50 protein-coding genes and 3 tRNA genes (2 of these 53 only partly in view) are annotated in these 56,995 nt (G+C 67.2%); 15 read left to right on the top strand and 38 right to left on the bottom strand.

The window, feature by feature from the left end; all coding sequences use genetic code 11:
- The 6 genes in view from FFS08_RS04295 to FFS08_RS04320 are tightly spaced (at most 16 nt apart) and all read right to left on the bottom strand, a layout consistent with a single transcriptional unit that may run on beyond the window.
- Positions 1–670 carry the 5' portion of an XrtA system polysaccharide deacetylase gene (locus FFS08_RS04295; protein WP_137864950.1) on the bottom strand. 188 nt of this gene lie to the left of the window's left edge, so the window shows 670 of its 858 coding nt (coding positions 1–670); the start codon lies at positions 668–670; its stop codon lies beyond the left edge, outside the window.
- A 5-nt stretch (positions 671–675) separates the two neighbouring features.
- Positions 676–1,863 (bottom strand): ExeA family protein, encoded by a 1,188-nt coding sequence (locus tag FFS08_RS04300; RefSeq protein WP_137864949.1) that lies wholly within the window; start codon positions 1,861–1,863, stop codon positions 676–678.
- 16 nt (positions 1,864–1,879) lie between these two features.
- Positions 1,880–3,475 (bottom strand): hypothetical protein, encoded by a 1,596-nt coding sequence (locus tag FFS08_RS04305; protein ID WP_249341282.1) that lies wholly within the window; start codon positions 3,473–3,475, stop codon positions 1,880–1,882.
- Positions 3,472–4,614, bottom strand: a complete 1,143-nt coding sequence (locus FFS08_RS04310) for an AAA family ATPase (protein ID WP_137864948.1) — start codon at positions 4,612–4,614, stop codon at positions 3,472–3,474. The genes FFS08_RS04305 and FFS08_RS04310 overlap by 4 nt, the downstream gene beginning before the upstream one ends.
- 1 nt (position 4,615) lies before the next feature.
- Complete coding sequence (locus FFS08_RS04315; protein ID WP_137864947.1) at positions 4,616–6,130, bottom strand: XrtA system polysaccharide chain length determinant; 1,515 nt, start codon at positions 6,128–6,130, stop codon at positions 4,616–4,618.
- 10 nt (positions 6,131–6,140) lie between these two features.
- Entirely contained in the window at positions 6,141–6,785 is a 645-nt protein-coding gene (locus FFS08_RS04320) for an XrtA/PEP-CTERM system exopolysaccharide export protein (protein ID WP_137864946.1), read from the bottom strand.
- Between the two features lie 333 nt (positions 6,786–7,118).
- On the opposite strand from FFS08_RS04320, the gene FFS08_RS04325 reads away from it, so the two are divergent.
- Together FFS08_RS04325 and FFS08_RS04330 are read left to right on the top strand one after the other, a co-directional pair.
- Positions 7,119–9,539, top strand: coding sequence for a TonB-dependent receptor plug domain-containing protein (locus FFS08_RS04325; RefSeq protein ID WP_137864945.1), 2,421 nt, complete (start codon positions 7,119–7,121; stop codon positions 9,537–9,539).
- A 307-nt stretch (positions 9,540–9,846) separates the two neighbouring features.
- Positions 9,847–10,260: a hypothetical protein gene (locus FFS08_RS04330; RefSeq protein ID WP_137864944.1), complete on the top strand. Its 414-nt coding sequence runs from the start codon at positions 9,847–9,849 to the stop codon at positions 10,258–10,260.
- A gap of 120 nt (positions 10,261–10,380) precedes the next feature.
- Here the strand turns inward: FFS08_RS04330 and FFS08_RS04335 are convergent, their stop codons facing one another.
- A complete protein-coding gene (locus FFS08_RS04335; protein ID WP_137864943.1) occupies positions 10,381–11,559 on the bottom strand; it encodes an acetyltransferase domain-containing protein in 1,179 nt (392 codons plus the stop codon).
- Positions 11,560–11,611: 52 nt separating this feature from the next.
- Between FFS08_RS04335 and FFS08_RS04340 the strand changes: the two genes are divergently transcribed.
- The 4 genes from FFS08_RS04340 to rnk all read left to right on the top strand — a co-directional run bounded on the left by FFS08_RS04340 (position 11,612) and on the right by rnk (position 16,288).
- The gene (locus tag FFS08_RS04340) at positions 11,612–13,672 is read left to right on the top strand and encodes a TonB-dependent siderophore receptor (protein WP_249341281.1); all 2,061 of its coding nucleotides are present in this window, start codon (positions 11,612–11,614) and stop codon (positions 13,670–13,672) included.
- Positions 13,673–13,702: 30 nt separating this feature from the next.
- Entirely contained in the window at positions 13,703–14,260 is a 558-nt protein-coding gene (locus FFS08_RS04345; RefSeq protein ID WP_137864941.1) for a helix-turn-helix transcriptional regulator, read from the top strand.
- Between the two features lie 272 nt (positions 14,261–14,532).
- Positions 14,533–15,690 carry an MFS transporter gene (locus FFS08_RS04350; RefSeq protein ID WP_137871815.1) on the top strand — a complete coding sequence of 386 codons (1,158 nt, stop codon included), beginning with the start codon at positions 14,533–14,535 and terminating at the stop codon, positions 15,688–15,690.
- A 208-nt stretch (positions 15,691–15,898) separates the two neighbouring features.
- Positions 15,899–16,288 carry a nucleoside diphosphate kinase regulator gene (rnk, locus tag FFS08_RS04355; RefSeq protein WP_137864274.1) on the top strand — a complete coding sequence of 130 codons (390 nt, stop codon included), beginning with the start codon at positions 15,899–15,901 and terminating at the stop codon, positions 16,286–16,288.
- Between the two features lie 438 nt (positions 16,289–16,726).
- On the opposite strand, the gene FFS08_RS04360 is transcribed toward rnk, so the two are convergent.
- The 3 genes from FFS08_RS04360 to FFS08_RS04370 form a co-directional block, all read right to left on the bottom strand.
- Positions 16,727–18,244 carry a hypothetical protein gene (locus tag FFS08_RS04360; RefSeq protein ID WP_137864275.1) on the bottom strand — a complete coding sequence of 506 codons (1,518 nt, stop codon included), beginning with the start codon at positions 18,242–18,244 and terminating at the stop codon, positions 16,727–16,729.
- A 496-nt stretch (positions 18,245–18,740) separates the two neighbouring features.
- Positions 18,741–19,931, bottom strand: coding sequence for a pyridoxal-dependent decarboxylase, exosortase A system-associated (locus FFS08_RS04365; protein ID WP_137864276.1), 1,191 nt, complete (start codon positions 19,929–19,931; stop codon positions 18,741–18,743).
- A 13-nt stretch (positions 19,932–19,944) separates the two neighbouring features.
- Complete coding sequence (locus FFS08_RS04370) at positions 19,945–21,432, bottom strand: acyl-CoA ligase (AMP-forming), exosortase A system-associated (protein ID WP_171012464.1); 1,488 nt, start codon at positions 21,430–21,432, stop codon at positions 19,945–19,947.
- 71 nt (positions 21,433–21,503) lie between these two features.
- On the opposite strand from FFS08_RS04370, the gene FFS08_RS04375 reads away from it, so the two are divergent.
- From FFS08_RS04375 to FFS08_RS04385, 3 genes are read left to right on the top strand one after another with little or no spacing between them, the layout of a single operon-like run.
- Positions 21,504–21,776 (top strand): acyl carrier protein, encoded by a 273-nt coding sequence (locus FFS08_RS04375; RefSeq protein WP_137864277.1) that lies wholly within the window; start codon positions 21,504–21,506, stop codon positions 21,774–21,776.
- On the top strand, positions 21,773–22,501 hold the full coding sequence (locus FFS08_RS04380) for an alpha/beta hydrolase family protein (RefSeq protein ID WP_137864278.1): 729 nt from the start codon (positions 21,773–21,775) through the stop codon (positions 22,499–22,501). Before FFS08_RS04375 ends, FFS08_RS04380 begins: the two co-directional genes overlap by 4 nt.
- Positions 22,489–23,277 carry a hydrolase 1, exosortase A system-associated gene (locus tag FFS08_RS04385; RefSeq protein ID WP_137864279.1) on the top strand — a complete coding sequence of 263 codons (789 nt, stop codon included), beginning with the start codon at positions 22,489–22,491 and terminating at the stop codon, positions 23,275–23,277. Before FFS08_RS04380 ends, FFS08_RS04385 begins: the two co-directional genes overlap by 13 nt.
- A gap of 6 nt (positions 23,278–23,283) precedes the next feature.
- On the opposite strand, the gene trxB is transcribed toward FFS08_RS04385, so the two are convergent.
- Positions 23,284–24,258, bottom strand: a complete 975-nt coding sequence (gene trxB / locus FFS08_RS04390) for a thioredoxin-disulfide reductase (RefSeq protein ID WP_137864280.1) — start codon at positions 24,256–24,258, stop codon at positions 23,284–23,286.
- 263 nt (positions 24,259–24,521) lie between these two features.
- Here trxB and FFS08_RS04395 point away from each other — a divergent pair, with 263 nt between their 5' ends.
- Positions 24,522–26,063 (top strand): glycosyl hydrolase family 28-related protein, encoded by a 1,542-nt coding sequence (locus FFS08_RS04395; protein ID WP_171012465.1) that lies wholly within the window; start codon positions 24,522–24,524, stop codon positions 26,061–26,063.
- A gap of 69 nt (positions 26,064–26,132) precedes the next feature.
- On the opposite strand, the gene FFS08_RS04400 is transcribed toward FFS08_RS04395, so the two are convergent.
- From FFS08_RS04400 to FFS08_RS04410, 3 genes are all read right to left on the bottom strand, one after another.
- Positions 26,133–26,209, bottom strand: a tRNA-Met gene (locus FFS08_RS04400).
- A 39-nt stretch (positions 26,210–26,248) separates the two neighbouring features.
- Entirely contained in the window at positions 26,249–26,752 is a 504-nt protein-coding gene (locus FFS08_RS04405) for a 2'-5' RNA ligase family protein (RefSeq protein WP_137864282.1), read from the bottom strand.
- 17 nt (positions 26,753–26,769) lie between these two features.
- Entirely contained in the window at positions 26,770–28,659 is a 1,890-nt protein-coding gene (locus tag FFS08_RS04410; protein ID WP_137864320.1) for a potassium transporter Kup, read from the bottom strand.
- A 365-nt stretch (positions 28,660–29,024) separates the two neighbouring features.
- On the opposite strand from FFS08_RS04410, the gene FFS08_RS04415 reads away from it, so the two are divergent.
- Positions 29,025–29,909 (top strand): OmpA family protein, encoded by an 885-nt coding sequence (locus FFS08_RS04415; protein ID WP_502702006.1) that lies wholly within the window; start codon positions 29,025–29,027, stop codon positions 29,907–29,909.
- Between the two features lie 280 nt (positions 29,910–30,189).
- On the opposite strand, the gene FFS08_RS04420 is transcribed toward FFS08_RS04415, so the two are convergent.
- Positions 30,190–30,660, bottom strand: a complete 471-nt coding sequence (locus tag FFS08_RS04420; RefSeq protein WP_137864283.1) for an Lrp/AsnC family transcriptional regulator — start codon at positions 30,658–30,660, stop codon at positions 30,190–30,192.
- 138 nt (positions 30,661–30,798) lie between these two features.
- Here FFS08_RS04420 and ald point away from each other — a divergent pair, with 138 nt between their 5' ends.
- Entirely contained in the window at positions 30,799–31,905 is a 1,107-nt protein-coding gene (gene ald / locus FFS08_RS04425) for an alanine dehydrogenase (RefSeq protein WP_137864284.1), read from the top strand.
- 43 nt (positions 31,906–31,948) lie between these two features.
- Here ald and FFS08_RS04430 read toward each other — a convergent pair whose 3' ends face one another.
- The 12 genes from FFS08_RS04430 to FFS08_RS23810 all read right to left on the bottom strand — a co-directional run bounded on the left by FFS08_RS04430 (position 31,949) and on the right by FFS08_RS23810 (position 40,950).
- Positions 31,949–32,437 (bottom strand): GNAT family N-acetyltransferase, encoded by a 489-nt coding sequence (locus tag FFS08_RS04430; protein ID WP_137864285.1) that lies wholly within the window; start codon positions 32,435–32,437, stop codon positions 31,949–31,951.
- A gap of 64 nt (positions 32,438–32,501) precedes the next feature.
- Positions 32,502–33,158: a tetratricopeptide repeat protein gene (locus tag FFS08_RS04435; RefSeq protein WP_137864286.1), complete on the bottom strand. Its 657-nt coding sequence runs from the start codon at positions 33,156–33,158 to the stop codon at positions 32,502–32,504.
- Complete coding sequence (locus FFS08_RS04440) at positions 33,158–33,565, bottom strand: cytochrome c-type biogenesis protein (RefSeq protein ID WP_137864287.1); 408 nt, start codon at positions 33,563–33,565, stop codon at positions 33,158–33,160. Before FFS08_RS04440 ends, FFS08_RS04435 begins: the two co-directional genes overlap by 1 nt.
- Positions 33,562–34,089 (bottom strand): DsbE family thiol:disulfide interchange protein, encoded by a 528-nt coding sequence (locus tag FFS08_RS04445; RefSeq protein WP_137864288.1) that lies wholly within the window; start codon positions 34,087–34,089, stop codon positions 33,562–33,564. The genes FFS08_RS04440 and FFS08_RS04445 overlap by 4 nt, the downstream gene beginning before the upstream one ends.
- On the bottom strand, positions 34,086–36,011 hold the full coding sequence (locus FFS08_RS04450; RefSeq protein WP_137864289.1) for a heme lyase CcmF/NrfE family subunit: 1,926 nt from the start codon (positions 36,009–36,011) through the stop codon (positions 34,086–34,088). Before FFS08_RS04450 ends, FFS08_RS04445 begins: the two co-directional genes overlap by 4 nt.
- Entirely contained in the window at positions 36,008–36,442 is a 435-nt protein-coding gene (gene ccmE, locus FFS08_RS04455) for a cytochrome c maturation protein CcmE (RefSeq protein WP_137864290.1), read from the bottom strand. The genes FFS08_RS04450 and ccmE overlap by 4 nt, the downstream gene beginning before the upstream one ends.
- Complete coding sequence (locus tag FFS08_RS24195; protein WP_283214639.1) at positions 36,439–36,573, bottom strand: hypothetical protein; 135 nt, start codon at positions 36,571–36,573, stop codon at positions 36,439–36,441. Before FFS08_RS24195 ends, ccmE begins: the two co-directional genes overlap by 4 nt.
- Positions 36,570–37,289 carry a heme ABC transporter permease CcmC gene (gene ccmC, locus FFS08_RS04460; protein WP_137864291.1) on the bottom strand — a complete coding sequence of 240 codons (720 nt, stop codon included), beginning with the start codon at positions 37,287–37,289 and terminating at the stop codon, positions 36,570–36,572. Before ccmC ends, FFS08_RS24195 begins: the two co-directional genes overlap by 4 nt.
- A gap of 301 nt (positions 37,290–37,590) precedes the next feature.
- On the bottom strand, positions 37,591–38,028 hold the full coding sequence (locus FFS08_RS04465; RefSeq protein WP_137864292.1) for a hypothetical protein: 438 nt from the start codon (positions 38,026–38,028) through the stop codon (positions 37,591–37,593).
- Positions 38,029–38,058: 30 nt separating this feature from the next.
- Positions 38,059–38,406, bottom strand: a complete 348-nt coding sequence (locus tag FFS08_RS23805; protein ID WP_171015336.1) for a hypothetical protein — start codon at positions 38,404–38,406, stop codon at positions 38,059–38,061.
- A gap of 1,228 nt (positions 38,407–39,634) precedes the next feature.
- Entirely contained in the window at positions 39,635–40,495 is an 861-nt protein-coding gene (locus FFS08_RS04475; RefSeq protein ID WP_212741955.1) for a sigma-70 family RNA polymerase sigma factor, read from the bottom strand.
- Positions 40,492–40,950 carry a carboxymuconolactone decarboxylase family protein gene (locus FFS08_RS23810; RefSeq protein WP_212741956.1) on the bottom strand — a complete coding sequence of 153 codons (459 nt, stop codon included), beginning with the start codon at positions 40,948–40,950 and terminating at the stop codon, positions 40,492–40,494. The genes FFS08_RS04475 and FFS08_RS23810 overlap by 4 nt, the downstream gene beginning before the upstream one ends.
- A gap of 246 nt (positions 40,951–41,196) precedes the next feature.
- On the opposite strand from FFS08_RS23810, the gene FFS08_RS04485 reads away from it, so the two are divergent.
- Positions 41,197–42,033, top strand: a complete 837-nt coding sequence (locus FFS08_RS04485; RefSeq protein WP_137864296.1) for an alpha/beta fold hydrolase — start codon at positions 41,197–41,199, stop codon at positions 42,031–42,033.
- Positions 42,034–42,106: 73 nt separating this feature from the next.
- Here the strand turns inward: FFS08_RS04485 and FFS08_RS04490 are convergent, their stop codons facing one another.
- From FFS08_RS04490 to FFS08_RS04500, 3 genes are all read right to left on the bottom strand, one after another.
- A complete protein-coding gene (locus FFS08_RS04490; protein WP_137864297.1) occupies positions 42,107–43,159 on the bottom strand; it encodes a Glu/Leu/Phe/Val family dehydrogenase in 1,053 nt (350 codons plus the stop codon).
- Between the two features lie 64 nt (positions 43,160–43,223).
- A tRNA-His gene (locus tag FFS08_RS04495) sits at positions 43,224–43,300 on the bottom strand.
- Between the two features lie 57 nt (positions 43,301–43,357).
- Entirely contained in the window at positions 43,358–44,455 is a 1,098-nt protein-coding gene (locus FFS08_RS04500) for a GspE/PulE family protein (RefSeq protein ID WP_249341240.1), read from the bottom strand.
- A gap of 117 nt (positions 44,456–44,572) precedes the next feature.
- Here FFS08_RS04500 and FFS08_RS04505 point away from each other — a divergent pair, with 117 nt between their 5' ends.
- On the top strand, positions 44,573–45,244 hold the full coding sequence (locus FFS08_RS04505) for a prolyl hydroxylase family protein (RefSeq protein WP_137864299.1): 672 nt from the start codon (positions 44,573–44,575) through the stop codon (positions 45,242–45,244).
- Positions 45,245–45,326: 82 nt separating this feature from the next.
- Here FFS08_RS04505 and FFS08_RS04510 read toward each other — a convergent pair whose 3' ends face one another.
- The 4 genes from FFS08_RS04510 to FFS08_RS04525 all read right to left on the bottom strand — a co-directional run bounded on the left by FFS08_RS04510 (position 45,327) and on the right by FFS08_RS04525 (position 52,211).
- A complete protein-coding gene (locus FFS08_RS04510; protein ID WP_137864300.1) occupies positions 45,327–48,077 on the bottom strand; it encodes a TonB-dependent receptor domain-containing protein in 2,751 nt (916 codons plus the stop codon).
- A gap of 87 nt (positions 48,078–48,164) precedes the next feature.
- Complete coding sequence (locus FFS08_RS04515) at positions 48,165–49,763, bottom strand: beta-helix domain-containing protein (RefSeq protein WP_137864301.1); 1,599 nt, start codon at positions 49,761–49,763, stop codon at positions 48,165–48,167.
- A 231-nt stretch (positions 49,764–49,994) separates the two neighbouring features.
- Positions 49,995–51,260 carry a metal-dependent hydrolase family protein gene (locus FFS08_RS04520; RefSeq protein WP_137864302.1) on the bottom strand — a complete coding sequence of 422 codons (1,266 nt, stop codon included), beginning with the start codon at positions 51,258–51,260 and terminating at the stop codon, positions 49,995–49,997.
- 66 nt (positions 51,261–51,326) lie between these two features.
- The gene (locus FFS08_RS04525) at positions 51,327–52,211 is read right to left on the bottom strand and encodes a DMT family transporter (protein WP_137864303.1); all 885 of its coding nucleotides are present in this window, start codon (positions 52,209–52,211) and stop codon (positions 51,327–51,329) included.
- Between the two features lie 145 nt (positions 52,212–52,356).
- Here FFS08_RS04525 and bla point away from each other — a divergent pair, with 145 nt between their 5' ends.
- A complete protein-coding gene (gene bla, locus FFS08_RS04530; protein WP_137864304.1) occupies positions 52,357–53,265 on the top strand; it encodes a subclass B3 metallo-beta-lactamase in 909 nt (302 codons plus the stop codon).
- Between the two features lie 49 nt (positions 53,266–53,314).
- On the opposite strand, the gene FFS08_RS04535 is transcribed toward bla, so the two are convergent.
- The 4 genes from FFS08_RS04535 to FFS08_RS04550 all read right to left on the bottom strand — a co-directional run.
- The gene (locus FFS08_RS04535) at positions 53,315–55,360 is read right to left on the bottom strand and encodes a M13 family metallopeptidase (RefSeq protein ID WP_137864322.1); all 2,046 of its coding nucleotides are present in this window, start codon (positions 55,358–55,360) and stop codon (positions 53,315–53,317) included.
- Between the two features lie 173 nt (positions 55,361–55,533).
- Positions 55,534–56,391: an FkbM family methyltransferase gene (locus FFS08_RS04540; RefSeq protein WP_137864305.1), complete on the bottom strand. Its 858-nt coding sequence runs from the start codon at positions 56,389–56,391 to the stop codon at positions 55,534–55,536.
- Between the two features lie 203 nt (positions 56,392–56,594).
- Positions 56,595–56,669: transfer RNA gene (locus FFS08_RS04545), tRNA-Val, on the bottom strand.
- A gap of 100 nt (positions 56,670–56,769) precedes the next feature.
- A protein-coding gene (locus FFS08_RS04550; protein ID WP_086129015.1) for an HU family DNA-binding protein crosses the window boundary here: on the bottom strand, positions 56,770–56,995 show its 3' portion. The gene runs 47 nt beyond the window's last position; 226 of the gene's 273 nt are visible here — the last part of the coding sequence; its start codon lies off the right edge, out of view; the stop codon is at positions 56,770–56,772.

Consider the following 56,995-nt stretch of genomic DNA (forward strand, 5'->3'; position numbering starts at 1 on the left):
GATGGAAATAGAAAATGGCGGGGCGCGCCGCGTCGTTCGCCGCCCGCACCGCGCGATAGGTCACTTCGCCCGGCAGCAGGCGGAAGAAGCCGCCCCCGGTGGTCACTTCGCGGCCCAGGAAGCGCGCCAGCGTGATCGGGATCTCGACCAGCTCGGCACCCGGCACCGGCCAAAAGGCTCCGCGCGGCGCATCGTGCCAGCCATAATGGTCGTGCTTCACCGGCGCGACGCTCGAGGAATAGGCGTAGCCCTCCTCGGCCAGCACCTCGTGCGCCCAGGGCGTGCGGCGGTCGATCGAGAAGCTCGGCGCGCGATAGCCGGTCACTTTCTGCCCGCTCGCATCCTCCAGCGCCTTGCGGGCGGTGGCCAAATCGGCGCGGAACTGCTCGGGGCCCATGGTGAACACGCGCTGATGGTCCCAGCCATGGCTGGCGACTTCATGCCCCGCATCGGCGATACGGCGGATCAGCGCGGGATAGCGCTCCGCCACCCAGCCGAGCGTGAAGAAAGTCGCCTTCACCCCGCCCGCCTCGAACAGCGCGAGCACCTTGTCGGTGTTCGCCTCGACTCGGTGCTCGAGCGAATCCCAATCGTCGCGCCGGATCGTGGTCTCGAAGGCACCGACCTGGAACCAGTCCTCGACGTCGACCGAAAGGGCGTTGACCACCATGCGGATCAGGCCGCGTTCCCGCGGATGGCCGAAAGGTCGGGGCGGCGCCCCTGCCCCTCGCCCTGCTCCACCCAGTCCACCAGCAGCCCCAGCACCCGGCGCAGCGCCTCGTCCTGATCGCGCACCTGGCTTTCGAGCTCGGCGATGCGGCGTTGCAGCGTCGGATCGTTCGCCGGCGTCGCCGCCTCTGGGCGCAACGGCACCGGATCGGCGGGGTGCGGCGGCGGCACCGGCGCGCCCATCGGCATCGGCGCCACATCGGTCAGCTCATAGGGCTCCGGCTGCCGCGCCGACGCGGGCATTGGCGGGGGCGCGGGCATCGGTACAGGTGCGGGCACGGGTGCCGGCGTCGCCACCGGTGCGGGCCGATAGCCCGGGACCGGCGTGTCGTCGTTCAGGTCCGCGATCACCGCGGCCAGTTCGTTCGCGCCGAACGTCTCCATTTCCTCGACCGCGCCGAACAGCAGCACGCGGCTGGCGAGCTGGTTGATCCGGCGCGGGCTGCCGCCCGACCAGCGATGGATCGCCGCCACCGCGTCGTTGGTGAAGCGCGGCTTGCCTCGCCACCCGACGCACGACAGGCGATGGATCAGATAGGGCTCGACTTCGTCCGCCTGCATCGGCTCGAGATGGTGCATCGCAATCACGCGCTGGCGCAACTGTTCGAGACGAGGATCGCTCAGCGTGAGACGGAATTCGGGCTGGCCGAGCAGGAATATCTGCAGCAGCGGATAGCCGCCGGCCTGGAAATTGGAGAGCATGCGCAGCTCCTCCAGGCTCTCGATCGGCAGCGACTGCGCCTCGTCGACCACCACCAGCGTGCGCCGCCCGGTGCGCGCCACCGTGTGCAGCCCGCGCTCGATCGCGCCCAGCATCTCGGCCTTGTTGAGGTTCGACGAGTCGATCCCCAGCCCCTGGCAGACCAGCCGCAGCAGATCCTCGGGGCGCAGCTGAGTCGAGACGATCTTGATCACATTCAGCCGCTCACGATCGATCTCGCCGAGCAGATGGCCCATCAGCGTGGTCTTGCCCACGCCAGGGTCGCCGGTGATCACCACGAAGCCCTCGCCCTGGCTCAGCCCATAGCCGAGATAGGCCATGGCCTTGCGGTGGGTGGCCGTGTCGAACCAGAATTTCGGATCGGGGGTCAGCTGGAAGGGCCGGCCGTTCAATCCATAATGGTCGTCGTACATAGTTTCGTCCCGACGCTTAGAAACCGTAGCGCAGCCCCAGCAGCGCCTGGGCGCTGGCCGAGCTCTGGCCATCCCGCTCGAACCCGAACACGCCCGCGGAAAGCGTCGCGCCCAGTCGTCCGAAACGATGGGTATAGGCCGTATTCGCTCCCCAACCGTAAATGCCGTCATTCCCCGGAATATCGCTGTTGTAATAGCTGCCGAGGATGCTGCCCTGGAGCGAGCCGTTCGCACCCACCTCGGTGGAAGCGAAGAGCTGGCCGTAGATGCTGGTGTCGCTGGTGCCGTTGGTGGTGAAGGCAGTGCCGCCCGCCGGCGCGATGAAGTCGCGCCGCGCCCAGCCGCCGCCGATGCCGAAGCGAGTGCCGCCGCGCCCCGCCACCGCCACTGCGGTCACGCCGCGCGCGCGATAGGCCGAAGTCGCCGCCGAGGCGAAGATCCCGTTCATGCAGCCGCCCGCCGCCGCGCCCGTGGTGCCGTAGATGCAGCCCGAGAACTGGTTGCCGAACGGATCGGTGGTGCTGGCCAGCGCGGTCGGCAGCGTCGCGAGCTGGCCGTTCAGCTGCTGGCCGAAGGTCTGCACCGTGTCGTAGACGCCGATCTGGATGCCGCTGCCCGGGCTCGCCTGATAGCTGAACGAGCCGGTATAGCTCATCGAGCCGTAGCGCCGGCCAACGCGCGCTTCCAGGAAGGTGCGGCGGCTGGGCCGCCAGATCACGCCCGCATCCCAGAACACGCCGTCCAGGTCATAGGCGATGCGGCGCGGCGAGTTGGGATCGGTCTTGAAGCGCCCCGCGCCGTCGACCACCGGGTTGCCGGCGGTGTCGCGCAGCGGGTCGCGCTGGGTGATCTTGATCTGCTCATAGCCCACGCCGGCGGCCAGCGCGAAGCCATGCGCCACCGGCAGCACCAGGTCGCCGCGGCCATATTTGCCTTCGAAGCGCTGGTCGAGCTGGCCGGCATCCTCGCGGGTATAGGATCCGCTGGCGGTGATGCCGACGGGCAATACCGTGCCCGATTTCACGCCGACGCTGGCAGTCGCGACATGGACCTTGGAATCGTCGTAATAGTCGAGCCGCGGCTGGCCCGGCGCCACGCCGGTCTGCCCGGGCGCCTCCACCTTGGTATAGCCGAAGCGATAGGCGCCGTTGACGAACATGGGCCCCAGATGCGTCGCCACGTTCGGCCCGATATAGCCCGAGAAGACTTGCGACGAGTTGCTGAAATTGCCGACATTGCTGGTCTGCACGTCGCCGCGAATGTCCGAACGGGTGCGCGTCGCGATGCCGCCCGCCTCGATCGAGAAGCCGGGCGCCACCTTCGCCTTCACGGTCGCCAGGCCGCTATGGGTGTGATCGTTGTTCAGCTTGTTCTGATAGTCGAACCGGTGCTCGTAGCGATAGCTCACCTGCACCTCGACGCGGCGCGACTGGACCGATGCGTCGATCCCGGCGCCGATCGTCGAATAGGTCAGCACGTCGCCGCCGTTGAGATCGGCCGCGACCACCTGGCTCGCATCGATATACGGCGTGATGCGCGCGCGCTGCGCGCTCGCCGGCGCGGTGGCCATGACGGCGGCGAGCGCCGCGCCCGTGACGATGAGCCGCTTCACCGGCTTTCCTCCCCATATTCGTAATAGCTGCCGAACCGCCGCCCGCCCGGCTGGAACGACACGGAATTGAGCACGAGCTGGATGTGCTCGCAGGCATCGAGCGTGTTCACCGCCTGGCGCAGGTCGCCCTCGCTGGTCTTGTCGGCACGCACGACCAGCAGCACCTGCCCCACGTGCAGCGCCAGCACCGAAGCGGGCGACGCGGCCAGCGCGGGCGGCGAATCGAAGATCACGATGCGGCGCGGATTGGCCGCGGCCAGCCCGTCGATCACTGCGCGGGCGCGATCGCTCGCCAGCAGTTCGGTGTCGCTGTTCGAGCGCGCGCCGGCCGGCAGCACCGAGAGTTGCGGCACGTCGGTGTCGATGATGCAGCTCTCGACGTTCGCCACCGAGCCGGCCAGCACGTCGAGCAGCCCCGGGCCGCCCGGCAGGCCGAGGCGCGGCAGCACGTCGGGCTTGGGGAAATCGGCATCGACCAGCAGCACCTCGACGTCCTTCTCGGTCGCCATCGAGAGCGCGAGGTTGATCGCACAGAAGGTCTTGCCCTCGCCCGGCCGGGCCGAGCAGACTAGGATCATGCGGGCGCGGTCGGCGGCCTTGGCCGTATCCTTGGCGGCCACGGCGCGCGCGGTGAGCAGCAGCTGACGCTTCACCATGCGGAACTCTTCGGCCAGCGGCGTGATCGCCGCACCCGGTATCAGCATCCCGCCCTCTTCGAGCACGGCGCGATCGATCGGCGCCACCCGGCGGTCGACCGCGCGCGCGGTCGCGATCTGCGGCTCGAGATCGGGTGCAACCTCCGCCACCTCATGTCCCCGGCGCAGGCCCGGGGCCGGGCTCTCGACCTGGGGGGCCGGAGCCTCCGCTTGCGGCGCCGGCGGCGGGACGATCACGGGCGCCGCCGCAACGGACGCGGGTTCGGGAGCGGGAGCGGACGCGGGCTCCGGCGCGATCTCAGGAACGGGAACGGGAACGGGAACCGGCGCAGCCACCGGCGTCTCGATGCGCTTCTGCACCGGCGGCGGGGCCACTGCGTCCTCGGGCGCCTCGATCGGCGCGGGCGCATAGTGGAACGAAGGCGCCGCCCGTTCGAGCAGCGACCCCTTGATCCGGCGCGGGCGCGGAGTCTGGTCGTTCATCTCAGGCCCCCATGCCGCGTTGGAGGAATTCCACGCCGATCAGCCCGACATAGGCGAAGCACAGCGCGGCCACTCCGCCGGCGAACAGCACCAGCTTCCGGCGCCGCATCGCGGTCTGCGCGGCGGTCACCACTTCGCCGATCGAGCCGATCACCGGCATGCCGCTTGCCTTTTCGAGCTTGGCCGCGGTCGGGAAGGTCGTGGTCAGCTTGCCCAGCGCGAAGGCGGCGGCGACACCCGCGCCCAGCCCGGCGATCAGCACGCCGGTGAGCAGCAGCGGCCGGTTGGGCGAGCTCGGCGCGCGCGGCTGGGTCGGCGGGTCGACCACGTTGAACTTGTCGGCATCGGCGACATTCTGCGCCTGGCTCGAGATCTTCATCTGCTCGCGCTGGGCGAGCAGCTGGTCATACTGGTTCTTGAGCACCTGATATTGGCGCTCGATCTCGCCCTGCTCGGCGGCGACGCCCGGTGCCTCGGCCATCTTGGCCTGGAGCAGGTTCAGGTCGCCTTCGATCTGCGCCTTGCGCTGGATCAGCGCGGCGACGGTCGCCTGCTTGTCCGCCCGCATCGACTGGAGGCCGATATAGACTGGATTGGAAGCCCCTGCCGACGCGCCGCTGGCCACCGGCTCGCGCGCTGCCGCGCTCTGCGCCGCGGCGAGCTGGTTCTTGAGCGCGATCACATCGGGATGGCTATCGGTATAGCCCTTGGCGCGCGCATCGGCGAGCTGGCCCTGGATCGCCGCGAGCCGCGCCCGCGCCGGCCCGGTCGCCGGCGCGCCGCCGGCCCCTGCGATGTTCGCCGGGGTGCTCGCCATCTGGGCGTTGACCACGTTCAGGCTCGATTGCGCCGCCGCCAGGTCCGACTGGATCTGGGCGAGCTGGGTGCGCGCCGCAGAGACGCGATCGTCGATCGATCCGGTGCCGGGCAGCGAGCCGAGATAGCGGTTCTGGAAGTCCGCCTTCTTCGCCTCGGCGTCCGCCAGCTGCTTCTGCCGCGCGTCGAGCTGCTGATCCATGAAGTCGAGCGACTGGCTCGACTGGTCGCGATTGTCGGAGAGGTTCGCCTCGACGAAGATGTCGATCAGCTTCTGGGTGATCTGGCGGGCGAGCTTGCCGCTCGGCGCCGTCACTGCGATTTCGAACAGATTGTCCTGCTGCGCGGTCAGCTTGATCGCCTTCTGGAGGCCGGCCACCCGGTCCGCCACGTCGCGGTCGGTCGCCACGGTGCGGGCGAGATCGGTGCCGCGCACCACCTTCTCCAGGTTGACCGCGCTGGTCAGCGTCTGGCGGACCCGGTCGAGGTCCTTCTGCTGGTTGAGCGCCGTTGTCCCGTCGGTCGGGATGATCTGGCGCAGCTGCACGAAGATGCGCGCGCGCGACTCATAATTGTTCGGCATCTGCGACACCACCAGCCAGCCCGCCAGGCAGATGCCCCAGGCCACCGCCAGCGCCACCCAGCGCCGCTGCCAGATCGCGTGCAGTGCGCCGCGCAGCTCGTCGTAGAGGCTCCCCACCCGCGCTACCTCAGAACATGCTCGTGGGGATGATGATCACGTCGCCCGGCTCGAGCTTGACGTTCGCGCGGATGTCGCCGTTCTTGAGCAGGTCGCCCAGGCGCACCTTGTATTCGGTCTGCTTGCCGGTCTGCCGGTCATAGCGCACCAGCCGCGCGCGGTTGCCCGCGGCGAACTCGCTCAGGCCGCCCACTGCGATCATCGCGTCGAGCAGAGTCATGTTGGCGCGATACGGGATCGAGGCCGGCTTCTCGGTCGCGCCGACGACGCGGACCTGCTGGCTGTACGTCCCGTTGAAATTCTCGACGATCACCGAGACGATCGGATCCTTGATATATTCGCTCAGCGCGAACTTCAGGTCGTCCGCCAGCATCGCCGGGGTCTTGCCCACCGCCGGCATGTCGCTGATCAGCGGCACGGTGATGCGGCCGTCGGGGCGCACCTGCACCTTCGCCGACAGCTCGGGGTTGCGCCACACAAAGACCTGGAGCTGGTCCATCGGGCCGATGACATATTCCTCGCTCGGCACTTCGCGCTGCGCCACCGCCGCCGCGGGCGGCAGCTCCGGACGGCCCCCGCCGCCGCCGCATCCCGCCAGCAGCGCCGCTGCCGCGCCGAGAGCCAGAAATGTCCTGCCGAAACCGATGAAACGCATGCCGAGCTCCTTTCCCGGCGGGCAGACGCGCCGCCGACGTCTCGGCAGCAACCCGCACAGGATCACGGTCAGCTATGGGGGCGAGAGGTAAATATCGGGTTAGGCCTTGCGGACCGTTCGTCGCTTTATCCCGATGGGACACGCTTTCCCGGAGCGGGACATGCCCGCGATCGGCCGGGAACCAATCCCCCGAACGCGCGTTCGGGAGCAGTTGTGTTGCGTTCGCGCAACATCCGGCAACTCCGCTTTTGTCCGCGCCAAGCTTTCCTTTGTATCAATTCCCACCGAATTGGTAGAGATTGTGCTCACCATAAGAAAAGGTGGGCCATCATCATGCGTTTCCGTACTCCGTCGCTCCTCGCCATCGCCACCACGCTGGCGATCGCCGCTTCTCCCGCCCTCGCCCAGGAAACGCCCGCCGCGGAAGCGCAGGCCGATCAGGCGCCGCCCGCCGAAGACACGCAGATCATCGTCACCGGCACTCGCGCCCAGGGCCGCTCGCGGCTCGACACCGCGTCTCCGGTCGATGTGCTGAGCGGCACCGCGCTGCGCAACCAGGGCACGACCGAGCTCGGCGCCGCGCTTGCCGCCATTGCGCCCTCGATCGATTTTCCTCGCCCCTCGGCGACGGACGGCACCGATGCGATCCGCCCGGCCACCCTGCGCGGCCTCTCGCCCGACCAGACGCTGGTCCTGATCAACGGCGTGCGCGCCAACGCCTCGGCGCTGCTCAACGTCAACGGCTCGGTCGGCCGCGGCTCGGCCGCCGTCGATCTGAACACCATCCCCGCCACTGCGCTGGAGCGGATCGAAGTGCTGCGCGACGGCGCCTCGGCGCAATATGGCTCGGACGCGATCGCCGGCGTGATCAACGTCCGCTTGCGGGAAGCGCGCTCGGGCGGCGGCGCCACCGCCACCTATGGCTTCTACACCACCGACATCGACACCGCGCGCGGCAGCCGCTCGGTCACCGGCGAGCCGGCGCTCACCCTATCGGCCTGGCAGGGCATCGGCTTCGGCAATGACGGCTACATCACGCTCTCCGGCGAATATCTGAACCGCGAGGCGACCAACCGCGCCGATTTCGATCCGCGCGTCACGCCCAGCCGCGTCACTGGCCGCTTCGGCGATCCCGCGGTCGAGCAATATACCGGCTATGTGAACGCCGGCACCGGCATCGGCGACAATTGGAAGCTCTATGGCTGGTTCGGCTATCAGGACCGCGACAGCCGCAGCGCCGCCTTCCCGCGCCTGCCCAGCGCCGCCGGCGCCGTCTCGGGCATCTATCCCAACGGCTTCCTGCCGATCATCAACACCAAGTCGACCAATGCGAACGGCGCGCTCGGCATCAAGGGCGACCTTGCCGGCTGGAACGTCGATCTGAACGTCGCGTACGGCCGCAACAAGATTGCCTATTACACCCGCAACTCGGCCAATTACGCTTATGGCAACGCCTCGCCGACCAGCTTCTACGACGGCGCGCTGATCTATGACCAATGGGTCGCCGGGCTCGACGTCGCACGCAGCTTCGACGTGTTCCAGTCGCTGAACGTCGCATTCGGCGTCGAAGGGCGCCGCGAGGGCTTCAAGATCACGCCGGGCGAGCCGGCATCCTGGAACTATCCCGCCACCGGCGCCGTGGCCGGCCAGGCGCCGGGCGCGCAGGGCTTTGGCGGCTTCTCCCCGCTCAACGCCATCGAGCGCAGCCGCAAGAACGTCTCGGGCTATCTCGATCTGGAAGCGCAGATCACCGACAAGCTGCTGATCGGCCTTGCCGGCCGTGCCGAGCACTATACCGACTTCGGCGACACCGCCACCGGCAAGGTCTCGCTGCGCTACGACATCGCCCCCTGGTTCGCGATCCGCGGCACCGCGTCCACCGGCTTCCGCGCGCCCAGCCTCCAGCAGCAATATTTCACCTCGATCGCCTCGGTGGTCCAGAACGGCACGCCGATCCTCACCGGCACCTTCCCCTCGGTCAGCGCCGTCGGCGCCGCGCTGGGCGGCCTGCCGCTCGAGCCGGAACGCTCGACCAACCTGTCGGTCGGCACGGTGATCCGTTCGGGCGGGTTCGACCTGACGATCGACGCCTATCAGATCCGCCTGCGCAACCAGCTCGCCCTTTCGGAGAACATCCAGGCGAGCTTCAGCCCGCAGGTCGCGGCGCTCCTCGCCGGCACCAACACCGGCGCCCAGGCCGCGCGCTTCTTCATCAACGGCCTGCGCTCGCGCGTCCGCGGCATCGACGCGGTGGCGCATTACCGGCTGCCCACCGACGGCGCCGGTACTTTCGACTTCACGCTCGCCGGCAATCTCAACCAGACCAAGGTGGATCGCAGCTCCATTCCCACCTCCACCGGCACGGTCAATCCCGCGCCGGTCCTCTTCGCCCGCAGCCGCATCCTGACGATCGAGCAGGGTACGCCGGGCCAGAAGGTGACCGGCTCGATCGACTGGTCGCTGGACAAGCTCGCGATCACCGCGCGGGCGAGCTATTATGGCGACGTCAACCAGCCGGGCACCACCCCGGCGGCGGACGTCCATAGCGGCCGTCACACCATCACCGATCTCGAGCTGCGGTATCAGGCACTTAAGGGCGCACAGTTCGCACTCGGCGTGAACAATCTGTTCGACGTCTATCCGGACTATACCATCGCCGCGAACAATTCGACCGGCGTGGTCGGCTTCCCCTATTACTCGCCCTTCGGCTTCGGGGGGCGCTATGTCTATGCCCGGATCGGCCTGAACTGGTAAGCCATTTCCCCTGAACTGGGAGCGGCTCCCCCGGGCCGCTCCCGTTTTTTTGCGGATGGATGTGCTCCCCGGCAAAGGCCGGGGCCCAGGCTCGGCGTAAGTGGTTGGGCACGTGCGCTTCTCGAACGACATCGCGATCAGTCCCGGCCTTTGCCGGGGAACCGAACCCGCGGGTTCGGATTACCACTTTTGCCCCATTTGACGCCGTTCAACCCCGATTGGACGCCCCTGAAAGCCGTCATAATGCGTTTGTAATCGCCGAAGTACGCAGTAGATTTCGGGCGGGCTCTGGTCCACGCGATGGAAAGTGGAGAAGCACGCCATGATGACAAAGTCACACTTTTTCATTCCGCCCGTAATTTTTCTGTTCGCCAGCACCCCCCTTTGTGCCGCGCAAACAATCGTCGAAGAGTGTCGCGGGACGGAAACTGTGAAAATCGGAAGCGCCGAACCAAAGTCCGTTCCCTACAGCCTCACTTTCAAGGCCGATCTTGTAGCTAACACATACTGCTACGGTTACTGCACCAAGGAGCAAACTTATTCGATCGCCGACGCAAAATCTGTTCCGATGAAGTTGGCTGATTTGGAACGGGACGGACAAGAGCGGCATCTGATCTTCGATCGCGTCTCCGGCAAGCTCACCGATTACCAAGTCTTCGGCGCGGGACTGGGCACTGTAACGCGAAGCGCAACCGCGGTTTGCAAGCCCTCAAGGCTATAGCCACCATGGGCAGCTTCCTTGGGTCGCGCACCGGAAGCTGCCTTTCGCCTTTCCACCCAATATCCCAGTCGCACGTCGTCCATGATCCCGCGGCCGGCAGGAACGGTACGCCCGCCTGCCTCAAAGATACCGCATCCACCACGCTCCACTCGCTCGCTTCACCGCCGCGAACCGCCGGCACGCGAACCAGCACGGCACCGCCACCACCGCCGCCATCAGCCACAGGCTCGCGACATTGGGCAACGTCGCCAGCCCGTCCGCGCCCGTCGCCAACGCCGCGATCCGATTTATCGCGTGGAGCAGGTAAAGGTGGAAAATGTAGAAGAACAACGGCACCGATCCGAACACCGCCAGCACCGCCACCGGCCGCGTCGGCAGCCTCTCCAGCGCCGCCAGCAGCAGCGCCCCGCAACCCAGGGTCAGCAGCAGGAAGTCCGCCGAGGGCGGATATTTGGTCAGGTTGAGGAAGCCCATCACCGTATGCAGCCCGTCAGGGCCGACCTGCCACGCCACCGGCTCGCCATACCCATTGATCATGCGCAGCACGACGAAGCCGAGCAGCGCCACCCCACCGGCCACCGCCAGCGCGCGCAACCGCCAGCGCTGCTCCACGCCCCGCGCGAACCACGGCCCGATCGCATAGCCAAGCGCGATCACTCCGATCCAGGGTAGCAGCGGATAGGAGGTGCGCACATCGCCGCCCCAGGGCAGCGGCAGCAGCGTGCGTTCGTGCAGCACCGCCCACAGCACATGTCCCGGCCCGCCGGGCGCGACATGCACGCCGTCCAGTTGGTTATGCCCCAGCACCAGCACGAGGCCGACGCCGATGAGCGCGATTCGCGGAAGGTGCGCCAGTGCCGCCAGCGCCAGCATCGAAAGCCCGATCGCCCAGATCACCTGCAGGAAGAAGCGGTCGGGCAGCAGTTCGAAGCTCCAGGCGAAACTCACCACGGTCACCTCCAGCACCACCAGGAACAGCCCGCGCTTCCACAGAAAGTCCGAAGCCGCCCGGGCACCGCCCCGCGGCGCCGCATACAGCCACGCCCCCACCCCGGTCAGGAACACGAATGTCGGCGCGCAGAGATGCGCCGCCAACCGGGTGAAGAACAGGCCCGGCGACGTCGCCGCCACGTCCATCGGGTCGCTCAACGGCACATGGCGGAAGAAGAATTCGCGCGTGTGATCGACCAGCATCAACAGGATCACCAGCCCGCGCAGCGCATCGATCGAGACGATCCGCGCTGGCTTCGCGCCCCGGTTCGGAAATGTTTCGGCGGCAAGCTTCGGGGTTGACAGCATCGGCTTCCTTTCGCCATGCGCGATGTTACATCATCTCACGAAAGGCAAGCCCTTGCTTCGATTGCCCCCGGCGGCGGCCCTGCTCTCGCCGCTGCTCTTCTGCACCTTCCCCGCCTATGCCGAGCCCGAGGATGAGCGCGACGAGGGCCAGGAGATCGTCGTACTCGGCACGCGCCAGGCGCGCGCCGATCCCAGCTTGTCCTCCGATGCGGCAACCGAGCGCATGTCGCAGTCGAGCCGTTCGATCGAGCGCGACCTGCTCACCGCCGCCGGCGCCTATCGCCTGTCCGACGCGCTCGAGCTGGTCAGCGGCGTCAGCAACCAGAATAATCGCGGCGGCTTCCTCGACAATTTCGCGATCCGCGGCTTTCTCGGCACGCCCGACGGCGGCGCCGAATATTATGTCGACGGCTTCCTCGCCAATCGCGGCATGGGCCCGCCGCGCGACCCCGCCACCGCCGAGCGGATCGAGCTGCTCAAGGGCCCGGCCGGCGCGCTGTTCGGCGACATCGATCCCGGCGGCCGCGTCAACATCGTCAGCAAGACGCCCGGCTTCGCCCCCGCCGCCGGCGCCACCCTAACCTATGGCTCGTTCGACACGCGCCGCGTCGAGCTCGACGCCAATGCCCCGCTCGGGCGCAGCCTGGCCGCGCGCATCGTCGTCGCGGCGGAGGACAGCGACGGCTGGCGCGATCATGTGACGCTCCGCCGCCGCACCGTCGCACCCTCGCTCACCTGGCGGCCGAGCGACGCCCTGCGCCTCACCTATGTCGGCGAGATCACGCGTTTCGACGCGCCGTTCGACCGCGGTATCCCCGCGCTGAACGGCAACGCCAACGCCCTGCCGCGCACCAATTTCTACGGCGAGCCGAGCGACGGCGTCACGCGTTTCCGCAACGAGCGCCACCAGCTCACCGGCCTCGCCGCGCTGGGCGACGGCTGGTCGCTGAACGGCGGCATCGCCTGGCGAACCGGCTCGCTCAAGGGCTTCTCCTCCGATCAGTCGCGCCTCGTCGGCACTGCGCTCTGGCGCCAGCGGCGCTCGCGCGATTTCCTTGTCGACGATCTCTCCGCCCGCATCGAGCTGGCCGGCCGCGTCGGCGCCCATCGCCTCGCCTTCGGTGCCAAGGGCTATCTGCTCGACTATGCCGAGCGCTGGATGCGCCGCAATCCGAGCGCGGCCGCCCCCTATGCGATCGACGTCCACCACCCGGCCTATGGCGCGGCCCCGCCCGAGCTGCTTCCCTTCACCAACAATCACGAGAAGCGCTGGTCGGGCACGCTCTACGTCCAGGACATGTGGGACGTCACCGATCGGCTGACGCTCAGCGGCGGCGCGCGCTTCGATGCCTATCGCCAGCGCATCCGCAACAATCGCAGTGGCGCGATCGGCCGCGCGGTCGACGCGCCGGTCAATTTCCGCCTCGGCGCCCGCTATCGCCTGTCGGACGCCGTCGCGCTCCACGCCAATTGGGGCGAGAGCTTCCTGCTCAATTCCGGCACCGACCGCTTCGGCCAGGGCTTCGCGCCCGAGCGCGGCAAGGGCCATGAGCTGGGCGTCACCGGCGCGTGGCGAGGCGTCGACATCGCGCTCACCTGGTTCGACATCCGCAAGCAGGGCATCCTGACCAACGATCCCGTCGACGCGAACTTCCTCGCCCCCGTCGGCAACCTGCGCAGCCGCGGGATCGAGGCCGATGCGGCGATCCGGCTCGCCCGGCACTGGCAGGTCGTCGGCAACTATGCCTGGACCCGCGCCCGTGCCGACGACGCCGCCTTCGCCACCGATCGCGTGCTCGACGTGCCCGAGCATGCCGGCACGCTCTTCGTCCTCGGGCGCTTCCTCGACGGCGCGGGCCGCGGCGCCTCGGTCAGCGCCGGCGTCAGCTATATGGGCGAGCGGGCGGGGGCGATCGACGGCAGCGGGCTCGTCCTGCCGGCCTATGTGAAGGCCAAGGCCGCGATCGAATATGCCTTCTCGCCCCGCGTCTCGCTGCGGCTGGAGGCGGATAATCTGTTCGACGCCCGCTATGCGCAGAGCTCGTACAGCCCGGTCTGGATCTTCCCCGGCGCGCCGCGAACGGTGCGCGCCTCGATGCGGCTGTCCTTGTAGGGGCCGTCCGCCGCGCCTATCCTCGGCGCCATGCTGCACGATCTCCCCTTGGGCCGGGCGCTGCGCCGCTTCCGCGTCCTGAACGGGATCAAGCAGGGCGACGTCGCCGATCGGCTGGCAGTCACCCAGGCCAGCGTCTCGCGCTGGGAGAGCGGCGCCCATCTGCCCGAGCCGGCGATGCGCGACCGCATCCTCGCGATGATCGCCGCCCATGCCGGCAACGACGCCGACAGCGCGCTCCGGCGCCTGATCGAGAGCTCCACCGCTCCAGTGCACCTGGTCTGCGACGCGACCCACCGCCTGCTCGCCGCCTCGCCCGCCCGCGTCGCGGGCTGGCCCGGCGGGGCCGAGGCGTTCCTCGATCGCTCGCTCTGGGCCTTTGCCAGCCCGGAGATCGTCGCCGCCGAGGAAGGCCTTGCCGATCGCGGCTGGTATGATCGCCCGTTCCAGCGCCTGGAGTTCCGCACCGGCCATAACGGTAATCCGCTGATCGCGGTGCTGCCCAGCATGATGCGCTGGGAGACGGTGCCGCTCGCCGACGGGCGGATCGGCCGCATCACCACCACGCTCGCACCCGATCCGGCATAGGTTTGGAACCCAAACAAGTATCTGATTTACCGCCGTCATCCCCGCGCAGGCGGGGATCCAGGGTAGCAGGGGATACCGGCGCCATCATGCGAACGCCGTCCGAGGGCAGGACGTGCCGCCCCGCTCCGCGCATGGCTCTGGATCCCCGCCTGCGCGGGGATGACGGCGTTAGCTGAAGGGGATGACGGCGTTAGCTGAATGAGTCCCCACCCCAGGTTGCCGCGTATAATCTATTCGTGGCCATTCGCGGCCCCCGCCCCTAGCAGGGCCGCATGCGCACGCCCTGGCCCCGAATCCTCATCCTCTGGCTGGTCGGCATCCTCGCCGCCGCGCAGCTCGCCAAGATCTCCGCCATCGCGCCGATCCTGCGCGAGAGCTTCCATCTGTCCCTGCCGCAGATCGCGCTGCTGATCTCGCTGCTCGAAGTCGGCGGCGGGCTGTTCGGCTTCGTCGCCGGCCTGGGGCTCCCGCGCTTCGGCATGCGCGCCTTCCTGCTGCTCGGCGGCGCCACGCTCGCCGGCGCCAGCCTGGTCGAGGCGGTGGCGCCCGATCCGGCGATCCTCTTCGCCGCCCGCGCGGTGGAGGGCGTGGGCTATCTGCTGATGGTGATCGTCGCGCCCACCGCCATCGCCGCCATCGCCACCGACCGCAGCCGCGGCCGCGCACTCGCCTTGTGGAGCACCTTCGTCCCCGTCGGGCTGGCGCTCGGCAGCGCAGTCACCGCCTCGCTGGTCGTGCCGGCGGGCCCGCGCGGAGTCATGCTGCTCTGGGCCGTCGCGCTGGCGGTGATCACTGCGCTGCTCACCCGCCTTCCCCTGCCCGGCGCGAGCGGCCGGGGGATCACCTTCCCCGCCCCCGCCGCCTGGGTCTCCACCTTCGCCTTCGGGCTCTACACCCTGTTCGTCTGCGCGCTGCTCATGCTGCTGCCGAGCTTCCTGGTCGAGCGCAGCGGCGCGCCGATCGCCCAGGCCGGGCTGGTCACTGCCCTCGCCTCGCTCGCCGCCCTGCCCGGCTCCGCCGCCGCCATGTGGCTGATGCGGGGTGGCACGCTGGGCAGCCGCCGAATGATCCTCATCTCCACCGTCGCGCTGCTCGCCACCCTGCCCCTGGTCTTCTGGCTCTATCGGAACGCCGGCGCGAGCCTTGCCGAGAACGGCATGCTCGCCATCGGCGCGACGCTGATCAGCGGCCTCGTTCCGCCGCTGATGTTCGCGCGCCTGCCGGCCCAGGCCGGTGCCGCCACGCCCGATGACCCCCGCATCGCGGCAGCGAACGGCTTGATCACGCAGTTCGGCGCCGGCGGCGCGCTGCTCGGCCCGCCGCTCGCCGGCATGGTCGTGGCCGCCTGGGGCTGGCCCGCGCTCGGCGTCGCGCTGATCGCGCTGGTGCTGGCGATGCTCGCCTGTCTGCTGGTCGCCGAGCGCCTCTGACCCGGTTTGACAAGCGGCGACCCGGCGGCCATCGTCCCGGCATGGTGATGCGCGCGCAACCGCAGCGATTCCGCCTTCACGCGGGACAATTCCTGGCAGGCAACTAGCCCCGGGTTCTCCTCAGGCATGTCCCGGAGACCCGGGGCCGAGCAATGCGCCGTCCGGCGTGCCTGCGGCACGAGCCGCCTTTGCCTGGGAGATCCAAGATATGAGCAAGACCCGCAAGGCGGCCGGCCGGCCGCCCATCGACATGATCGACGACGAAGCCGAGCGGCTCGCCGGCCTGGCGCTCAGCGTCGAGCGCCGCTTTCCCGCGGTCAGCGCGCTGCTGCTGCGCGAGACCGGGCGCGCGCGCCTGCACAAGGCGGCCGGCATCTCGCCCGATACGGTGACGATGGGCTCGACGGTGGAGTTCGTCGACGACAGCAACGGCACGAAGCGCACGGTCACGCTCGTCTATCCGTCCGAGGCGGACATCTCGCGGGGGCGGATCTCGATCCTCACGCCGGTGGGCGCGGCGCTCATCGGCCTGCGGACCGGCCAGTCGATCCTGTGGCCCGATCGCCACCTCACCGTGCTGGGGGTGCGGCGGGCCTGAGGCTCCGTCACCCCGGCCTTGCGCCGGGGTGACGAGGGGTAGAGTATGAGTCCTCAACCTGGGCCGTAGGCTCATTAGAGCGGCTTGGCGGCTTCCGCCCCACATCGGGATGTTTTGGTCTGGCTCGCTGATTCCTCCAAGCGGACGTTGGTTCATGTCCGGAGATTGGGCTTAGTCTCGGTCGCAAACTGTCCAGCGGGTTTCAGGCAGCGAAGGACGAATAGCCGCCCCTTGTTCGAGTACCAGGTTTTGTCACTTGGCCAAAGTGGCGGCACCACCAGGGTTCGCAATCGCAAGGCGCACGGCGGCTTTCGCCGCAGCCTTGTGAAACCGCTGATCATAGTTTGCCATGGGGGCAACGGGTCAAAGGTGTCCCGCTGCCCCCGATAAGCTAGGCGTATCGTCGGGCCGGCATGTCTTGCTGGCCCAGCTACATTCTTAGGGCGCCAAGACGTTCAAGCTTGGCACGAGCGCCCCGTTAATCGCGCTGTTGATGCCGACAATTGCGGTCGACGCAGATGCATAATCAAGGCTCGCGCCGAAGTTTGCAGAGCACCCGATGAGCGTGATGCATCGGCAAGCGTGGAAGCCGTGCGTGTTGGCGGCGTTGACGACACTCAAACCGGTGACGGTAAGTTTATCGCAACTGTTCAAGAAGATTTCGTTGCCGCCTGCAGCGCAATCGAATTGTCCGGCGCCGATTGTACCGGTCAGCCGGACACCAAAGGTACCACCGATCACATTCACACTACCAATAGCCACCGGAAGCACGCTAGTCTCCGAAAGCAAGACCATACGCGTCACCGGAGAGCTCGTGGACAGCGGGTTATGCGTCGAAAGCTTGCCCACGAGGCGGTCGATCAGCAGCCTGGCTCCATCCGGCGCCGCGGTTGCCTGGCGGATAATGGTCTTGTAAGTAGTGTCCTCTGTGCTGCAATTCTCGAAATCCAGAGTGCCGATCCGAATTTCGCGCCAAAGCGACGGATAGCCGGGCAACGCGGCAAGATAAACTGGATAGCTGGCATAGTTCCGCAATTTCAACTTTCCAATCGCGACAGTATCAATATTGTTGATAGACAAAGCGTACGAGTTGACACCACCGTGATTAGGGTAAGGTACGGAGGAATTGGCGATTCTCGTGCCATCAAGATCGAGATGTTCGATCCGGACGCTTTCGTTGATGATTTGCGGATCAGCCGACGTGATCTGGACCACGGATCCGCGCAAGAATCCGATGTCCACACGCACGGGCTGATAAGCTCCGCCCGTGTTTGGTTCGACGTCCAGGTCGCGATATCCAACCGCTCCTTCCTGGACGATTCCGGCGATGGTGGCGTCACCACCCGCAAGTGCGACGATGCAGCGATAGACATTCTTTCCACGGACTATACCAGTCACGAGATCGCGCTGCACTTCCGCCTCGGAGGTTGTCCGGCCGTAAGTGTAGAGAACGTCCCCCCGCAGATCCTCTCCGAAAATATTTCCGATGGTGATGCTCTTGGCGGAAGCCACCATAATTCCGTGAGAGGATTCTCCAAGGTCCGTTGCGATGTTCCCGCGAACATTGAGATCGCCCAGCCTGATGTTCTGCGATTCGGCGGTGAACGCGATGATCGGGTGTGGAGCGCCGTCACCAGTCAAGCCAGGCTTCTGCTGAAACGAGGTGCCCGACGTGGCAATTGTGTAGTTTTCCCCGGAGAAAACCACTTCGGAGACATAGTAGGTTCCGCCGGGAAACAGGAGCACCTTACCTGAGCCGTTGACGGCGTCCCGCGCGGCGTGAATGTCGGCGGTACAATCATAGGTTGAGTTGCCGGACAGGATTGCCGCCTGCTCCCCGACGGGAATGAAGTCGAAGACCGATACAATACCCAGACATGTACAGGTCGCAGAAGACTCTTCGGCTCGTTCCGGCGAGACAGACGGGTCGATCCCTGGATAAGAATTCAATGACATTGCTTTGCTCCTTCGCATAGGAACAAATGCAGAACATTCGATTTCCAACATTGCAAGCGGCCATTTTGCCGCGCAATGGCCACAATCACCTCTCCCGAACTTCATGCGGCCAGAGCCGCCTAGGAGCGGAAGCGCCCTTAGGCTCAATTAGCTGACGTTTTGCCTCGTCTGAATGGGGGCCGGAATGGTAGTATCAGAGCCCAAAGAGCAGCCGCGCCGCTTTCCACCCAATGTCGGCCGTTCCGCCCTAGTGCCGACAGCGGTTGTTTATGAATTTACGACCTAGGGTCGGGACTCATTCAGCGAACCTCGTCATCCCCGCGAAGGCGGGGATCCAGGGGAATGCGGGATATCGGCGCCGCCACGGGATAGTTGCGCCACCTCACCGTGCCGGCATTGCGGCGACCACGAGGCTCACCCCCTTCAGTTCCCCGGCCTTCGCCGGGGAGCGGCGCCATGGCCAGGACGAACGGCTCGGAACGGCCGCCTGCCGGCTTCAAACCACCACTTCCCCCGCCGGCGGATGCCCCAGGAATGCGCTGGGGCTTGCGGTGGCGCCGTACGCGCCGGATGCGAACACCGCGATCCTGTCGCCCACTTCGGCGCGCGGCAGCGCCACCCGGTCGGCCAGCCGGTCGAGCGGCGTGCAGAGCGGCCCGACGATCGTCACCACTTCCTCGGCCGGATCCTGCATCCGGTGCGCTACCGCCACGGGATAGTTGCGCCGCACCACCGTGCCGAAATTGCCGGTCGCCGCCAGATGATGGTTCAACCCGCCCTCGACCACCAGGAAGGTCTCGCCCTGGCTCTCCTTGCGGTCGATCACGCGGGCGAGATACACCCCCGCCTCGCCCACCAGCCAGCGGCCCAGCTCGATCGCATAGTCGGTGTCGAGCCGGGCGATCGCCCCGGCCAGCGCCGCGCCGATCGCGCCCACGTCCACCGGGGTGTCGCCCGGGAAATAGGGGATGCCGAAGCCGCCGCCCAGATTGACCAGCGGCGGCACCGCCCCGCACGCATCGGCCAGCCGCGCGGCCAGGTCCACCGTCGCTGCCTGGGTCGCGATGATCGCCTCGGTATCGAGCGACTGCGATCCCGCGAAGATGTGCAGCCCGCGCCACGCCGCGCCTTCGCCGCGCAGCAGCTTGACCAGCTCGGGCACCTGCGCGCTTTCGATGCCGAAGGGAGATGCGCGCCCGCCCATCTTCATCCCCGAGCCGCGCAGCTCGAAATCCGGGTTCACCCGCACCGCCAGCCGGGGCGTCACGCCCAGTGCCCGGGCCGCGGCCAGCGCGCGCTTCCCCTCGGCGATCGATTCGAGATTGATCGTCACTCCCGCGCGGATCGCCGCCTCCAGTTCCGCGTCGCGCTTGCCGGGGCCCGCAAAGCTGATGTCCGCCGCCGCCATGACGCCAAGCGCCCGCGCCATCTCGCCCGCCGAGGCGACGTCCATCCCGTCGACCAGCGGCGCGATCCGCTCGAGCAGCGGCGCGAACGGATTGGCCTTGATCGCATAATGGACGCCGACCCCGCGGGGCAGCGCCGCCCGCAACAGCGCGATCCGCGCCTCGATCACTGCGAAATCATAGACATAGGCGGGAGTTTGCACATCCGACCACGGAAGTTCGCGCAGGCCCGCAAATTCGGGCGGGATCGGGCCGAAGGGCTTGGCGGTCACACTCGTCATTCTACCCCCTGCGTCAGCCCAGGCTCGCCTTCAGCGCCGTCCGGTCCAGCTTCCCGTTCGCGTTGCGCGGCAGTTCCATACGCCAATCGTAGCGCGCCGGCTGCATGAAGCTCGGCAGTTCGCGCCGCAGCCGCTCGCGCAGTTCGGTCTCGCGGCCGCCGTCGCCGCGCGCGATCACCATGATGGCCTGGCCCAGCCGCTCGTCCGGCACGCCGAACGCCGCCGCCTCGCCGGTCTCGCCGCCCGAGAGCACGGCTTCCTCGATCTCGGTGGGGCTGATCCGGTTGCCCGCCGATTTGATCATCTCGTCGTCGCGCCCGATGAAGCGGAGCAGCCCGTCCTCGCCCATCCGCACCGTGTCGCCGGACCACACGGCCATGCCGCCGCTCTCGGCAAAGGCGGGCGCGGGGCGGAAGCGCTGCGCCGTCCGCTCGGGATCGCGCCAGTAACCCTTGGCGACCAGCGGGCCTGCATGGACCAGCTCGCCCTGCGCGGCGCGCGCGCCGTCGGGGTCGACCACGAGAATTTCGGCGAACGGAATGGCGGTTCCGATCGAATCGGGATGGGCGTCGACCAGCGCGGGATCGAGATAGGTCGAGCGGAATGCCTCGGTCAGCCCGTACATCGGATAGAGGTCGGCCTGGGGGAAGCGCGCGCGCAGGTCGCGCACCATCCTTGGAGTAAGCGGGCCACCCGAATTGGTTAGCCGGCGAAGCTTCGATGCGATCTCAACTGGCCATTCCGCCTCGAGCAGCTGCACCCACAGCGGCGGCACCCCGGCCAGGCTGGTGATGCCGAAGCGCTCCACTGCCTTGATGACGTCGCGCGCGGTCAGATAGTCGAGCGGCACCACCCGCGCGCCCGCCGCCCAGGTCGAGAAGAGCTGATTCTGCCCATAGTCGAAGCTCAGCGGCAGCACGCCGAGCACGTGGTCTTCAGATTTTATGCGAAGATAATGGGCTACGCTGATGGCCCCGAGCCATAAATTGGCATGGCTCAGCATCACGCCCTTGGGCTTGCCGGTCGATCCGGAGGTATAGAGGATCGCGGCGAGTGCGTCGGTGTCAACATCGGCGGCTGGAAGCGTCTGGTCCGAGTGCAGCGCGCTCTCCTCGACGATACGGCAATCCGCGCCAACATCGCCAGCTTCCAGCGTCTGCAACCGTCCACTCTGCGTGATCAGCGCCCGGGCCCCGGAATCGGCCAGAATATGCGCCACCTGGGCGCGCTTGAGCACGGGGTTCACCGGCACGTGCACCAGCCCCGCCCGCGCCGCCGCCAGCGGCATCAGGCAAGCGGTGCGAGTCTTGGGCAGCCAGCTCGCCACTCGGTCGCCGGGCGCCAGCCCCAGTGCCCGCAGGGCATGGGCCATGGCGCCCACCGCCGCCTCCAGCTGGGCATAGCTGAGCGTGCCCGCCTTGTCCTCCAGCGCCACGGCCTCCGGCCGCCCGCGCGCCGGCAGGGCATCCAGGGGGCGGGGAACGGGGTCGAGCGCTATCACCCGCACACCCTTATACTTGGCAGCGCCCGCGCCAACCCTTACGGGAGCGAAAAACCGGCAGGGGAAGTGCATTGCAGCCCGATGGCTCGCTCGAAGTCGAAAACACCGTCCGCGGCGTGCTCCGCGATGTCCTCGGGCTAAGTGCCGAGCGCGTCGCCGATTTCCGCGAGGACACCCCCCTGTTCGGCGCCCTGCCCGAGCTCGATTCGCTTGCCGTGGCGGGCGTGCTCACCGAGATCGAGGACCGGCTCGGCATCCTGATCGAGGATGACGAAGTCGATGGCGAGATGCTCGAGACCTTCGGCGCCCTCACGCGTTTCGCGGCGGCCAAGGCGCTCCGGTGATCGACCATTACGACTGGGCCGGCGGGCGGGAGGCGATGCTGCGCTTCGGTCCCGCCGGCGGCCCGGTCGTGGTCGCGGCCCTGCCGCTGTTCGAGGAAGCCAATCGCACCCGCAGCTTCGTGGTGACGATCCTCCGCCTGCTCGCCGCGCGCGGCATCGCCGGCGCCTTGCCCGACCTGCCCGGCCAGGGCGAGAGCCTGGTGCCGACGCACGGATCCTCGCTCCTCAAGATGCAGGATGGCTTCAACTTCGCCTGCGACAGGTTCGATCGCGAGGGGCGGCCCTGCTATGCGCTTGGCCTGCGCAGCGGCGCGCTGCTCGACGCGCTGGCCCCCGTTGCCGGCCGCTGGCACCTGGCGCCCCAGGACGGTGCGCAGCTCCTCCGCGAACTCAGCCGCATCAAGCAAGCCGAGCTGGGCGGCGAGCCGCTCGGCGATTCATGGTATCTGGGTGGCCATCTCCCCACCGATGCGGGGGCCCCGCCCGTCGAGATTGCCGGCACCCTGATCGCGCCCGGCCTGCTGAGCGCGTTGCGCATTCAGACGCCGTTCCATGCGCCCGGCACGCCACGCCGGGTGGTGCGGCTCGCAAGCGATCCAGGGCCCGCCGACCGTAAGATCGAGGGCAGCCCGCTCTGGCGCCGCGCCGAGCCGGACAACGACCCCGTCCTCGCCGCCCTGCTCGCCGACGACCTCGCCGCCTGGATCCGCACATGCGAAAGCTGATCGAGTTCGACTGCGCTGGCGAGATGCTGGTCGGCACGCTCGACGATGCGGCGGGCACCACCGGGCTGCTGATCGTCTCGGGCGGCAACGAGATCCGCATCGGCGCGCATCGCGGCATGGCGCGCCTGGCCGAGCGCGTCGCCCGCGCCGATCATCCGGTCCTGCGCTTCGATCGTCGCGGAATCGGCGATTCGACCGGTGCCAATGGCGGATATGAAAGCAGCGCCGCGGACATCGCCGCCGCCGCTCAGGCCTTTCGCGAGACCGGCGTCGAGCGGATCGTCGCCTTTGGCAATTGCGACGCGGCGACCGCACTCGCCTTCTTCCATGCCCCGGCGGGGATCGACACGCTGCTGCTCGCCAATCCCTGGACAGTCGAGACCGCCGACGAAATGCCCCCCGCCGCGGCGATCCGCGCGCATTATGCGAGCAAGCTGCGCAACCCGAGCGAGTGGCTGAGGCTGCTGCGCGGCGGAGTGAACATCGCCAAGCTGCTCAGGGGCTTGCGCAAGGCCTCGAACAAGCCGCCGCAAGCCGCTACGAGCCTCTCCGCCCGTCTCGCCGCCGCGTTGGCCCAGGCGCAGGCGCCGGTGACGATCCTGCTCGCCACGGGCGACAATACCGCGATTGCCTTCGCCGATGCCCTCAAGGGCCCGGCCTTCGACGCCGTCCGCGCCAAGGTACAGGTCGAGCGGCTCGATAGCGCCAGCCACAGTTTCGCGCGCGCCGCCGACAAGGACTGGCTGCTCGAACGAGTGCTGCAAGCCCTGCGCTGAGCGCGCTCACTCCGCCGCGTGCTGGACCGCCGTCTCGAAGTCCGCCTCGGCCAGGAAGCGCTCGGCATCGAGCGCAGCCATGCAGCCGGTACCCGCGGCGGTGACTGCCTGGCGATACTGCTTGTCCATCACGTCGCCACAGGCGAACACGCCCGGCACGCTGGTCTTGGTCGTGCCGGTCTCGACCGTGATATAGCCGTCGTCGTCAAGGTCGATATGGCCGCGGAACAGCTCGGTCGCCGGATGGTGGCCGATCGCGACGAAGCCGCCATCGACGTCGATCTGCGAAAGTTCGCCGGTCAGCATGTCCTTGAGCTCGATCGCCACCAGGCCCTCGGGCTGGCCGCCGCCGATGAACCGCTCGACCTTCTTGTTCCAGAGGACGTTGATCCGCTCGTTGGCGAACAGGCGCTGCTGCAGGATCTTCTCGGCCCGGAACGAATCGCGGCGGTGGATCACGGTCACGTCATGGCTGTGATTGGTGAGGTAGAGCGCCTCTTCCACCGCGGTATTGCCGCCGCCGATCACTGCGACCTTCTTGCCGCGGAAGAAGAAGCCGTCGCAAGTCGCGCAGGCACTGACGCCCTTGCCCTGGAGCAGCCGCTCCGAATCGAGGCCGAGCCACTTCGCCTGGGCGCCGGTGGCGATCACCAGCACGTCGCCGAGATAGACGGTGCCGCTGTCGCCCACCATGCGGAAGGGGCGCTGCGAGACGTCGACTTCGACGATCGTGTCCCACATCATCTGCGCGCCGACATGCTCGGCCTGGGCCTGCATCTCCTGCATCAGCCACGGGCCCTGGATCACGTCGCGGAAACCGGGATAATTCTCGACGTCGGTGGTGGTCATCAGCTGGCCGCCCGGCTGGATGCCCTGCACCACGATCGGCGCCAGGCCGGCGCGCGCGCCATAGATGGCGGCGGTCAGGCCGGCGGGGCCGGAACCGAGGATCAGCATGCGAGTCGAATGGGTGGCGGTCATCATGGCTTCCGAATTGGCTGAGCCCCGCATCTAGGGGCTCGGCAAGGGTCGAGGCAACATGGGTAGTGGCGCAAGGCGCGCAATGGCTGTGGACAACAGCTTTGGCTCGGCAGGTGAAAGCCCCGCTAGCCGCCCGCCACCGCGATCGATCCGATCCCCCCGCACGAAGCGCGAGATTTCGCTTGCGATGTAGGATTTCGATTGTTCTATATTTGTTCTCGATGGCCGTTGAGAACCGAAATCATCGAAGGATCAGATTTTCCATGACGGACACCCTCAGCTTCCCCACCATCGCGGACCTCGCTGCGGCCTCGACCGCCGGCCTTTCGGACGGGCAGACCGCGAATGTCAGCGAACTCAAGCGGGGCGGCAGCTTCCGCTTCGAAGCGGGATCGAGCGCAACCACGAACGGCGGCACCGTCTTCGCGGCGTCGGGCGGCGGCCGCTGGCTGCGCGTCAATCCCCTGCCCCTGAATGTCCAGTGGTTCGGCGCCGTCGGCGACGGTATTGTCGACGATCATGCCGCCTTCATCGCCGCGCATGATGCGCTCCTTCCCGAAGGCGGGACGATCCTGGTGCCGAAGGGCTATTACCGGCTCTCGGCGACGGTCAACCAGCATTGTCCGATCATCTGGCAGGGCGAGGGCAACAGCGCCGCCTATGCCAACCGGACGATCGGCAGCTTCACCATGAATGCGCAAGGATCAGTGCTGCTGATCGATTCCGGGGTGCAGGCCTTCATCATCAATGCTTCCAATACCGACGGTACCGGGACGGCACCCGACGGCACCTATCCGAACGGTGCCGGCTCGGCCCTGCGCGATCTCTACATCCGCTCCAATGGCGGCGGGTCGGCCGTCGATGGCATCTGGATGCGCGCAACCGCCGCGCTCGAGAATGTGACGATCCGCGGCTTCACGGGCCGCGGCCTGCGTATCGAGGCTTCGGTTAGCGCCAGCAATCCGGTGAAGGGCAATGCGAACCTGTGGACGCTGACCAATGTCGATCTGATCGGCAATGGCAGCCACGGCCTGCACGTGAAGAGCAACGATGCCAATGCCGGCATAGCCACGCGGGTCAACAGCACTGCCAATGGCGGCTGGGGCGTTCTCGACGAGAGCCTGATCGGCAATACCTATGTCGCCTGTCACCAGGCCGGCAACACGCTCGGTGCGATCAAGACGATCGACACGGCGCCCAACACCGTGATCGGCGGCTATATCGAGATCGGCGCCGCCGGCGACAATGCCGATTTCGGCAACGGCACTACCGTGATCGGCGACCTGGCGGGCCAGAGCACCTCTTCCGCCGCAAGCAGCCGCGCCTTCGTGATGACGGCCGGCCTATCGGTGGCGGCGCCCTATCGCCATCTCAATCGCCGTGCCTCGCCCGGCGTGCTCGGCGTGATCGGCTCGCTGCAGCCCAATTACGGAGCGATCGGCTGGGGTTCGAGCAACGACGTAATCGGCGCGAACAACCAGGCCGACTGGCAGATCCAGTACAACACCACTTCGAAATGGTGGGACTTCCAGTATCAGGGCGGCGGCAATGCCTTCACCGTGATGCGTTTCCCGACGGGCTCGACGCTGGCGAACCCGCGCAAGTTCGCAGCCGATTTCCCCAATGGCCATTTCCTCGCCGGCCTGTTCCGCGGTGCCGGCTCGGCAGCGCCGACCACCGGTGCGTGGCTGCAGGGCGACGTCATCGAGAACAGCGTGCCGGCTGCGGGCGGCAATGCGGGGTGGATTTGCACCACGGCGGGGTCGCCCGGCACCTGGAAGGCGTTCGGAACGATCGCGGCCTGAAACGGGCGCGCGGTTCCGCGGGAGGGGCTTCGGCCCCTCCCCTTTCCGGGGACAATGCAATGTCGAAAATGGTAGCGGAGGAGGGACTTGAACCCCCGACACGCGGATTATGATTCCGCTGCTCTAACCAGCTGAGCTACTCCGCCCCGAAGCGAGGGGCCCAATAGGTCCGGCGTCGCTCCAGGTCAAGCGAACATGTGACGGGAATGCGCTTCCCATGGGCCGCCGCGATAATGCCAGCTCGCCAGCCCCGCGATTTCCACTTCCCGGGCCGAGAAATCGCGCGACAACGCGGCCAGCACCGCCTTGGCCAGCACCGGGCGAACCTTGTTCTGGATGGTGACGTGCGGACGCCAGCGGCCGGCATCCTGGGGCGTGAGCAGTCCGGTGAACGCATCGACCAGCCCCTCGCGAATCGCCACCAGCTCGGGAGCCTCGATTCGATAGGCGACGCCACCGCCCAGCGACATCAGCCCCGTCACCTTCGCGCGCGGCGCACGCACGCCGCGCGTCTCCACCGCGAGCCGGTGCTTGAGCTCCTCCGCCACCGAAGGCGGCAATTGGTGGAACAGCGTCAGATGCGCATCCAGCATGTTCCGCTCGGGCGGATAATGCTCGCGGCGCAGCGCGTTGAACCAGGCCTGGTCCTGGCGCCCGAGCAGCGCCGTGACGATCAGTGGCGCGGGCAGAGGCGCGGAGCGATCGGTCAGATTTCCACCTGGCTGCCCAGCTCGACCACACGATTGGTGGGCAGGCGGAAAAACTCCATCGCGCTCTCGGCGTTGCGCAGCATCCAGGCGAACAGCTTCTCGCGCCAGATCATCATCCCGGGCCGCGCCGAAGGCAGCAGCGTCTGGCGCGCCAGGAAGAAGCTGGTCTCCATCATCTTGAACTCGGCACCACAGGCGTTGACCGATTTGAGCGCCGCGGGAACGTCGGCCTCCTGCATGAAGCCATAGGCCAGGATCATGCGGTGGAAGCCCTTGCCCAGGTCCTCGATCATCATCCGATTCTCGTCGGAGACATAGGGCACGTCCTTGATCTTCACGGTGAGCAGGATCACTCGGTCGTGCAGCACCTTGTTGTGCTTGAGATTGTGCAGCAGCGCATGCGGCACGCCCTCCGGGGTCGAGGTCATGAACACGGCAGTACCGGGCACGCGCGTGGCCGTGGTCGCCGCGGAAGTGATGAAGATCTTGATCGGCATCGCGCTCTCGCGGAGGCGATTGATCATGAGCTGGCGGCCCTTCGACCAGGTCGTCAGCAGCGTGAAGACCACGAAGCCGACGAACAGCGGGAACCAGCCGCCGTCAGGCACCTTGGTCAGGTTCGCAGTGAAATAGGCCAGGTCGACGGTGAAGAAGACCGCGAGCAGCGGGATCGCATAGCGCTTCTTCCACTTCCACAGCCCGAACAGGACGACGGCGAGCAGGCAATTGTCGATGAACATCGCGCCGGTGACGGCGATGCCATAGGCCGCAGTGAGGTTCGACGAGGTCTGGAACACCAGCACCAGCAGGATCACCATGATCATCAGCGCCCAGTTGATGAGCGGGATGTAGATCTGGCCGGCGGTGGAGGCGCTGGTGTGCTCGATGCGCAGGCGCGGCACGAAGCCGAGCTGGATCGCCTGCTGCGTGACCGAGAAGGCACCCGAGATCACTGCCTGCGAGGCAATGACGGCGGCCATGGTCGCCAGGATGACGAGCGGGAACTGCAGCACTTCGGGAGCGAGCATGTAAAAGGGATTGCGCAGCGCCGCATGGCCCTCGCGCATCAGCAGCGCGCCCTGCCCCATATAGTTGAGGATCAGTGCCGGCAGGACGAACCACAGCCAGGAGATGCGGATCGGCTTGCGGCCGAAATGGCCCATATCGGCATAGAGCGCCTCGGCACCGGTCACCGCCAGCACGACCGAACCGAGCGCCAGGAAGGCCCGCACCGGATCCTCGGCGAAGAACAGGAAGGCATGGTGGGGCAGCAGCGCGTTGAGGATCGTCGGCGTCTGGACCAGGCTCAGCGTGCCGAGCGTCGCGATCGTCAGGAAATAGAGGAGCATGATCGGCCCGAACAGGGTGCCGACCCGCGAAGTCCCGGTCCGCTGGATCGAGAAGAGCAGCACCAGGATCACCACCGCGATCGGCAGCACCAACCTGCCGAATCCCGGCGCGGCGACGGCGAGCCCTTCCACCGCCGAGAGCACCGACACCGCCGGCGTGATCATCGAATCGCCGTAGAAGAGCGCGGTGGCGAACACGCCGAGCAGCACGATCCCCTGCGTCCAGCGCTTGGGATTGCCACTGCTGCGCGAAATCAGCGCCAGCAGCGCCAGGCTGCCGCCCTCGCCCTTGTTGTCGGCCCGCATGATGATCGTGACGTACTTCAGCGTCACCACCACCATCATCGACCAGAACATCAGGCTGATCACACCCATGATATGGAGCGTATCGAGCGCGAGCTTGTGATGCCCGTCAAAGGTCTCGCGAAACGCATAGAGCGGGCTGGTGCCGATATCGCCGAAGACGATGCCGATCGCGCCGATCGCCAGCTTCCATGTCGCATCATGGCTGTGCGCATGCGCGACGGGCGCGTCGATCTGGGCCGGAGCCGACTCGGCGGCTCCCTCGGAAGGGGTGTTCACGGGCGCGGGTGTCGCGTCAGAGAGGAAACGGACCTGGTCATGCGACCTGCGTTCTCGATCTTCAAAGTGCGCGGGCCGTTAGCACGCGCAGCAAGGCCAATCAACGAATGTCGTTACGCAGGGGCCCACACGCAAGGGGAGGAGGCCTCTGTTCCACACCGGCAAGCCGCCGGCCGGCAGTGCGGCCCAAAGCGGTTCGTCGCACCGCGCACTCGGACCACCCGCTCGACCATGGGCCCTTCCAGGCGCGTTCATCTGGCAGACAGGTGGACCTGAACACGCAAGACCCGCTGGGGGGAATAGTTTCGAGGAGACGCTCTGTGCGTAACATTTCCAATAAGTCGGGCGTTCGCGTCCTGGTCGCCATGCTGGCCATCTCCGCGTCGGGCAGCGCGTGGGCGCAGGACCAGAGTTCGCAGGATCCCCGCATCGTCGTGAACGGTGTCCCCGCATCGCCGTCCGCGATGACGCCGGGGCCCGAGATCAAGGGCGTGATCACTGCGCGCCATGGCGACAGGATGAAGGTCACCACCGCCGATGGCAGCAGCACGGTCATCGCCATCACCGATGCGACGCGGATCAAGACCGGCGGCGGCCTGCTCGGCGGCAATCAGAGGCTGGCCGCGAGCTCGCTGCTCAACGGGCTGCCGGTGGTCGTCAAGACGCTGCAATCGGGCGACGGCTATTCGGGCGGCGAGCTGGTGGCGAGCCAGATCAGCCTCAAGAAGGGCGATCTGCGCACCGCGACAATGATCCATAGCGGCACCGCCCAGGGCTTCGAGGAGCAGGCCGCGGCGACCGAGGCACTGCGCGGCCGCATGGGCGATATCGACAAGTACAACATCAAGAGCACCACCAACGTGCATTTCGATGTCGGCAGGTCGGACCTGTCCGCCGAGGACAAGGCCAATCTCTGCGCCACGGCAACCTCGGCCCAGGGACAGGAGAACGCCCTGATGCTGGTGGTCGGCTATACCGATTCGACCGGCAGCGACGACTTGAATCAGGAGCTTAGCGAAAAGCGCGCCGCGCGGGTCATCAACTATCTGCAACAGGCCTGCGGCTGGAAGCCCTATCGCATGCTGACCCCTACGGGCATGGCGAAGGCGGATCCGCTGGCGAGCAACGACACGGCCGAAGGCAAGGCGCAGAATCGCCGCGTCGCGGTGAACATTCTGGTCAGCAAGAGCGTCGACGGTCTGTGAGTCGAACGATGCCGGGAGCGGCCAGCCCGCTCCCGGCACCATGTCGCGGGCGCGGCACCGGCCCCAGGTTGAGGACTCAAACAAGCATCTGATTTTACTGCGCCATCCCTGCGTTCTCTTTCGTCATCCCCGCGCAGGCGGGGATCCAGAGCCAGGTGCGGAACGGGTGTGGCGGGCCCTGTCCTCTCCGGATGGCGTTCGCGCGGTGGCGCCGATATCCCACATTAACCCTGGATCCCCGCCTGCGCGGGGATGACGGAAACGAATATGAGTCCCCAACCTAGCGCCCGCCTCCGAACAGCGCGTCCGCCTCGCTCCGTGTCGGCACGGCGCGCAGCACGAAGCTGGAGTTGATCGTCACCACGCCGGGCAGGCGCCCCAGATGCTCGCGGTGGAGCCGCTCGTAATCGTCCAGGTCGCGTGCCAGGACCTTCAACCGATAGTCCTGCCCGCCCGAGACCAGCGCGCACTCCACCACGCCGTCGATCTGCGCCACTGCCGCTTCGAACCGGGCGAGGTCCTCCTCCACCTGCGTTCCCAGCGTGATGTCGACCAGCGCGGTGATCCGGAAACCGAGCCGCCGGTGCCCGAGTCGCGCGCCATAGCCCTGGACATGGCCGGACGCCTCCAGCGCCTGGATCCGGCGCGTGCAGGCCGATTGCGAAAGCCCCACCTGCGCGGCGATGGCACTCACCGGCGCGCGCGCATCCGCGGCCAGAGCCTTGAGGATAGCTGCGTCAATCCTGTCCATCCTGCATGGATAGCCGGTTTCTATCCCGGTTACACGGATTTCATGCATTCGGCCGCGACCCTTGTCATATCTTTGCAGGGATTCGCCGACGGCCATGCTATATTCTCCGGGCCAATCGCATTCCACGGAGAGGTTCCCATGCGCATCGGCGTTCCCAAGGAAATCAAGAATCACGAATATCGCGTCGGCCTGACCCCGGCTTCGGTGGCCGAGCTGGTCCATGCCGGCCATGAAGTGCTGGTCGAGACCAAGGCCGGCATGGGCATCGATTTCGACGACGCGGCCTATACCGCGGTCGGCGCCAGGATCGCCCCGGACGCCGCCGCCGTGTTCGCCGGGTCGGACATGATCGTGAAGGTCAAGGAGCCGCAGCCGAGCGAGATCGCGCTGCTCGAGCCGCGCCACTTGCTGTTCACCTATCTCCACCTCGCCGCCGACAAGCCCCAGGCCGAAGGCCTGATGCAGTCCGGCGCGACCTGCATCGCCTATGAGACGGTCACGTCGAACTCGGGCGCCCTGCCCCTGCTCAAGCCGATGTCGGAAGTCGCGGGCCGCATGTCGATCCAGGTCGCCTCGCACTATCTCGAGAAGGAACAGGGCGGCCGCGGCGAGCTGCTCGGCGGCGTGCCGGGCGTGGCCCCGGCCAAGGTCGCGATCCTGGGCGGCGGCGTCGCCGGCATCAACGCGGCGCAGATGGCGACCGGCCTGCGCGCCGATGTGACGATCTACGACATCAGCAACGAGCGGCTGGCCGAGCTGGACATGCATTTCGGCAGCCAGATCAAGACCGCCTATGCCAGCAAGGCGGCGATCGCCGAGGCGATCAGGCATTCGCAGGTCGTGATCGGCGCCGTGCTCGTCCCCGGCGCGGCGGCGCCGAAGCTCGTCACCAAGGACCAGCTCAAGACGATGATGCGCGGCTCGGTGCTGGTCGACATCGCCATCGACCAGGGCGGCTGCTTCGAGACCAGCCATGCGACCACGCATGACAACCCGGTCTATGAAGTGGACGGCGTGATCCACTACTGCGTCGCCAACATGCCGGGCGCCGTCGCCCGCACCTCGGCCTTCGCGCTCAACAACGCGACGCTGCCGTTCGTGCTGAAGCTGGCCAATCTCGGCGCCGAGGGCGCGATGAAGGCCGACAAGCATCTCGCCAACGGCCTCAACGTCTACAAGGGCAAGATCGCGTTCAAGGCAGTCGCCGACGACCTGGACCTGCCCTACGAAGCCTGGGCAGGCTGATGGGATCGCGTGCCGGGAAACGACGATCGTTTCCCGGCACGTCTCATTCGGGCCGGAGATCCTGGCCGGGATCGAATTGCTTGGCGTAGAGGATGGTCGTGAAGCCGCTGTCCCATTCCTCGTCGGGATAGCGCGCCTGCTCGACATAGCCGCGACCGAGATAGAATGCCTGGCTGGCGAGGTTGAAGCTGTCCGTCTCCAGGCGTGCCGCCGCGAAGCCTTGCGCGGCCATCGCCTGCTCGGCGCAATCCATGAGGAGCGTGCCGACTCCCCATCGCCGGCAATCGCCATGGACATGCAGTCCCTCGACGAAATCGCCCAGCCAGTGCACGAAGCCGGCGACGACATCCCCGACTTCCGCGACCCGGAACGCGTCGAGGCTGGTCTCGACATATCGAGCACCGCGATTCTCCGCCCGATAGCGCTCCGCCGCGGCGGGAAGCAGCGCCGGTAACCAGGTGTTCTCGAAGCTGTTCTGCAGAATGGCCTCGAGGCGCGGCGCATCGCCGGCATGGGCACGACGAATCCGCATGGGCTGCTCGATCTTCATGCGGACCAGCTAGCGCGGTCCGGCACCGGGATCGAGTTCGATATTCTCAGCGCCGTGGAGCGCCTTCCCGCCGCGCTTGCTCCTGATCCTGCAGGAACATCTCCAGCGCGAGCAGCCGCGCCACCAGCGCGGGACGATAACTCGCCTTGTCCGGCGCCAGCGCCACTGCCTTCTCCCACCAGGGCCTGGCTTCGGCAAAGCGGTTCGCCCGAACCAGCGCCAGCCCATAGAAGAAGGGCGGCCCCGGATGCTGTGGGCTCAGCGCCGACGCCTTGCCGAAGGCGAATTGCGCGGCCGGCGATATCTGGTTGCCGTCATATTCGGCCAGCGCCAGGCCGAAGCCAGTCCACAGCGCAGCATCCTCAGGCACTTGCCGCACAGCGCCCTGCCACACCTTCACCGCCCGCTCCCGGTCGCCCTGGCGGAGCATGCCATCGGCCAGATTGCCGTAGCTCCAGGCATAGGTGCCATATTTGCCGAACATCGCATCGCGCAGATCGATCAGGCCCTGATCGACCTGGACCTGCTGCCCGCCCGGTACGACGGGATGTCCGGGAAGACCGGGGCTGCCTTGCCAGGCATAGCCCGCCGCACCCAGCATGATCGCAGTGGCCGGTACGGTCCACAGCTTGCGCGGATAGCGCATCAGCGCGAGCGCCAGCACCGCGAGGAGCGCGATCAGGGCGAGCGTCAGCCAGCCCATCACGCTGTTCCCTTGCGGAACAGGCGCCGCGCGAGAAGCAGGCCGAGGACGAGCAGCAGCAGCGGTGTCATCCAGAGCGGCGCCGTCACCCAGCCGAACGGCGGGTCATAGGTGACATAATCGCCATAGCGCTGGATCAGGTAGCTGCGGATCGCGGCGGGCTGCTCGCCCCGGGCGACGCGCTCGCGAACCAGCGCGCGCATGTCGCCGGCCATCTCGGCATCGCTGTCGGCGATCGACTGGCCCTGGCAGACGAGGCAGCGCAGCGTCTCCATCAGCGCTTTGGCTCTGGCCTCCTGCGTCGCATCCGGTAGCTGCGTATAGGCCAGTGCCGCGGGCGGCCGGTTCGAATCGGCCTGGGCAGGCGCCGCCGCGAGCAGCGCAAGGGCGAAGGCCGCGCGCTTCATTTCGCCGCCTCCAGCTTGCCCAGTATCACGGGGACGTCCTCCGCCCGGATATCGCCGATGTGCTGGCCGACGATTTCGCCGCGGCCGTTGACGATGAAGGTCTCGGGCACGCCCGACGAGCCGAGCGCGATCTGGGCCTTGCCGGTGGGATCGTCGCCGATCCGGGCATAGGGATCGCCGTTCCGCTCGAGAAAGGCCTGCACCGCTTCCGGCGTATCCCGGATCGCGATCGCGTCGATTTCCACTCCGGCCTGTCTGAGCTTCAGCAGTTGCGGCGCCTCGGCGATGCAGGGAATGCACCAGCTGGCGAACACGTTGAGCAATCGCGGCTTGCCCGTGGCCAGGTCGGCGGTGGCGATGCCGGGCTTGGTGGCGAGCAGCGGCTTCATCGCCAGCTCGGGCAGCGGCTTGCCGACCATCGCCGAACGGATCGTCCGGTCCGCCGGCCTGACCAGTCCGAACGCGACCAGCGCGAAGACCAACGCGAACAGCGCCAGCGGCGCCCAGATCAGCAACCGCCTCATGCCTCACTCTCCGCATCGCGCCGCTCGCGCCGCACCCGCCCGATCAGCGAGAGCAGCCCGCCCAGGGCGATCATCGCCCCGCCCGCCCAGATCAACGTCACGAACGGCTTCCACCACGCCCGGATCTGCCAGCGCCCCTCGCCGTCGCCCTGGCCGATCACGGTATAGAGCTGGCCGTCCAGCTCGGTAGCGATCGCCGCCTCGTTGGTGTTGGTCGGCGGGTTGGCGAAGAAGCGCTGCTGCGGGAAAAGGTCGAACGGAGCCCCGCCGGCCCGCGTCGCCCGGAGATGGGCCTCGAGCGCCGACCAGTTGGGGCCCACCGCGGGTCGCACCTCCAGCAGCTCGACACGGTACGGGCCGACGGTGACGTTCTGCCCCACCGAAATCGCCGCCAGCCGCTCGACCTTGAACGCACCGTCCGCCGCCATGCCCGCGATGCTCACCGCGATGCCGAGATGCGCCACCACCATCCCGTAGATGTGCAGCGGCGTCCGGCGCAGCTTGCGGCGGATGAGCGGGATGACGCTGGCGACCGCGAGCCCCACGGCCAGCCCAAGCACCAGCGCAGGCAGCCACTGCGCCCCGCCAAGCGCGAAGACCAGCGCGAACGCGATGCCCGCGACGCCGACAGGCACCAGCAGCTTGCCGAACAGCGCGTTCCACTGGTCGCGGCGCCATTTGAGCAGCGGTCCGGCCGCAGTGGCGGCGACGAGCGCGAGCCCGACGGGCACTGCCGCCTTCTCGAAGAAGGGCGCACCGATCGAGAGCTGGACGCCGGCGGCCTGGGCGACGAGCGGATAGAGCGTGCCGATGAAGACGACGCCGAGGATCACCGAGAGCAGCAGGTTGTTGAGCACCAGCGCGCCTTCGCGGCTGACCAGTTCGAAGGTCGTGCCCTGCTTCACCGTGCCGATCCGCGCACCGAACAGCGCCAGCGCTCCGCCGATATAGAGGCCGAGCAGGGCGAGGATGAAGCCGCCGCGGGTGGGATCGACCGCAAAGGCGTGGACGCTGACCAGGATGCCCGAGCGGACCAGGAAAGTGCCGATCATCGACATCGAGAAGGCGACCACCGCGAGCATCACCGTCCAGGCCCGCAGGCCGTCGCGCGTGGCGAGCACGCTCACCGAATGCAGCAGCGCGGTCGCGGCCAGCCAGGGCATCAGCGAAGCATTCTCCACCGGATCCCAGAACCACCAGCCGCCCCAGCCGAGCTCGTAATAGGCCCAATAGCTGCCGGCGGTGATGCCGATCGTGAGGAAAATCCAGGCCGCCAGCACCCAGGGCCGCATCGCCCGGGCAAAGGCGGGGCCGACATCGCGCATCAGCAGGGCGCCCACCGCGAAGCTGAACGCGACCGATAGGCCCACATAGCCGAGATAGAGCGTCGGCGGGTGGAAGGCTAGCCCGGGATCCTGAAGCAGCGGGTTCAGCCCCTGCCCGTCGAGCGGCGGCGGGCTCACCCGGACGAACGGGTTGGAGGCGAAGGCGAGGAACGCGTAGAAGCCGATCGCGATCGCCGCCTGCGCACCCAGGGTCGCGGCGAGCGTGCCCTGCGGCAGCCGCTTCTCGAACAGCGCCACACCTGCTCCCGACACCGCCAGCACCGTGACCCATAGCAGCATCGAGCCTTCGTGATTCCCCCACGCGCCGGCGATCTTGTAGATCAGCGGCTTCATCGAATGGCTGTTTTCGACGACGAGCAGCACCGACATGTCCGACTGCACGAACAGCGTGACCAGCAGCACGAAGGCGACGAGCGCGAGCAGGCCCTGGACGATCGCGACGCGGCGCAGCGCCGCCATCACCATCGGTCCGCCGGCCCCGTCGGCGCCCTTTGCCGCGCCCCAGGCGAGCAGTACCTGCACGAGCGCGAAGCCCGTCGCGAGCCACAGGGCGGCGAGACCGGCTTCGGCGATCACCGCTCGAGCGTCTTCGTCTCGTGCATGTTGCCGGCGGCCTGGGGCGGCATGTAGCGCTCGTCATGCTTCGCGAGGATATTGTCGGCGACGAAGCTGCCGTCCGGCTGGAAGCGTCCCTCCGCGACCACGCCCGATCCCTCCTTGAACAGGTCCGGCGTCACGCCCCGGAACGCGACCGGCACCGCTGCCTGGCCGTCGGTCACCACGAAGCGGATCGAGACCCCGTCGGCCGCGTGCCGGATCGAGCCCTTCTCGACCATGCCGCCCAGGCGGACGTGCCGGTCGAGCGGCAGCGGCTTCCCCTTCACGTCGCCCGGCGCATAGAAGAACGCCGCCTGATCGCGCAGCGCCGACATGGCCAGCGCCGACGCGCCAAGGATCGCGCCCAGGGCGAGCAGCACGAGAACGAGCCGCTGATGCTTGGGCTTCATTCGCGGCCGCCCCGCAGCGCTTCGGCCGCAGCCTCGGCGCGGCGCATCGCGGCATAGCTGAACGCCGCCAGCCCGCCGGTGCCGAGCAGCACGACGAGATAGGCGGCAGTGATGAACGGCCAATGGTTCATGTCGCCGCCATCCGCCGCAGCCGTGCCTCGACCTTCTGCCCCGCCAGGATCGCCCGCATCCGCATCAGCACCACCCCGGCGAAGACCAGCGTAAAGCCGCCCAGCGTGAAGAAGAGCGGCCAGAGCAGCGAAGGGTGGATCTTGCCCGCCATCACGCTTTCGCCCTGGTGGAGCGTGTTCCACCAGACCACCGAATAATGGACGATGGGGAGCAGCGCGCTGCCCGCCACGCCGAACAGCGCCGGCACTCGCCCGTCGCCCGATCGATCGGCATCGGCGCGGTCGAGCGCGATCCAGGCGACATAGACGAAGAAGAGCAGCAGCATGCTGGTCAGCCGCCCGTCCCACTCCCACCAGGTGCCCCAGGTCGGCCGCCCCCAGATCGAGCCGGTGACCAGGCACAGCGCCGCGAACGTGGCCCCGGCCGGCGCGATCGCCCGCGCGGCGACGCTGGCCAGCGGATGCCGCCAGACGAGATAGCCCAGGCACGCGATCGCCAGCCCGCTCCACCCGCCCATGCCCAGCCAGGCGCTGGGCACATGGATGTAGAGGATGCGCGCGCTTTCCTTCTGGACCGCGTCGGGCGGCGTGAGCGCGAGCCCCGCCCAGCAGCCGAACGCCACCAGCGCGACGCCGAGCCAGAACAGGATCGGCGTCAGCGGCCGCGCAATCCTGAGGAAGCGCGCGGGATTGGCAAAGGCATGCAAGACGGGCACGCGGGATGACTAGCGGGGTTCCGGGCGGGAATCCATGGGGCGGTTTGCCGCATGCACGGCTTCCTGCGGCGCGGCTCCGGCAGCGGCGCCGAAAGTTGCGAAGGTCGCGCGAACGACGGAAAATGCGCCGCGGAAAATTGACTCAGTTTGCGGAAACGCGCCGCATCCCGCAACTTCCTTGCGCGAAGATGATCCTATCTTTCCCACAGGTCAAAGCGCGGCCGCACAGTTGGCCCGGCCGGGCGAGGGAAGCAGACGAAATCCTGCATTGCAAGCCGCGGCGCCCGCTGCGAACTGCTCCTCAGAAATGATCGGCCGAAAGCGCGCCGGACAGGGCCGCGTCGACAATCTGGCATAGCGGCCCTGCCAAGGCGCCGTGCGGAACAGGGGCATAGTCGCCCGCAGGCGCCCTGCCGAAGACAATCGCATGAAAGTGATGCACCGATCCCTGGGTGTGCTCATAGGTTACCACCCAGGAATATTTGCCCTCCACGGCACCGACGAACCGTCGGGTCGGCAGGCCCGCCTCCACGATCACATCGCCCCTCTGGAATTTTGCGCCCGCGGGAGCAAGATCGGGCACCATCTGCTTCATTTGCCCCTGGATCGATTCCGGCAGACCGCTCATTTCCGCAACGACCGCAGACGCCCGCAGGGAGGAACAGGCCGATAGCGTGGCGGGCGAACCCGAATTATCGAGCGGAGCGACGGCAAGAGCGCCGAGCATAAAGACGATCATATTTCATTCCTCACGCGCAGCCAGGTCCGGCTAGGTTCCGCAGGTTGGCCGCACGGTAGCCAGATCAAAGGTCGTGCTGTCGGTATCGGCAACGAGATAGGCACTCCCCTCTTCCGAGGTCGCTCCACGATTGGCACCATATTTTGTACCGGTATTGGCATTCAGTTCGCGAGCCACCTGGTTCACGACGGCATGAACTTGCGCGGCCGTAAGGCTCGCATCCGACCAATGCACAATCTCATGGATCAGGCCGAGCGTGGGGCTTTCAACCCAATAGGATCCATCTTCATTCCGCCCCGATGCGGCACTATAAGGATCCCAACTCACGAAGCCATAGCCCAGCCCGGGATCGTAACTATCCTCATGATTGCGGTTCAAGATGACTTCCAGCCCAGCCGCATTGGCTTTCGCGAGAAGAGCCGCCGCTGTCGGAGACCCGTTCTGCAAGGATGCGAGGGCCTGATAGGCCTCCGCATGCGCAACGGGGCATGGGTCTCCGCCAAGCCTAATGTGATTGCCTGGACTCTCGCCACCGGTGCCGTTGTTTCCGCCGGCACCACCACCGCCTCCGCTCGGAAGCCATACCCATGTGCCGTTGCCGCCCGGCGGAAAGTCCCCGAAATAGCTCGCCGGCGGCAAGTGCGCCCAAGAGCCGGAGTTGTAGGCATCTCCTCCTCCTCCGCCGCCTCCTCCATAGCCGCCACCATTACCATGAGGGCCACCCACGCCGTTGACCTGAGCGTCGTCGGTGGTACCGGAGCCTCCGGCAACAAGGTCAAGTTCATAGACCGTTAGAAGCCGCATACTATATCTCCAGATTCATGATTATAAAGGTGATGTATAATTACAGCTCCGTATCGCATTTATAATCAATCGTTTAAATCGCTTATCTCTCAAATAGTATTCCTTTGTTACGGTGGAATGAATTCTCTAGAATCATGACCGATTTGGATATATTTCTGAAACCATCAGAATATACGGCAGCTATTTCCAGAATTTACGAGATGGTCATCGAGCGAGCTCCGACCGTTGACCGGGGGTCGGAGATTGCGGCCCACGCCCCTTGGCAGATGGACGGGCCCGGCCCGCGGGATATCTCAACAGCCGACGCGGAGCGCGCGACGGCCACGGATATCGAATTCCCGATGCCCGGACGTGCCAGGGAAAGCCTGGGTCAGGAACTCGAACAAGTATCCGATTCCCCATCATCACCCCGAAACAAGTCGGCGATTATCCCCTTGAGACAAGGATGGTCCAATAGCCGTTATCCCCGCGCAGGCGGGGATCCAGAGTCACGAGCGACACGCCAGAGAAACCCTGGATCCCCGCCTTCGCGGGGATGACGGGGTTCGCTGAATGAGTCCCCAACCTAGAGTCAAAACCCGATCAAAGCCTTGATTTTCCTTCTTCATCCCCGCGCAGGCGGGGATCCAGGGCCAAGGGTGGGGTGCGTGCGGCAGGTCCAGCCCTCTCCGGAGAGGGGTGGGGTGCGTGCGGCAGGTCCAGCCCTCTCCGGAGAGCGTTCGCGGGATGGCATCCATGTCCCGCACTGTCCTGGATCCCCGCCTGCGCGGGGATGACAAGGTTTGCTGAACGAGTCCTCAACCTAATGCACCGCCCCCAGATGCCCGAGCTTGTCCGGGTTGCGCATCACGTAGATGCCCGTGATCCGCCCCTCCTCGATCGCCAGCGCCGTCGTCTGGAGCACGCCGCCCGGCTCGATCGTGACGAAGCCCGGCAGGCCGTTGATCATGCCGTAGCGCACCACCCGCGACATCTCCTTGGCAAAGAAGCGCGCGAGCGAAGCGTAGAGCTTCATATTGTCGTCCAGGCCGCCGATCGGCCTGAGGCCCGCATGCACCTTGCCGCCGCCGTCCGACCAGGTCGTCACGTCGTCGGCCAGCAGGCCGCGCAGCGCGCCCATGTCGCCGCTGCGCGAGGCAGCGAAGAAGGCGGCGGCGATCTCCAGCCCCTTCTCCCTCGGCAAGTCGTAGCGCGGCCGGGCGGCGCGGACATGCGCGCGCGCCCGGCTGGCGAGCTGGCGCGCCGCGGCGGAGTCGCGGCCGATCGTCTCGCCCACCTCGTCGAAGCTCACGCCGAACACGTCGTGGAGCAGGAATGCGGCGCGCTCCAGCGGCGACAGGCGCTCGAGCGCCATCAGCAGCGGCAGCGTGACGTCCTCCACTTCCTCCTCCGCCGCGACGACCGGCTCGGGCAGCCAGGGCCCGACATAGGTCTCGCGCCGAGCGCGCGCGGACTTCAGCTGGTCGAGGCACAGGCGCGTCACCACCCGGCGCAGGAACGCCTCGGGCTCGCGGATCTGGCCGCGATCGGTGTCGAGCCAGCGCAGGAACGCATCCTGCACCACGTCTTCCGCGTCCGCGACCGAGCCGAGCATGCGATAGGCGATGCGCGCCAGCCGCGGACGCAGCGGGTCGAAGCTCGCCGCTGCGTCCGCGCCGCTCACGCCGCCACCGCCGCGGGCTTGCCCTCGTAGAAGAGCTCGAACGCCACTGCGAGGCGATTCCAGCCGTTGATCGTGTTGATCATGAGCGTCAGCTGCACCTGCTCCTCCTCGTTGAATTCGAAGGCGAGCTCCCGATAGAGATTCTCGGGCGCCCGTGCCGTGGATACCAGGGTCAGCGCATCGGTCCATGCCAGCGCGGCACGCTCGCGCGGCGTATAGCAGGGTGCCTCGTGCCACGCGCTCAACAGATAGATGCGCTGCTCGGTCTCGCCGGCCTTGCGGGCATCGGCGGCGTGCATGTTGAGGCAATTGGCGCAGCCGTTGATCTGCGAGGCGCGGATCTTCACCAGCTCGAGCAGGCTGTGCTCGAGCTTGGGCGCGATCTTGAGCGACATCTCGTACCACGCCTTCATCTCGGCGGGGGCGGCGGCGAACAGGTCGAGTCGGGCAGTCATGGGTCGTCTCCTCATATGGACGACTGCATGACGAGACAGGCGCGCCCGATGTGACATGCGGCGCGAAATTATTTCGGATCGGCTCGCCCCTCTTGCGCGGACAGGCCAATCTGTCATGCCTTTCATCACGGACGCGTAAGGAAATGGCGCGGTCGCGGCGGGCGAGAGAGGCGTGCAACAATCCCGCGTGCGAAGTCGAAGGTGCCGGCAGCGCTTCCGCCAACCCCGAACCGCGGAGCACAGGCCATGCCCTTCGTCACCACCAGCGACGGTACCGAAATCTTCTACAAGGACTGGGGGCCGCGCAACGCCCAGCCGATCGTCTTCCATCACGGCTGGCCGCTCTCGTCCGACGATTGGGACGCGCAGCTGATGTTCTTCCTGGGCGAGGGCTTCCGCGTGGTCGCACACGACCGGCGCGGCCATGGCCGTTCGTCCCAGACTTCCGGCGGGCATGAAATGGACACCTATGCCGCGGACGTCGCCGCGCTCGCCCAGGCGCTGGACCTGCTGAACGCCGTGCATATCGGCCATTCGACCGGCGGCGGCGAAGTCGCCCGCTATGTCGCGCGCCACGGCCAGCCGATGGGGCGCGTCGCCAAGGCGGTGCTGATCGGTGCCGTGCCGCCGATCATGGTGAAGAGCGAGACCAATCCCGGCGGCCTGCCGCTGGAGGTGTTCGACGGCTTCCGCACTCAGACCGCCGGCAATCGGGCGCAATTCTTCCGCGACGTGCCGGCCGGCCCCTTTTACGGCTTCAACCGCCCCGGCGCGGACGTGAAGCATGGCGTGATCGACAATTGGTGGCGCCAGGGCATGACTGGCGCCGCCAATGCGCATTACGAATGCATCAAGGCCTTTTCGGAGACCGACTTCACCGAAGACCTGAAGGCGATCACCGTACCGACGCTGGTGATGCACGGCGACGACGACCAGATCGTGCCCATCGCCGATTCCGCGCTGCTGTCTTCCAAGCTCGTGCCCGGCGCGATGCTGAAGGTCTATCCCGGCCTGCCGCACGGCATGTGCGCCACCCATCCGGAGATCATCAATCCGGACCTGCTTGCATTCGTGCGGGGATGAAACACGAAGCCCCTCGCCCGCCTTCGCGCGCGAGGGGCTCTCGTTGCTGTCGCCCTTGCCGGGCAGGGACGGCTCAGCCCCGGCCGATCAGCCGCTGCGCGATGCGATCGGCGACTTCGCTCTGGGGATCGCCGGTGCGGGCGCTCTCGTCCCACACTTCGATCAGCCGTTCGGGGATCTTCTCCACGCGCGCCATCACTTCAGCCATATTGCCCTGCCCCAGATATTCGAGGCCGACATTGATGATCCCGCCCGCGTTGATCACATAATCCGGGGCATAGAGGATGCCGCGATCATGAAGCCGCTGGCCGTCCGCTCGCGTGGCGAGCTGGTTGTTCGCGCCGCCCGCCACCACGGTGGTCTTAAGCGCCGCGATCGACTGTTCGGTGAAGATCGCGCCGAGCGCATTGGGGCTCAGCACGTCCGTCTCGATGCCGAGGATCTCGGCGGCGTCGATCGCTTCGCCGCCCAGTTCCGCCGCCAGCGCCTTGGCACGTTCCGCATTGACGTCGGCAAGGACCAGCTTCGCGCCATCCCTGGCAAGCAGCCGGGCGACGCCGCCGCCCACCGAGCCGACGCCCTGGATCGCGACGCGCACGCCCGCCATCGAATCGGCGCCGAGGCCACGCTTCGCCGCTGCCTTCACGCCCAGATACACGCCGCGCGCAGTGATCGGGCCGGGATCGCCGCCCGCCCCGCCCTCGGCCACGGGCAGGCCGGAGACATGGCGGGTCTGAGTCGCGACGACTTTCATCCGCGCTTCGGACATGCCGACATCCTCGGCAGTGACGTAGCGGCCGCCCAGCGATTCGACCGCGCGGCCGAACGCTTCGAGCTGCGCGGTGGTGACGGTGGCGCCAGGCTCGCTCGCCAGGATCACGCCCTTGCCGCCGCCGAGCGGCAGGTTGGCCATCGCATTCTTGTAGCTCATGCCGCGCGACAGCCGCAGCGCGTCGGTGATCGCGGCGCGGGTGTCGGCATAGTGCCAGAACCGCACGCCGCCCGCCGCCGGGCCCAGCTTGGTCGAATGGACTGCGATGATTGCGCTCAGCCCCGATTCGCGGTCGCTGAACAGGTGGACGCCCTCATGGTCGTCGAAATCGGGGAAGCCCCAGTCGGTGATCACGCGCTACATTCCTGCGGAGAGTGCCGCACGTCTAAGTGCCGCGCGCGGTCACGAGGGGAAGAAATGGGGCGGATGACGGGACTTGAACCCGCGACCCTCGGTACCACAAACCGATGCTCTAACCAACTGAGCTACAACCGCCGTGAAGAAGGCGCGCTTAGCGGGGGCCGATGCGAAGCGCAAGATAATTACGGGCGTTTATCCTCGCGAAATCCGCACGGCCTCCTCCGGCGTGGTCAAACCCTCGCGGACCAGCGCCCGCGCGGCCGATCCGAGATTGGGCGCGCGGAGAAAGGCATGCCGCGCCAGGATCGCCTCGTCGCCGCCATCGTTGATCAGCCGGCGAATCGCGCCGTCGGCGACGATCGCTTCGAACACGCCGGTCTCGCCCGCGAAACCGGTCCCTTCGCAGCTCTCGCAGCCCACCGGCGCGAAGACGATCGCACCCGAATCGAAGCCAAGCAGCGCCGAGACCGATCCCTGGGCCTGAACCGGCCGGCGGCAATCCGGACACAGCCGACGGACGAGGCGCTGCGCGAGCACCGCGGCGACAGTGGAGGCGAGACGAAACGGCTCGACGCGCCAATCGCGCATCCGCCGGATCGCCGAGACGGCATCCGGCGCGTCGATCGCGGCAAGGACGAGATGCCCGTCCTCCGCCGCTTCGGCCGCGGCGGCCGCCGCTTCACGGCCATCCAGGCCGTCGAGCGCGATCAGATCCGGGTCCTGCTCCAGCGCTGCGCGGACCGCTTCCACGCCGGTGCACCCCTCGATGCGCGTCGCCCCCTCGACCTGCAAGGTACCGATCGTCGCGATGTGGCGCGGCGAGCCGGCAAAATGCCTCAGCAGCGTCGCGATCGTGGTGCTGCGGCCCGATCCCGCCGGGCCCGCGACGAGTACCAGCCCGCCCCGGCGCAGCGCCGGCAACAGCGCATCGACAAGCGCGCGGTTCATTCCGATCGCTTCGAGCGCCTGCTCCCGCCGCTCGCCACCGTCCAGGCGCAGCACGATCCGCTCCACTTCCCCCTGCGCCAGCACCGATGTGCCCGGCAGGCCGCGGAAATCGGCGGCCAGTGCGCTGTCGGCGTGATAGCGGCGCGGCTCGGAGAGCTGACCTGCGATGCGCATACGCACCGTCACGCTGGCCGGACCGATCTCGAGATGGATGTGCGAGGCGCGACGGCGGCGCCCCTCCGCGATCAGCACCTCCGCCGGAGATTCGCCGCGGGAACCCGAAGGCAGCGGCGGCTGGGGCGCATCCGCCGCCGGCGCCAGCGCTTCGGTTTCCATGTCCATAGGGTCCCCTTTGCGGAGCGTCATGCGCTAGGCACATCGTGTGACATGATGCTTGCTATTTTGTGACGGTTTCGCGTCGCGCTGGCGCTGCGGCATGGCTTTTGGCAGAAAGCCGCGATGCAAGACCTTGCCTCCCCCCACCTCAACCTCGGCTCCGGCCATCCATCAGAGCCGGTCGCCGAACACATCATGCGCTGGCCGGGCGTGCAACGGGTGCCGCACCCCAAGATCGCGATGTTCATCGCCAAGAACTTCCTCGAGCCGGAGCTCTGCCAGCTCCTCATGATCAAGATCGATGCGGAGCGACGGCCCTCGACCATCGCCGACGCGAACGACGACTATGCCTTCCGCACCAGCGAGACCTGCGACTTCAGTTCGAGCGATCCGGTGGTGACGGAACTGAAGCGGCGGATGACGGTGCTCACCGGCATCGATCCCGCGCATGGCGAGCCGATGCAGGGCCAGCGCTACGACATCGGCCAGGAGTTCAAGGCGCATACCGATTATTTCGAGCCGCAGGGCCGCGATTTCGAGAAATATTGCGCAGTCGCGGGCCAGCGGACCTGGACGGTGATGCTCTATCTCAACGAAGTCGAGGCCGGCGGTGCGACGCGGTTCAAGGCAATCGACAAGATCATCCAGCCCGAGATCGGCAAGGTCGTCGCCTGGAACAATCTGCGTCCGGACGGCACGCCCAACCCGTCCACGCTCCACCATGCGATGAAGGTGCGTGCGGGGCTGAAATACGTCGTCACCCAATGGTATCGCGAGCGCCCCTGGGGCTGGTGAGCCATGCGCCTCACGCTTCGAAGCAAATGAAAACGGCCGGCCCGGTTCACACCGGGCCGGCCGCTTCGTTTACGGTCCCGGATCAGAAGGTCGTGCTGATTCCGAGCGTGAAGACCCGGCCCAGATTATAGCGGTTCACCAGCACGACATTGCCGTTCGGGAAGGTCTGGCGCTCGTCGAAGCGCGTGCGGGTGAGATTCCGGCCCTCCAGCTTGAGCTCGAACTTGCCGCCAGCCAGTTCGAAGCCCTGGCGCGCGACAATGTCGAACCGGATGCCGGGACGCTCGACAATGTCCGGCTGGAAGCCATTGCCCGACAGGTTCGAAGGCCCGCGATTGGTCACGCGGTCACTCGCATAGTTGAACAGGAAGGTCAGCTGCGAGAGGCTCTGCGTATCCTCGATGCCGAGCTGCAGGTTGACCAGATGGTCCGACTGGCCGGTGAGCGGCGCGCCGTCGCGGAACTGCAGCCGGGCCGGGCCGAAGCCGGCGCCGCAGCCCGCCAGCGTCTGGTTCAGCACATTGGGCGCGCAGCTGGCATCGGCAGTGATCGACGAATGCGTATAGGTGTAGTTCGCGATCACCAGCGCGCGGCGCGTGTCGAAGAAACCGCCCAGCGTGTCGAGCGGGAAATATTTCTGCACTTCGACTTCGGCGCCGTAGAGCTTCGCCTTGGGCAGGTTGGTGAAGCCGGTCTGCAGGCGGTCGTCGGCGCCGGTGTAGAAGCCCACCTGCTCGATCGGGTTCTCGATCCGCTTGTAGAAGCCCGCCAGCGTGAAGCGCTGGTCGCGCGCGAAGAACCACTCGAAGCGCGTCTCGAAATTATAGAGTTCCGAATCGCGGAGGAGCGGGTTGCCGAAGAACAGGCGATCCGAGTCCGGATCGCGGAACTGCTGCGGCGCCAGTTCGCGGAACTGCGGCCGCGAGATGGTCTTCGAGAAGCTGTTGCGCAGCTGCATGTCTTCGGCGAAGTTCCACGTCACCGTGATCGCCGGCAGGAAATAGTCGTTCTTCAGCCGCGTGCCGGTCGTGCCCACCGGCGTGACGCTCTGCTCCGCCTTTTCATAGCGGAGGCCCGCCACTGCGCGCAGCCCGTCCAGCGCGTCGGTCTCCGCCTGGAAATAGCCTGCGTTGATGCGCAGCTTCGCGTCATAGGCATAGGCGCCGAGCGGCGTGTTGAACTGCATCTCGATGGTGCAGGCACCCCGCCCGACCTGCGGGCAGGCATTGTTCACCACGTCGGGGCTCAACAGGTAATCCGGACGCAGCAGATTATACGGATAGCCCGGCGCGGTGCCGCCACCGGCGCTGGTCTGGTAGTTGAATTGCAGGCGCCGCGAGAAGCGGTCGGTATCCGAATAATGATAGCCTGCCGACACGGTGAGCGGGATCGGATCGAGCTTGTAGACCAGGTCCGCCTGGCCCGTCCAAAGATCCTCGGTCAGATCCGAAAAGATGATCGAGGCGAAGGGCGAGAAACGCTGCGTGACCTGATACACGCCGTTGCACTGGAAACCGCCAATGCCGTTGCCACCGTCGTAATTGGCCGGGGCGCCGGTCGTGGTGGTCGGCGAGCACAGATAGTCGAACTGGCGCTCATAGGGTGCATTGCGCTTCGAATTGGCATAGGCACCGCGCAGATCGAGGCGAAGCGCGGGCGAAAAGCGGAGCTCGCCGACGAGCTGGCTCTCGAACAGCTGGCGTTCGAACCAGTTGGTATTCTGCTGGAAGCGCAGGCCGCTGGCATTGTTGTACACCACCGCCGCCGAGCCGCGCCCCTGCTTGAGCACGTCGCGGATATAGACGTTGGTCCAGCGGATCGTGCTGTCGCCGAACGCATAGCCGAGGCCGAGCAGCGCATTGCCGATGATGCGGTTGTCGGTGATCAGCGTGTGGAAGTCGTTCCGGATCGCGCCACTCTCGGTGACGCTGTCCTGCTGGCGGATCGAACGCGTGCGGAAGGTATTGCTATACCCGACCGAAGTGATCACGCCGAGCCGGTCCGAACCGAGATCAAAGGCCATGCCGGTGCTGATCTCCGCCGACCAGTTGGCCGGAAGGTGATCGTTGCGCTGGAGCAGCGTGGTCGAGGCGTTGGAAAGCTGGAGCACCTGCCCGGCGGGGACCAGGCCCGAGCCGGCCGGGGCATTGCGGATGAAATCGGGCACCTTGCGGGTGCCGTTGTCGAAGCCGAGCCAGTCCGTCCGGCTGCCGAAATAGGTGTAGCCGAGCTCGCTCGTCGTCGCGGTATCCGCCGAGATCGACCCGCCGACCGTCACGAAGTCCTTCTCCGGGATCGCCTTGGTGGTGAGGTTGATGACGCCGCCACCGAATTCGCCCGGATAGTTCACCGAGTAAGTCTTCTGGACGAGCGCCGAGCCGACGATCGAGGTCGGGAAGATGTCGAGCGGCACCGAGCGGCGCAGCGGCTCGGGGCTCGGCAGGGGCGAGCCGTTGAGCAGCGAGGAGGAATAGCGATCGCCAAGCCCGCGGACATAGACGAAGCCGCCGCCCACGACGCTGAGGCCGGTGACGCGCGTCAGCGCGCCGGCGATGTCGCCTTCGCCCGTGCGTGCGATATCCTCGCTCGACAGCACGGACACCACCTGCGGCGTGGCGCGCACGACGTTCGGTATATGGCGCCCGACCACGACGATGTCGGACACGTCCATGTCCACGCCGGGCGCGGAGACCTCGGGGGTCTTCTGCTCCGCCAGCGTATCGGCCGTGGACGGCGCGGGCGCCGTTTGCCCCGTCGTCTGCGCGAGCGCGGCCGGAGAGACGAGTTGGGACGTCAGGAGAAGAAGCGTGGCGTAAGCAAGGCGTCGCTGCATGGCCGTGTCACCCAGTAGAATTTATGAACGAAGTCGGGGCGGCGGATTTCGCCGCCCCGACAGTTTCCGCACGCGCTGCAGGGGGCCTTAGCGGCCGTTGCAGCTGAAATAGACCGAGTTGAACACCGGCGGGCCCTGGTCCTGGAGCGCCGGATTGGCCGGGCGGATGGTCGAGCGATCGCTGGCGCTGGTCTCGCCTGCGACCATGTTGACGCAGGCGACGTTGGTCGGGGTCTTCACGATGCCGTTGACGAAGGTGAAGTCGGCGCCGCCGCGCAGGCGGATGGCCGCCGGGGCCAGCGCGGTCTGGATGAAGGTGAAATTGGCGTAGCGACCCCAGGTGCGGGGCAGCAGGTCCTCGGCACCGTTCGAGTCGATTTCGGTCGAGAAGGAGTCGGCGGTCGCGCCCGACACCTTCTGCGCGGCGATGATGAACTGCATGAAGCCGCGCCAGCCATTGTCGACGTCGAAGCCGTCATCGTCGGCGCCGGTCACCACGAAATATTTCAGGTTGGTGGTGCCGCCGAAGATCTCGACGCCATCGTCGGCCGAGTTGTGGCTCTGGACGTGGTCGATGACGGTGCCCGAGCCGGTGCCGCCCAGAGTCAGGCCCTGAAGCTCGTTGCCGTCGGAAATGGCGATGCCGGTGTAGCGGATCTGGACGAAGGACATCTGGCCGCTGCTGTCGGCTTCGTTCGTGCCGCCGTAGAAGCGGCCGGTCACGCCCTCGATCGCCTGCTGGCAGGGCGTGCCGCTGCTGCCGCCGGTGCCCGATGCGCAGACAGCGGTGGTCGAGCGACCAAGCAGGATGATGCCGCCCCACTGGCCCTGAGTCACGTCGCTGACGCCGTTGCTGGCGAGGTTCTGCTGCGAGGTGAAGATGATCGGCTGGGTGACCGTGCCGACGGCCTGGATCTTCGAGCCGCGATTGACGAGCAGCAGGTCGTTCGTCGGCTCGGTCGAGTCGGCGGCGATGACGACGCCGGCCGCGATGGTGAGCGTCACGCCCGCGCCACCGGTCGCGCCCTGATCGGTGCCGACTTCGGTCTGACCGCGAAGGCGATAGACCACGCCGGTGACCTTCGGCAGCGTCAGGTCGGTGTTGATCGCCTGGGGCAGGCGGCACACGCGGAAGGTCTGGACCAGGCCGTCATCGGTGGTGCCGGCCGGGCACACCGCGCTCGAGCCGCCGCTGCCGATCGCGGGAACCGCGGTGCAGTTGCCGCTGGTCGTACCGAAGTTCGCAGTCGTCGAGTTGCAGGTCCAGCCGTCGAACGCCGTGTCGGTCGGGCCGTTGAGCGCGCCCACATAATTGGTGCTGACGAAGAAGGGGCTGAGCGTCGCCGGATTGAACGCGGGAGTCAGCGACGTCGCGCCGGCCGGGAAGATGCCGTTCAGCTGGTTGGTGCCGTTGACGTTGTTGTTCGAGCCCGCATTGACGATGTCAAGCTGCTCCTGCGCGGTGATGCTGATGCTGTTCTGGGTCGTGACCGCAGCGAACTGGGCAGCGGTGATCGGCGCAGTCGGCGTCGGCGTCGGCGCGGGCGTCGGGCTGGGCGTCGGCGTCACGATGACGACGCTGCCGGCGCCCGGAGATGCCACATTGCCCGCGCCGTTGCACGCGGAGAGTGCCGCAGAGGCGGCTGTCGTCATGAGAATGAGGCCGAAGCGCTTGAAGCTCGCCATCGCGCAGAAACTCCCGGTCGTATCGTTGCTGATCCGGGCGCGCGGCGATCGAAACGATTGCCCCCTTTGCGCCCGGGCCGGGGTTAGGCCGGGATAATGACACCTACATTAGTCTTGAGAGACTCAATGATGACAGAAAAACGACAGTAATGTTACATGCAGACAGGCGAAGCGCCCATCGCCACATGCTCGCGCAAGCCCGCTTTCTGAATAGCGAATGAAACGATCATGTCACTTGCCGGGGCCCCGGACAAGACGGCCGCCCTGCATCACCATGACCACCGCATCGAGGGCGCCGATTTCCCTGACGGGATCGCCCGCAACCGCGACCAGATCGGCGACCCGCCCCGGCGCGAGGCTGCCGATGCGGTCGGACATGCCCAATATGGCGGCATTCCCCGCCGTCGCCGTCCACAGCGCCTCGCCCGGCGCCATGCCCCAGCCGGCCATCAGCACGATCTCGCGGGCATTGGTGCCATGCGCGAAGACGCCCGTGTCGCCGCCCACGCACATCGTCACGCCGGACTTGAGCGCAGCGGCATAGCTGCCCCGCTTCGCCCGGATCGCCTCGGGCTCGGGCGCGGTGCCGTTCCAGCCGCCATAGCGTGTGATCGCATCGGTGGCGGCAAGCGTGGGGCAGAACGCCGTGCCGTGCGCCTTCATCAGCGCGAACACCTCCGGCGTGGCATCGTTGCCGTGCTCGATCGTATCGGCCCCGGCCAGGATCGCACGGCGCATCCCCTCGGGCGTGCTGGCGTGCACTGCGACCCTGCGCCCGGCATCGTGCGCGGCGGCGATGCCGGCCTTCAGCTCGTCGAGGCCGAAGGTCGCGCGGCTGGGCTCGCCCGGGCCCCAGCGATAATCGGCATAGAATTTCACCCAGTCCGCGCCGTGCGCGATCTGGCGCCGGACGGCGGCGACGATCCCTTCCCCGCTCACTTCCTCGGCCCCCTGCGGCACGTCGAACGCATAGCCCTTGGGGCCATAGGCACCGGTGGCGACCAGGGCGCGGCCGGCGATGAGCAGGCGCGGGCCGGGCACGATCCCCTGCTGGATCGCCTGCCTGAGTCCGGCATCGGCTTCTCCCGCGCCTTCGGTGCCGAGATCGCGGACAGTGGTGAAGCCGGCCATGAGCGTCGCGCGCGCATGCGCGACGGCCCGGGCAGTGCGGAGCGCCAGCGGCTCCTTCATCACCTGGTCGTTCCAGCTCGTCTCGTTGTACGGATGGAGAAAGAGATGGACGTGGAGGTCGATCAGTCCGGGCAGCAGGCTGGTGCCGGGCAATACCCGCGTCTCGGCGCCGGCGGGCGCGGCGACGTCCGGGCCGACCGCCACGATCCTGCCGTCGGCGACCAGCACTTTCCAGCCTTCGTGCATAACCCGGTCGGTCGCAGTGAAGACGCGATCGGGAACGAACAATATCGGCACCGTCTGCGCGGCGGCGATGCCGGGGAGCAGGAAGGCGGCAAGGGCGAGGATGCGGCGAAGCTTGCTCATCCCGCGAGACTGGCAGCGCGCGCGGGCCGGCGCCAGCCCCCTCTCCGATCGTCGGGCGAACGAGGATCAATACATCGCCGTCATCGCCACGCCCATCGTCACCAGCACTACGCCGAGCAGCTGGCGCAGGCTCAGCGCCTCGCGGAACAGCCGGTGGCCGGCGGCCGCGGCGATCGGCATTTCGATCACCCCCAGCGCGCGCACGGCCGCGGCCGGCGCAAGGTTGAGCGCGAGGAACCAGCCCGACGAAGCGAGCGCGCCGAACAGTCCGGCGCCCAGCGACTGGCGCCAGCCGGCGATCACCGCGGCCAGCGCCGCCCGGTCGCGGATCGCGAGATAGAGCCCCAGCCCCGCCGCCTGCACCGCCTGGACAATCGCGACACAGGCCATCGCCGAGAAGAAGGGGTGATGCGGCTCGAGCCGCAGCCCGGCATGGCGGAAGGCGTTGAGCGCAAAGCCGAACAACAGGCCCGAGGCGACGCCGAACGCAATGCCGAGCGCCGGATGATGCGCGCCCTCGATCTGCTTCGGCCACACCAGCACGGCGAGCCCCAGCGTCGTCACCCCCACGCCCGACCAGCCCAGCGCGGAGAGATCGTCGCCGAACACGAACAGGCCGACAGTGGCGGCGAGCGGAACCGAGCTCTGCTGGAGCGCGGTGCCCACCGCGAAGCCGGCATGGTGCATCGCCAGCAGCAGCGCGGCAGTGGCGATCACCTGCGCCAGCGCCCCGGCGAGCGCCGGCCACCAGAACGCCCAGCCGAACTGAGGCTGGACATGCGGCGTGATCGCCAGCGCGACTGCCGTGAAGACGAGCGAGAAAGGCAGGCCGAACAGGAACCGCACCAGCGTCGCGCCCCAGGGGCCGGAATTCGCCATCATGCCGCGCTGGAGCGCGTTGCGCCCCACCTGGAATGTAGCCGCTGCCACTGTCGCCACTGCCCAGAGCACGCTCCACTCCCTCCGATACCCGAGCAGCGCTTAGGCATGGCCAGGCGAGCCATCAATCCCGCTAATGGCTCTTCCGAGAAATGCTGGTTTGCGCGCGTGGCCGGGCACGGGCCATTTCGCGGAGCCAGCAACCAGGGAAATATCGATGAAACCGATCCATCTCGCCGCCCTCGCCCTGCTCGCCGCCGCCCCCGTGCCGCAGCAGCAGCAGCAGCAGGACGACCCGCTCACGCGCCCGATCGCCCCAGAGGCGGCGGCCAAGTGGATCGGCCCGCAAGCGCCGATCCGGGTGTTCGGCAACAGCTATCTGGTCGGCTTCCAAGGCATGAACGTCGCGTTGATCGACACCGGCGGCGGCCTGATCCTGATCGACAGCGCCGTGCCGCAATCGGTCCGCGCGATCGAGGCGAACCTGAAGAAGCTGGGCTATCGCATCGAGGACGTGAAGCTGATCCTCAGCACCGAGCCGCATTTCGACCATGCCGGCGGGCTCGCCGCGCTGGTGCGCGACAGTGACGCCACCGTGCTGGCGAGCGACTGGGCCGCGGCGTCGCTCAAGCGCGGCATGAGCAGCGCGGACGATCCGCAGGCGGCATGGCTGGTGCCCTTTCCCGCCGTCTCCCGGGTGAGGGTGGTGCGCGATGGCGAAGCGATCCGGCTGGGCAACGTCACCGTCACCGCCCGCGCCACGCCGGGCCATACGCCGGGCAGCATGAGCTGGACCTGGCGAAGCTGCGAGGGGCGGGCGTGCCGGGCGATGGTGTTCGCCGCGAGCCTGAACCCGGTGGCGGCAAACGGCTATCGCTTCACCAGGCACCCCGAGGTGGTGGCCAGCTTCCGGGCCAGCCAGGCCAAATTCCGCGCCCTGCCCTGCGACATCATGTTCAGCGCCCATCCGGACAATTCCGGCGGCGTCGAGAAATATGCGCGCTTCGCCCGGGGAACTCGGCCGAACCCCTATGTCGATCCGGGCGCCTGCCGTGCCTATGCCGCCAGATCCGCGACGGCACTGGCGAAGCGGCTGGCCGAGGAAAAGGCGGGGAAGGCCAAATAGCGCCTGCTGAAAAAGGGGCCGGAGCATGCCCTCTCCGGCCCCCGGCACGTCACCAGATGCGCACGCGCTCGGCGGGCGCGACATATTGCTTCTGGTCCGGCCCGATCTTCCACGCCGCATACCAGGCATCGACGTTGCGCAGCGGGTTCACCGCCCGGATCTGGCCCGGCGAGTGCGGATCGCTGACCAGCTGCTGACGCAGCGCCTCGGTGCGGAACAGAGTGCGCCACACCTGGCCCCAGCCCAGGAAGAAGCGCTGGTCGCCGGTGAAGCCGTCGATCATCTTGGCCTTCTTGCCGCCGAGCGACTGGTGATAGGCGTCGAGCGCGATCAGCACACCGCCCAGGTCGCCGATATTCTCGCCCATCGAGGCGCGGCCGTTGATGTGCACGCCGGGCAGCCCGTCGAAGCTATAGGCCTCGTACTGCGCGCCGAGCCGCGAGGCCTGAGCCTCGAACTTGGCGGCATCCTCGGCCGTCCACCAGTCGCGCAGCACGCCGTTGCCGTCGGACTTGCGGCCCTGATCGTCGAAGCCGTGGCTGATTTCGTGCCCGATCACGCCGCCGATGCCGCCATAATTGACTGCGTCGTCGGCCTGTGGATCGAAGAAGGGCGCCTGCAGGATCGCGGCCGGGAACACGATCTCGTTCTTCACCGAGTTGTAATAGGCGTTCACCGTCTGCGGGGTCATGCCCCATTCGGCCTTGTCGACCGGCCCGCCCAGGCGATTGCGACGATAGTCCCATTCGAAGCGGCCGGCACGCTCGGCATTGCCGACCACGTCGCCCGGCTTCACGTCGAGCGCCGAATAGTCGCGCCACTTGTCCGGATAGCCGATCTTGACGGTGAAGCCCTTGAGCTTGGCCTGGGCCTGCGCCTTGGTGGCCGGGCTCATCCAGGCAAGATGGTCGATGCGGCCGGCCAGCGCGACGCGCAGATTGGATACCAGCGTGTCCATCTTGGCCTTGGAGGCCGGCGGGAAATAGAGCGCGACATAGTCGCGGCCCACGCCCTCGCCGATCGTCCGCTCGGTGAAAGCCACGCCACGCTTCCAGCGCTCGCGCTGCTGGGGCTGGCCGTTGAGGAACTTCGAGCGGAACTCGAACTGCGCATCGACGAACCGCTTCGAAAGCATCGGCGCGATATCGTCGGTGGTGCGGAAAGCCTGCCAGGCCTTGAGCGTGTCGAGATCGGTATCGGCGAAGACCTGGGCAATCGCGGGAATCGCAGTGTTCTGCGCGACGATCACCCGGTCCGCCTTGCCGAGCCCGGCCGCCGCCCAGAAGGCGTCCCAGCCAAAGCCCGGCGCCGCCGCCTTCAGTTCCGCGATGCCGGTGGGGTTGTAGGTCTTGTCGCGGTCGCGGCTCTGGGCGCGGGTCCAGTGCGCCTTGGCGATCCGGGCCTCCATCGCCACCACCTTGGCGGCAGCCGCCTCGGCATCCGCCCAGCCGGCCATGCCGAGCAGCTGCGCGACATATTGCTGGTAGCGCGCCAGCTGGGGCGCGAACTTGGTGTCGAGATAGAGGTCGCGATCGCCCAGGCCCAGGCCCGACTGGCGCAGATACAGGGCATAGACGTCCGGGTTCTTGGCGTCGTCGTTCACGCCCACGCCGAAGAAGCTGCCGCCAAAGCCGCCGACCGAGGCGCCCATCAGCCGGGCCAGGTCATCCTTGCCGGCCGCCGCCTTCACCGGCGCCAGGCGATCGAGCAGCGGCTGTGCATCGAGCTTCTCGGCCAGCGCCTCGTCCATGAAGCCCGAATAGAGGATCGCCGCCTTCATCCGGTCCGGATGCGCGCTGTCGGTGGCGCTATAGCCCGAGATGAGGCTGCGCATCCGCACTTCCGAGAGATCGCGCAGCACGGCAAAGGCGCCGAAGGACGAGCGGTCGGCCGGGATCGGGGTGCGATCCGTCCAGGCGCCGTTGACGAAGCGATACCAGTCGTCGCCCGGCTTCACGCTCTTGTCCATGCCGGTCAGGTCGAAGCCCCAGGTGCCGTAGCGCGTCGCGCCGGCATCGGCGGCGGTCGTGCCCGCGGCAGCGGGCGCCGTGGATTGCTGGCCGAAACCGGTCGCAGGCACAGCGAGCACAGCCATGGCCGATGCGAGCAGCAGATATTTCTTCAATGGAGATCCCCCGAAAAATTGAGACGTAGGCGCGTCTGGGAGAAGAGTGTCACGCACCCCGGCGTCGCGCAATATTCTTTCGCGGTGTCGGGCGGGATGGAAAGGCGCGGAAACAAAGAAACCCGCCGCCCAACCCATGGCGATCAGGGATCGAGACGAAAGCGATCCCGCGCGTCCACCTGCCGCGGAAGCAGGACGAGATCGTCGATCTTTTCGTCCGGCCGCTGCGGCGCGCCGGTCATCGGATGATATGCGGCATAGCCGATCTGCTCGATCACCTCGAACAGGTCGGACGTGTCCTCCGGCGAGAAATAGTTGAACCATTCCACGAACAAGGTCGGCTTGTACCGATCGATCAGTTCAAACGAGGATCGCAGGATCTGCTTGTCATATCCCTCGCAATCCGTCTTGATGAACGAAAGCCGCGCAAGTTCCTCGGGCGAGAGGAATTCCCGGCATATGTCCGCCAGCGGCGCGCCCGGTACCTTGATCGTCGATCTCGCGAGCCCCTGCAGGCGATCCTGCAATGCGTTCGAGAAGCTCCCGTCGATGATCCCGCCATTGCAGTCCCAATTGGCATGGTCCGCGATCTCGACTTCCGCCATTGGCTGCTCGGTGACCGCCTTGTTGACCGCGCGCAACTCGGCCAGGTTGGCGTTCAGTAGCAGGTTGAGCTCCAGGACGGGTGCCACCTTGGGGTTCGGCTCGATCGCCAGGATCGTCCCCTTCCGCTCCGCTCCTCCATAGGCGCAGATCGCCATCGGGACGACGGTGTCGCCGCTATGTGCGCCGATATCGATGCAGGTGGCGCCCGGGGCGATGAACTTCGACCAGTTCCATATCCGCGCATGGACCTCGACCAGGTGCGTCAGGCTGCGGTCGTCGGTTATGTGCGGATGCGCCCATTCGCACCAATACGCATGAATTTCCGGAAAACCGAAGTCGCGCAGGCACACGCGGTGCACATGGCGAACTTCGTGCAACTCGACGATACGGTCCATGCGCTGCCCTTCGTTCCGGCGTCGGCGACACCATGGTCATTGCCGAACCGAAGGCTTCGCACGACGCACCGGCCCCGCCCCTATGGATTCCCGCAGTAGTTTAGCGAGCCGGCCCAAAGAAGGGCGAAACGCGCCCTCCGCACAAGCGCATGGCACGCGCAGAAAAAGCCCGCCAAGTCGGACGACCTGACGGGCTTTTGAAATGGTGGGCGCGGTAGGGATTGAACCTACGACCCCACCCGTGTGAAGGGTGTGCTCTACCACTGAGCTACGCGCCCATCGCCGAAAGCCCCTTGAAGCTTTCGGCCGAAATGGGAAGCGGGCCTTTAGGCGGCGCAGCCCCAGCTGTCCAGCCCCAAAACCCGCTTTTGACGGACCTTAGTTGACCGCGTCCTTCAGGCCTTTGCCCGCCTTGAACTTCGGCTGGTTCGACGCCTTGATGGTCATCGGCTCACGGGTACGCGGGTTGCGGCCCGTCGACGCCTTGCGCTTGCTGACCGAGAAGGTGCCAAAGCCGACCAGGCGAACTTCGTCGCCCTTCTTGAGCGCGGCCTGGATGGCATCGAACACGGCCTCCACGGCCTTGCTCGCATCGCCCTTGCCG

The organism is Sphingomonas sp. 1F27F7B, from assembly GCF_005503355.1.
Taxonomy (GTDB): Bacteria; Pseudomonadota; Alphaproteobacteria; order Sphingomonadales; family Sphingomonadaceae; genus Sphingomonas.

Excerpts from the sequence above, each read along its gene's own strand:
- FFS08_RS04535 (WP_137864322.1), bottom strand. The coding sequence starts at position 55,360 with ATGGCTGTGCTCGCTGTGCCTGCGACCGGTTTCGGCCAGCAATCCACG.
- FFS08_RS04350 (WP_137871815.1), top strand. The coding sequence starts at position 14,533 with ATGCGCACGCCCTGGCCCCGAATCCTCATCCTCTGGCTGGTCGGCATC.
- FFS08_RS04300 (WP_137864949.1), bottom strand. The coding sequence starts at position 1,863 with ATGTACGACGACCATTATGGATTGAACGGCCGGCCCTTCCAGCTGACC.
- FFS08_RS04345 (WP_137864941.1), top strand. The coding sequence starts at position 13,703 with ATGCTGCACGATCTCCCCTTGGGCCGGGCGCTGCGCCGCTTCCGCGTC.
- trxB (WP_137864280.1), bottom strand. The coding sequence starts at position 24,258 with ATGACCGCCACCCATTCGACTCGCATGCTGATCCTCGGTTCCGGCCCC.
- FFS08_RS04430 (WP_137864285.1), bottom strand. The coding sequence starts at position 32,437 with ATGCGGATTCGTCGTGCCCATGCCGGCGATGCGCCGCGCCTCGAGGCC.
- FFS08_RS04510 (WP_137864300.1), bottom strand. The coding sequence starts at position 48,077 with ATGCAGCGACGCCTTGCTTACGCCACGCTTCTTCTCCTGACGTCCCAA.
- FFS08_RS04445 (WP_137864288.1), bottom strand. The coding sequence starts at position 34,089 with ATGAGGCGGTTGCTGATCTGGGCGCCGCTGGCGCTGTTCGCGTTGGTC.
- FFS08_RS04320 (WP_137864946.1), bottom strand. The coding sequence starts at position 6,785 with ATGCGTTTCATCGGTTTCGGCAGGACATTTCTGGCTCTCGGCGCGGCA.
- FFS08_RS04540 (WP_137864305.1), bottom strand. The coding sequence starts at position 56,391 with ATGGACCGTATCGTCGAGTTGCACGAAGTTCGCCATGTGCACCGCGTG.
- FFS08_RS04515 (WP_137864301.1), bottom strand. The coding sequence starts at position 49,763 with ATGGCGAGCTTCAAGCGCTTCGGCCTCATTCTCATGACGACAGCCGCC.
- rnk (WP_137864274.1), top strand. The coding sequence starts at position 15,899 with ATGAGCAAGACCCGCAAGGCGGCCGGCCGGCCGCCCATCGACATGATC.
- FFS08_RS04465 (WP_137864292.1), bottom strand. The coding sequence starts at position 38,028 with ATGATCGTCTTTATGCTCGGCGCTCTTGCCGTCGCTCCGCTCGATAAT.
- ccmE (WP_137864290.1), bottom strand. The coding sequence starts at position 36,442 with ATGAAGCCCAAGCATCAGCGGCTCGTTCTCGTGCTGCTCGCCCTGGGC.
- FFS08_RS04310 (WP_137864948.1), bottom strand. The coding sequence starts at position 4,614 with ATGAACGACCAGACTCCGCGCCCGCGCCGGATCAAGGGGTCGCTGCTC.
- FFS08_RS04395 (WP_171012465.1), top strand. The coding sequence starts at position 24,522 with ATGACGGACACCCTCAGCTTCCCCACCATCGCGGACCTCGCTGCGGCC.
- FFS08_RS04360 (WP_137864275.1), bottom strand. The coding sequence starts at position 18,244 with ATGTCATTGAATTCTTATCCAGGGATCGACCCGTCTGTCTCGCCGGAA.
- FFS08_RS04325 (WP_137864945.1), top strand. The coding sequence starts at position 7,119 with ATGCGTTTCCGTACTCCGTCGCTCCTCGCCATCGCCACCACGCTGGCG.
- FFS08_RS04440 (WP_137864287.1), bottom strand. The coding sequence starts at position 33,565 with ATGAAGCGCGCGGCCTTCGCCCTTGCGCTGCTCGCGGCGGCGCCTGCC.
- FFS08_RS04520 (WP_137864302.1), bottom strand. The coding sequence starts at position 51,260 with ATGAGCAAGCTTCGCCGCATCCTCGCCCTTGCCGCCTTCCTGCTCCCC.
- FFS08_RS24195 (WP_283214639.1), bottom strand. The coding sequence starts at position 36,573 with ATGAACCATTGGCCGTTCATCACTGCCGCCTATCTCGTCGTGCTGCTC.
- FFS08_RS04485 (WP_137864296.1), top strand. The coding sequence starts at position 41,197 with ATGCCCTTCGTCACCACCAGCGACGGTACCGAAATCTTCTACAAGGAC.
- FFS08_RS04435 (WP_137864286.1), bottom strand. The coding sequence starts at position 33,158 with ATGGGCTGGCTGACGCTCGCCCTGATCGCGCTCCTCGCGGTGCTGGCG.
- FFS08_RS04385 (WP_137864279.1), top strand. The coding sequence starts at position 22,489 with ATGCGAAAGCTGATCGAGTTCGACTGCGCTGGCGAGATGCTGGTCGGC.
- ald (WP_137864284.1), top strand. The coding sequence starts at position 30,799 with ATGCGCATCGGCGTTCCCAAGGAAATCAAGAATCACGAATATCGCGTC.
- FFS08_RS04365 (WP_137864276.1), bottom strand. The coding sequence starts at position 19,931 with ATGACGAGTGTGACCGCCAAGCCCTTCGGCCCGATCCCGCCCGAATTT.
- FFS08_RS04500 (WP_249341240.1), bottom strand. The coding sequence starts at position 44,455 with ATGGACATGGAAACCGAAGCGCTGGCGCCGGCGGCGGATGCGCCCCAG.
- FFS08_RS04505 (WP_137864299.1), top strand. The coding sequence starts at position 44,573 with ATGCAAGACCTTGCCTCCCCCCACCTCAACCTCGGCTCCGGCCATCCA.
- bla (WP_137864304.1), top strand. The coding sequence starts at position 52,357 with ATGAAACCGATCCATCTCGCCGCCCTCGCCCTGCTCGCCGCCGCCCCC.
- FFS08_RS23810 (WP_212741956.1), bottom strand. The coding sequence starts at position 40,950 with ATGACTGCCCGACTCGACCTGTTCGCCGCCGCCCCCGCCGAGATGAAG.
- FFS08_RS04335 (WP_137864943.1), bottom strand. The coding sequence starts at position 11,559 with ATGCTGTCAACCCCGAAGCTTGCCGCCGAAACATTTCCGAACCGGGGC.
- FFS08_RS04420 (WP_137864283.1), bottom strand. The coding sequence starts at position 30,660 with ATGGACAGGATTGACGCAGCTATCCTCAAGGCTCTGGCCGCGGATGCG.